Raw genomic sequence first — 46,254 nt, 5'->3', positions numbered from 1 at the left:
TGCGACGCGCAGGCGGGAGTGGCGCAAGGTTCACCTGGCGATGGACACCACGACAGGTGATATCCGTGCTGTCGAGTTTACCTCCAGCCGACAAGGCGACAGCCCGATCCTGCCGGAGTTGCTGTCGCAGATCCCGGCCACAGAGGATATCGAGACGGTCACTGCGGACGGAGCCTACGATACGCGCCGCTGCCATGCTGCGATCCTTGAGCGCGACGTGGAGCCGATCATCCCGATCCGACGGAACGGCCGCGGGTGGAAACCCGATTGCCCCGCCGCGATCTCGCGCAATGAGAGCCTGCGAGCGACCCGATGTCTGGGCCGGGCTCTCTGGAAGAAATGGACAGGCTATCATGCCCGAAGCCGCGTCGAGGCGCAGATGAACCGCCTCAAGCTCTTCGGCGAACGGATCATGTCACGCGATCCCGACTGCCAAACCGCTGAAATCCAGATCCGCATTGCTATCATGAATCGCTGCTCGGCCCTCGGAAGAGCCGAAACCGAAGTCGCCGCCTGAAGCCAGCAGGGAAAGGGGCAGCTCAATCTCAGCGCCGAATAGCGCAACAAGCCCTCCTACACCGCGTGGACCCAGCCGCCGGCGACCGCGGGCGCGCCGCTGATCTTCGCCTTTCACGGCACCGGCGGCGATGAACATCAGTTCTTCGGCTTCACACGTGAGATCGCGCCGGGGGCTGGCGTGATCTCGCCCCGCGGCGATGTGGCCGAGATGGGGGCGGCGCGCTTTTTCCGACGGACCGGAGAAGGTGTCTATGACATGGCCGATCTGGCCCGGGCGACCGAGCGGATGGCCGGTTTCGTGGTCGCCCACAAGGCGGCGCATCCGAGCGCACCGATTTTCGGCTTCGGCTATTCCAACGGGGCGAATATCCTGGTCTCGGTGGTGATGGCGCGGCCGGATCTCTTCGATCGGGTCGGGTTGCCGCATCCGCTGATCCCCTGGCAACCGGCGCTTGTCGCCGGGCTCGCGGGGCGGCGGGTGCTGATCACCGCCGGACGGAATGACCCGATCAGCCCCTGGCCGCTCAGCCAGCGGCTGATCGACTGGTTCGGGGCGGAAGGCGCCCTGGTCGCAACTGAAATCCACCCCGGCGGGCACGAGCTGCGCCCGGCCGAGGCGGAGGCACTGCGGCATCTGCTGACCGCGACCTGACATCCAAACCCGTGGTCCCGCCTGAGGGCGGGGCCGCTTCACCCAGGAGGGAGACTGAGAATGAGTGACGTGAACATCACCCGCAGCGATACCGACAGCAAGGCGCGCTATGCTACCCGGGTCGAGGGTATCGCCGAGGAAGGCGAACTGACCATCTCCAAGGTCACGCCGAAACTGATCATCGCCGATCACACCTTTGTGCCCGACAGCATGCGGGGGCTTGGCGTGGCGCGGCAATTGGCCGATCGTCTGATCGCGGACGCCCGCGCGGCGGGCCAGCGCATCGTGCCGCTTTGCCCCTATGTCCGGGCGCAGACGATGAAGCATCGCGACGACTGGGCCGACGTCATCCAGTGGTGACGGACCGACCCGACGACCACCCTAACGACCAAAGAGGATACCGACATGAGCTGGAACCCGACACTTGACCCCAATTGCCCCGAGGCCGGCAAGCTCGACAGTATCGAGACGCTGATCATCCCGCGCGCCCGCGATCTGGGCGGCTTCGAAGTGCGTCGCGCGCTGCCGTCGTCGCGGCGCCAGATGGTCGGCCCCTTCATCTTCTTCGACCAGATGGGGCCGGCTGAATTCATCACCGATGGCGGCATCGACGTGCGGCCGCACCCGCATATCGGGCTCGGTACGGTGACCTACCTCTATCAGGGCGAATTCGAACATCGCGACAGCATCGGCACCCATCAGATGATCTATCCCGGCGAGGTGAACTGGATGCTGGCGGGCAAGGGGGTGACACATTCCGAACGCACCAGCGCCGAGACCCGCAAGGGGCGCAGCAGCCTGTTCGGCATCCAGACCTGGGTGGCGCTGCCCGAGGATCGCGAGGATATGGCCCCCGATTTCGAACACCACGGCAAGGAGGCGCTGCCGCTTCTGGATTATGCCGGCGCCGAGGCGCGGTTGATCCTGGGCACCGGCTGGGGCGCGAAATCGCCGGTCACCATGCAAAGCGAGATCTTCTACGCCGATGTGACGCTTGCCCCCGGCGGCGCCTTCCCGCTGCCCGACGATCACGAGGACCGGGGGCTCTATATCACCTCGGGTGCCATCGACGTCGCCGGCGAACGGTTCGAGGCCGGCCGCATGATGGTGTTTCGCCCGGGTGACCGGATCACCGTCAAGGCGGGCCCCGAGGGCGCTCGGCTGATGGCCCTGGGGGGCGAGACGCTGAATGGCCCGCGCTATGTCTGGTGGAATTTCGTCTCTTCCTCGCCCGAGAAGATCGAAGCGGCCAAGGCGGCCTGGAAGGCCGAGGATTTCACCGGTGGGCCGTTCCATCTGCCGGTTGGTGATACCGAGGAATTCATTCCGATCACTCCCGACATGGACCGCATGAAGATCAAGCTCTGATCCGGGCCCGCCCGGCGCAGGCCGGGCGGATGCTGCGGTGGCGGTGGTCGGGAAGTGTCCTTCCCCGGTCTTCGTCAGATCCAGCCCAGCAGCCGCCACCAGAGGTAATCGAGCGGGATGAAGATCACGAAGGTCAGCACCACCAGCGACAGGGTCATTTTCAGCAGCGGCCGGGTGGATTCGCCGGCGAGCCCCATCGCGACGATCAGCGGGCTGATCTGATAGGGGAAGAAGACCGTCGAAAACCCGATCACCTGGGTCATCATCACCGTTTCGATGGAAAAGCCGGTGGCTCTGGCCAGATCCTGCGCCATCGGTCCCAGGACCGCAGGCAACCCGGCCATGGTGGTGAAGATGCTGGTGACGATCCCCAGCGTCGATAGCGACAGGAAGTTCAGGAATTGCCGGCCCTCCTCCAGCGGCAGCGCCGAAACGACGTGTCGGGCGATCACCGGGCCAAGACCGGTGGAGGTGACGACGGCCCCCAGTGCAAGTGCGCCCGAGACGAAGAGCAGCATGCCGAAGTCGATGGCGCCCTTGAACACAGGCGGCGGCACGAAGCCGAATTGCGGCACCATCAGTACCAGCGTCGTGGCCAGCCCGATCCAGGCGGCGTTCACCCCGTGGAGCTGGTCGGTGGCCCAGAGCGCCACGGTGATCAGCAGCACCCCCAGCAGCAGGGCCTGACGGCGGGCGGCATGGGGGGCGGTGGGGTCGGGCGCCGGTGGGGTCAGCGTCAGCTTCGCCGGGAAATAGAGCAGCACCAGAAGCACGATGGCGATGCCCTTGACGATCCCCAGGACGGGGTAATGCAGCAGCAGATAATCGGCATAGCCGAAGTGAAGCCCCCAGGTCCGTTCGGCCATGCCCGACATCACGATATTGGGGATGTTCGACGGCAGGATGGCAAAGCTGGGCATATTGGTGCCGAAGGCCACGACGACGGCGACGCCGGTGCGTCCCTTGTTGCCCTTCTCCAACCCAAGCACATCGGCCAACGCCATGCCCACCGGCACCAGCGCCGCTGCGCGCCCCATCGAGGAGGGCATGATGAACCCCATCAGCGCCCCGATCAGCATCAGCCCGCCGATCAGCATTGGATAGCTTTTCGACAGATGCGGCTGTGCGATCGCTCCGATCCGCACCCCCAGCCCCGAATGGGTGATCGCGGCCCCGATGACGAAGCCGGTCACGATCAGCCACATCGCGGTCGAGGTGAAGCCGGAGAAGACCACCGTCGGCGGCGCCAGGTTCAGCAGCAGCAGCGCGGTGAAGAAGAAGGTCGAGGCGACATAGCCCGGCACGATCCCCGTGGCCCAGAGCCCTAGGGTGATCAGCACGATCCCGAAGGTCAGCGATTGGCTCTGATCCAATCCGCCGGGCAGGGTGAGAGAGATGGAGATCGCGATCAGCGCGATCACGGTGATCAGGATTTCTTTGAAATAGGTCACGATGTGGTCCTTGGGGATTGGCATATGAGTCCTATGAAAAGACTCGGGATTGTGCTAGATCGACATTATGCCAAAACATGTCGAGTTTCCGCCAAATACCACGGCCACGCCCACCGGTGACGGGTATGACACATCGCCGGGTCGTCCGGTGATCGCCCGCTGCGGCACGATGGGCGCCGGGGTCGCGGTGTTGCCTCATGCCCATCCCCGGGCACAGTTGATCCTTTGTCTGGACGGGGTGTTGCGGCTGCGCGCGGGCGAAGATGTCTGGATGGTGCCGCACAAGCACGCGATCTGGATACCGGGCGGTCTGGGTCATCAGTTGACCACCCAGACCTCGTTGCGGGTACGTCACCTCTATGTCGCGCCGCGCTTTGCCGGACGGGCCGGGCTGCCGCAGGCCTGTACCGTCTTTCGCGGTTCGCCGTTGTTGCGCGGGATTGTCGAGCGTCTGGCGGTGGAGGAGGATCAGGCCGGCGCCGCCGCGCGCCGACTGGCCTGGGTGGCGCTGGACGAGATCGCCCGGCTGCGGCCGGCGGCGCTGCATTTGCCGGGGGGGCGCGATGCGCGGCTGGTGGCGGTGATGGCGCATTTTCTGCGGCATCCGGAGGAGCGGCGCAGTTTGTCCGAGGTGGCGCGCGATCTGGACACTTCGGAGCGTACCTTGGAGCGGCTGTTCGCGACCGAGGCGGGTATGACCTTTCGTGACTGGCGCGCCAAGCTGCGCTGCATGGTGGCGCTGGAGGGGATCGAGCGCGGCGAGACCAGCACGGCGCTGGCCCGGCGGCTGGGTTATTCCAGCCCCTCGGCCTTTACTGCCGCCTTTCGCCGCGAATTCGGTGCGCCGCCCTCGGCTTTTCGCTCCGGGCTGCGCTGAGGATCAGGTCAGCGCCATGACGATATCGGCCAGTGACAGGGCCAACAGCAGGGCAAAGCAGCTCAGGATGCCGTATTTTCGGCCCCATTCCTGACCCTCGCGCTGCATGCCATAGGCATGCAGCGCTCGGCTGACCAGCAGGACGATCCCGGCCAGATGCACCAGCGGGGCAGCGCCGCCCTGTGCCTCGAAGGCCGCAATCAGGATCAGTGTCAGGGGAGCGTATTCCGAGAAGTTTCCATGCGCCCGGATGCGGCGGCTCAACAGGGCGTCGCCGCCATCTCCCAGCGACTGGTGGCAGGCGATACGCTGCTTGATCACGTGGATCGAGAGAAACAGATACAGCAGTCCGGCGAGGCCGGCGTAAAGGGCGGTAATGGTCAGGGTCATGATGTCTTTTCGATTGTCTGATCTGGCAGTACCCCGGGCCGGGGCACTGCGATCCTAGGGAAAGGTATATTCGGAAACCATTGATCGTTTTGTCGCCGGTCGATGTGGATGCCTGGCTGGGACCTGCGGTTATGGTCGGGCAGGGCGCCGGGGTCAGTAACCGCGGGTCAGATCGACCTCGTTTGTCAGCGGCTGGCCGGCAAGATAGGCATCGAGATTGGCGGTCATGTCACGCAGGAAACCGGCCATGAAGGCGGGAGTTTTCCACGAGATATGTGGGGTGATCACCACATTCGGCAGGGAATAGAGCGGATCGCCGTCCGGCAGCGGCTCGGGGGTGGTGACATCCAGAACGGCCCCGCCCAGCTTCCCCTTGTCGATCGCCGCGACTAGCGCCGCCTGATCGACGATCTCGCCGCGTGCGATATTGATCAGCACCAGCCCGGGCTGGGCCTGCGCCAGCAGTGCCGCGTCGACCAGATGCCGGGTGGCATCTGTCAGCGGCATCGCGATGGCCAGGTAATCCGAGGCGGCGAATAGCGTCTCAGGCGCCGCGGCGGGGCGGGCATAGGGGTCGCTGTCGTCCCAGGCGCCGCGCCGGCAGGCCAGAACCTCCATCTCGAACCCATGGGCGCGGCGGGCGATGGCCCGGCCGATGGCGCCATAACCAAGGATGCCCAGGGTCTTGCCGGCCAGTCCGTCGAGGTCGTACTTGACCTTCCAGCCGGCCTGGTCGTGTACCTTGAGGTCGCTGAACCCCTTGGCGTGGTCGAGCATGGCCGTCAGTACGTATTCGGCGATGGCCGAGGCAGCCACACCGCGCCCGCAGGTGAAACGGCGGCCTTCGAAGACCCAGCGCGGATAGGCCTCGATGCCGGTCGACAGCGACTGTACCCAGCGCAGCCGCTTGGGCAGCGGCTGCGCCTCGGTCGGGGCCTTGCGCCAGCCGGCGGAGGGACCGGTCAGCAGGATTTCCGTCTCATCCGGCAGCCCCTCCCAAGGGGCGACGTCACGATCGAGCCGGTCGATCACAGTGAAGCCGGCCGGATGATCGCGCAGGCAGGCGCCGACTTCGGGGCCGATCTGGTTGACGATGACGGGGCCGCCGGCGGTGGCTGCGGCGGAAGAGGGCGTGGTCATGAAAGATCTCCGTCAGGTTGCGAGAGCGGCGGGCCGGCCCCGGGGCAGGACCGCGTCAGACCGCCGGAAGGATCGCCTTCAGCATAGGCATGGGGCGAGGGAGTAAAAGGGCTGCGACGGCGGAATTCGTTGCGTGCAGCCCCTGGGGGTGAATTCTGCCCAAGGATGGACCTTGCCGCGGGGAGCCTGCCTGCGGCGGCTGGGCGCACTGCCGAAGATTGGCGCCTTTACCTCATTGTTGGGGTGGGGACTTCCTGTCTATGCTGCGCATGCAGTGGGGGCTTTCGCCGCGATGCGGCGAGTGGCCCGAGAAGAGGAGACGACAATGCCGATTGCCGATCCCCATGCCGTGGGCGCAGAAGACTGTCTCGCAACGCTATCGGTCCCCCCGGCGGGGCTGACCGCCGAGGAGGCCGCCCGGCGGCATGCCGAACATGGGCCGAACCTGTTGCCCTCGGCGCCGGGGCGCGGGCCGGTTGTGCGGTTCCTGCTGCAATTCCACAACGTTCTGATTTATGTTCTGCTGGCCGCCGCGGCGGTCACGGCGGCCTTGGCGCATTGGGTCGATACCGGGGTGATCCTGGCGGTGGTGCTGGCCAATGCGGTGATCGGTTTCATCCAGGAAGGGCGCGCCGAACAGGCGATGGAGGCGATCCGGGGGATGCTGGCACCGCATTGTGCGGTGCTGCGCGATGGTCGCCGGCAAAGCCTCGATGCTGCCGAACTGGTGCCCGGCGATATCGTCCTGCTCGAAGCCGGCGACCGGGTGCCGGCCGATTTGCGCCTGATCGAGACACATGGGCTGAAGGCGGAAGAGGCGGTGCTGACCGGGGAATCCGTTCCCGTTGACAAGGGCATCCAGCCGGTGCCGGTGGAGGCGGCGCTGGGCGATCGTCATTCGATGCTGTTCAGCGGGACGTTGGTGGCGACCGGAACCGCGCGGGGCGTCGTCACCGACACCGGAGCCGACACCGAGATCGGTAAGATCAGCGGCATGCTGGCGCAGGTCGAGGTGCTGACGACGCCTCTGGTGCATCAGATGGATGTCTTCGCGCGCTGGCTGACGCTGTTCATCCTGATCCTCGGCGCCATGCTGCTGGGCTATGGCTATTTCGTGATGCACATGGAATTCGCCGGTCTCTTCATGTCGGTGGTCGGCCTGTCGGTGGCAGCGATCCCCGAGGGGCTGCCGGCGGTGCTGACCATTACCCTGGCGGTGGGGGTGCGCGCGATGGCCGGGCGCAACGCCATCGTGCGGCGGTTGCCGGCGATCGAGACCTTGGGATCGGTGTCGGTGATCTGTTCGGACAAGACCGGCACGCTGACCCGGAACGAGATGATGGTCGCCTCGCTCGCCTCGGCCGATCATGTGTTCTCGGTCGATGGCAACGGGTATGCGCCCGAGGGCGCGATCCGCTGGCGCGAGGCCGATGCCGACCCCGAGGATCACGCGGTGCTGATGGAATTCGCCGAAGGCGCCGGGCTGTGCAATGATGCGGTGCTGAACGACGCGGGCAGCATCTGGCGGGTCGAGGGCGACCCGATGGAGGGGGCCTTGATGGCGCTTGCCGGCAAGATCACCCGCCGCGGTGCCGATCCCTATGCCGATTGGCTCAGGATCGACGCCATCCCCTTCGACGCGGCGCACCGCTATATGGCGGTGCTGCACCGGTCGCCGGAGGGGGAGCGCACCCTGCACGTCAAGGGGGCGCCTGAGGCGGTGATGATGCTCTGCGCCGATCAGCGCATGCCCGACGGTGGCACCGCGCCTCTGGATCCTGATCACTGGGCTGCGAGGGTCGAGGTCCTGGCCGCGGGTGGCCAGCGGGTGATCGCCGTGGCGGTGGGGCAACCGCCCGAAGAGGGCGAGCCGCTGCACAAGGACCAGATGAAGGGCCGGCTGACCCTGATCGGGTTGATCGGGTTGATCGACCCGCCGCGCCCTGAGGCGATCGCGGCGGTGGCGGAATGTCATGCCGCCGGCATCGACGTGAAGATGATCACCGGCGATCATGCCGCCACCGCCCGCGCCATCGGCGGCATGATCGGCCTCAGCAACCCCGACAGCGTGCTGACCGGCGCGGATATCGAGGTGATGGACGATGTCGAACTGGCCAAGGCTGCGGTCGAGACCGATATCTTCGCCCGCACGTCTCCGGCGCACAAGTTACGGCTGGTTTCGGCGTTGCAATCGCGTGGGCTGACGGTGGCGATGACCGGCGACGGGGTGAATGATGCCCCGGCGCTGAAACGTGCCGATGCCGGTATCGCCATGGGTCAGAAAGGCAGCGAGGCGGCGAAGGAGGCCGCCGAACTGGTGCTGGCCGACGACAACTTCGCCTCGATCGCCGCGGCAGTGCGCGAAGGGCGCACGGTTTATGACAATATCAAGAAGGTAATCTCCTGGACCCTGCCGACCAACGGCGGCGAAGCGATCACCATCATCGTGGCGCTTTTTGCCGGGCTGCCGCTGCCGATCACGGCGGTGCAGATCCTCTGGATCAACCTGATCACCGCCATCACCCTGGGCATGGCACTGGCCTTTGAGCCCTCAGAGGCGGGCACCATGCGCCGCCCGCCGCGGCCGCGGGATGAGCCGCTGCTGACCGGTTCGCTGATCTGGACCATTCTGCTGGTTTCGATCCTCTGTCTGGTCGCGGTCTTCGGTGTCTACAGCTATGCTCATGATCAGGGCTATAGCGACGAACTGGCGCGCACCATGGCGATGAACATGCTGGTGGTGCAGGAGATTTTCTATCTCTTCTTCATCCGCAACATCTATGGCACCTCGCTGACCTGGCAGGCGGTAAAGGGTACTCCGATGGTCTGGGCCAGTCTGGTGACCGTGGTGGCGGCGCAATTCGCCGTGACATATCTGCCGCCCTTACAGCGCATTTTCGGGACCGAGGCGGTGCCGCTTCGGGATGGTGCGATGATCGTGGGGGTCGGTGTGGTGTTCTTCGCGCTGATCGAGACCGAGAAGCAGATGCGCCTGGCGCTGGGGCGACCGAAGACGGCGCAGGGCTGATATGGATCGTGCTGATACGGATCATGCTGCCGGGGTGTGGGCAACCAGCATCGGTTCGATCGTCGGATTAGCTGCCGTGGCCCCGGGGGAGGGATCGGGCGCAGGCCTCGGCTGAGCCGGAGGCCTGCACCCGAGAGCTATCGCTCAGACGTGTTCGATCCTGAGGGCGACGGGCTCCGAGGCGATCACATCGGTCGTCGCCATCGCCTCCAGCGCCACGTCGAGCGAGGCGCGGGTGGTCTTGTGGGTGACGAAGAGCACCGGGGCGGCGCCATTGGTATGGCCGTATTGCCGCATCCGGTCGATCGAGACGCCGGCGTCGCCCAGAATCTTGGCGATCTTGGCCAGCGCGCCGGGTTTGTCCAACAGCGACATCCGCAGGTAATAGGGCGCCGGCAGCCCGGTTTGTGCCGGTTGCGCCGCCTCGAGCGTTTTGGCCGGCTGGCCGAAGACCGGCAGCTTGACCCCGCGGGCGAGATCACAGATGTCGCCCAGCACCGCGCTGGCGGTCGGGCCTTCGCCGGCACCGGGACCGCGCAGCACCAGCTGGTCGATGGCGTCGCCTTCGATCACCACCATATTGGTACCGCCCTCGAGCTGGCCCAGCGGCGAATGCGCCGGCACCAGGCAGGGCTGCATCCGCTGCACCAGCCCACGCGGGCTGCGCTGGGCCACGCCCAGAAGCTTGACGCGATAGCCCATGTCGGCTGCCTGACGAATATCTTCCAATGTGATGCGCTGAATGCCCTCCAGCTCCACCCCGTCGAAATTCACCTGGGTGCCGAAGGCGATCGAAGCCAGGATCGCCAGTTTGTGACCAGCGTCGATACCGCCGACGTCGAGGTTCGGATCGGCCTCGAGATAGCCCAGATCGCTGGCTTCCTTGAATAGCGCGTTATAGCCCTGTCCGGTGGCCTCCATCCGGGTGAGGATATAGTTGCAGGTGCCGTTCATGACTCCCATCACCCGGGTGATCTCGTTGCCGGCAAGCCCTTCGGTCAGCGCTTTGATCACCGGGATGCCGCCGGCGACAGCAGCCTCATAGCGGATTTGGCGACCGGCCTCTTCGGCCAGTAGGGCGAGGTCCTGGCCATGGTGGGCCAGCATCGCCTTGTTGGCGGTGACGACATCCTTGCCGCCTTGCAGCGCGGCTTCGACCGCGTCCTTGGCCGCGCCCTCGGCACCGCCCATCAGTTCGACGAAGACGTCGATATCGTCGCGCCGGGCCAGGGCGACCGGGTCGGTTTCCCAGGCATAATCACCAAGCGGGACGCCGCGATCCTTGCCGGCGTCGCGGGCGCTGACCGCGACGATCTCGATCCTGCGGCCGGTGCGGGCCTCGAGCAGATGCGCGTGTTTGCGGATGATGCGGACGACGCCCACACCGACAGTGCCCAGACCGGCAATCCCAAGGCGCAGAGCGTTCGTCATCAAATTTTTCCTTCGTGCTGTCGTGGAAACGCTGCCCCGTGCCTTAACCGCTTCGCAATAGGGGTGCAATGTGGCAGCAAACCGAGGTGGGGGTTATTCCACCGGGCGGGTTCTCAGCCGCTGTGCCCGGGCGTTCAGCCGGTTCTGCCGCGCCTGCATCTGCTGTTCCAGCGCTTCCGCCTTTTGTGGTTCGGGCGGGTTCTGGGCCAGTGCCGGCTCCAGTGGGATCAATGTGGGATAGGGGGCGGCGCGGAGATCCGGGGTCACGCTGTCCTCGAGCTCGGGCACAGGGGTGCAGTTCGCTGCCGCGGTCAGCGCGGCGAGCAGGGCGATCTGGGCGAAAAGGGGACGTCGCGGGAACATGGGGCCTCAGGATACCTCGGTCAGCCCTTTCTGCCCGCTGGAGCGGCGGTGCGCAAGCGGCGGTGGCGGGCGAGGGTGCTGTCTGCGGGGTTTTCCCCGGCAGGCTGGTCGGCAGGGGTTTTTTCTGAACATTCGTTCATATAATGTCGGCCCATGGCACGTACTGCAGGATCTCATTCCGATATCACCGGGCCGCGCATCCGGGGCGCCGCGCTGAAACTGTTCGCGCGCCAGGGCTATGCCGCTGTCTCGATGCGCCAGATCGCGGCAGAGGTGGGCGTGCAAGCCGGGGCGCTTTACAATTACACCCCTGACAAGCAGAGCCTGCTGTTTGATCTGATGCGCGCCCATATGCAAGAGCTGCTGGAGACCTGGCGCGCCAGGCCCTTGGTCGGAGGGCCGCTGCGGCGGCTGGAGGAATTCACCCGGTTCCACATCCGCTTTCATCTGGGGCGTCCGGAAGAGGTTTTCATCGCCTATATGGAACTGCGCAACCTCAGCCCGGAGAATTTCACCGTGATCGAGGGGCTGCGGCGCGATTATGAGGATGCGCTGGAAGGTATCCTGCGGGAGGGCGTCGCGGAGGGGGTATTCGAGGTGCCAGATCCGAAGATCGCCACGCTGGCCGTGATTGCCATGCTGACCGGGGTCAATACCTGGTATCGCGCTGGCGGCCGGTTGTCGCTGGATCAGGTCGAGACGATTTATTGGGACATGGTCCGCAAGGCGGTGGTGGGCTGAGGCGAGGGGGGCTCTGCCCCCCACGGCCTGCGGCCTTCCCCCCGGGATATTTGCAGCCAGAAAAAGGGGGGGTGAGCGGCGTCCCGGAAACGCTCCGGGGGAGCGTTTCAGCCGCGAACGGGCGGAGCCCCGGGAAGGCGTCCCGGAAACGCTCCGGGGGCGCGTTTCAGCCGCGAACGGGCGGAGCCCCGGGAAGGCGTCCCGGAAACGCTCCGGGACAGTAGTTTGTTGGTCGTTTGGCGGGAAAACACATCTTTGGCGTGTTTTCCCGCCACCTTATGGCCGGCTCCGAGCGGCCGGAATCGCGATGAGCGCCCGGCGCGAAGAGCGGCGGTCTCTCAATGCTGCGGTTTGATGAAGCTGCCGTTCCTGAGGTCCCGCATCGCCTGCATCAGCTCTTGTTGCGTGTTCATCACGATCGGCCCGTGCCAGGCAACGGGTTCGTTGATCGGTGCGCCGGAGATCAGCAGGAAACGCACGCCGTCCGGACCGGCTTGCACCGTTACCTCGTCACCGGAGCCGAAGCGGATCAGGGTGCGGTTGCCGGAGAGGTCGCGGATATTGACCTCTTGCCCGGCGACTTCCTTTTCCAGCAGCACGCCCGAGGGCTGCGAGGCATCGGCAAATGCGGCGGCGCCATCGAAGACATAGGCGAAGGCGCGGCGGTAGGTGTCGATCCTGAAGGTCTTCTTTACCCCCGCTGGCATGGCGATATCCAGATATTGCGGATCGGCGGCGATGCCGTCGACCGGGCCGCGTTTACCCCAGAATTCGCCGGTGATCACCTTCACCCGGGTGCCGTCATCGTCGATCACCTCGGGGATGTCGGAACCCTTGACGTCCTGATAGCGCGGCGCGGTCATCTTCTGGCTGCTGGGCAGGTTTCCCCAGAGCTGGAAACCATGCATCTGTCCTTGTGCGTTTCCTTTCGGCATCTCCTGATGCAGAATGCCCGATCCGGCGGTCATCCATTGCACGTCGCCCCCGCCCAGCGTGCCGGTATTGCCGAGGCTGTCGCCATGTTCCACGGTGCCGGAGAGCACATAGGTAATCGTTTCGATCCCGCGGTGCGGGTGCCAGGGAAAGCCGCGGATGTAATCCTCGGGTCGTTCGTTGCGGAAATCGTCCATCATCAGGAAGGGATCGAGTTCGGTCGGATCCTGAAAACCGAAGACGCGGTGAAGTTTCACACCGGCGCCTTCCATGGCGGGGATGGCGCGGCGGGTTTCGAGAATGGGTCTGAGCGACATCGGTGTTTCTCCTGTGGGGCAATCTGACGGGGAAGATAGGGCGACGGCGAGGGGACGCAAATGCGAGCGGTGGCACGCTGAATGTGCGCGGCTGCACTCCAGGGGTGGGAACGGGCTGTTGCGGGCTGGCGATTTCGGCTATTTGCCTCGGGCAGGGCAAGGGGGGAGCACAGATATGCCGCAAGATGACATTCTGATCAGCGTCAGCGTTTCGCCGTTCCGGCGCTGGTTCGGTGTCGGCGCCCTGGTGGGATTCGCCGGTATCGTTTTCTATTTCGCCTTGTCGCAACCCTTGGCTCCGGGGTGGCTGGCCTTTCTTGTGCTGTTCGGCGGGCTGGCGTTGTGGTTGGCGGAACGGATGTGGCGGGCCACCGGAGGGCGGCTTGAGCTGACGGCGGAGGGGCTGCGCACCGATGACGGCCGGCTGATCGCGCCGATTGAAGCGATCGCGGCGGTCGAACGCGGCGCCTTTTCCTTCAAGCCATCGAATGGTTTTCTGATCGTGATGCGCCGCACCGGCCCGCGCGGTTGGTCGCCGGGGCTGTGGTGGCGGCTGGGGCGCCGGATCGGGGTCGGTGGCGTGACCTCGGCGGCGCAGACCAAGGCCATGGCCCAGATGATCGAGGCGATGATCCTGGACCGCGATCAGCCGGCGGCGGAAGAATAAGAAAGCGTCAGCTTGCGCTCCAGTCCACCTTCGGGCCGAAGCGCGGCCGGGTGAACACGAAATTGTCCAGATCGGTGGTTTTGATGCCGACATCGAAGGGCGGTTCATAGCTCACCTTGGTTTCGATCAGGATGACGTATTCGCCGTCTGGCATTACTGGCAGCCGGCTGGCCAGTGCCGCCATATCGGCATCGGTGCGCGGCGCGTCATAGCCGCGGTTCTCCGACCAATAGACGTAATAGCGGTTGTCTGTCCCGTCCCAGCGCACCACGGTGACCCGTAGCTTGAGGGGCGTTTCCGCACGGGTCATCAGCCGCAGGACCTTTTCCATGCTGTCGATGTAGTCGGGATTGACCGCAGTGGTCTCGCGCGAGATCATGTCCGCGATCGCATAGGCGGCCTTGAGGTTCAGGTCGCTCTGCCGGAAGCCGTCGAAATAGACGTAGCAGGCCATGTAGGTCCAGAACAGCAATGGCACCATGAGCAGGAATTCGACTGACACGCTGCCGCGGCAGTCTTCGGCGAAACGCCGCAGGAGAGAGCGGAGGCAGAAGGGCATCAGTTACCTCGGTTCCTGGACGAAGACGGTGGTCGAGACCAGCGCATATTGGCCGTAGGCGTCGGTCGACAGACTTTTGCCGAGGCCGGTGGTGGGAAACACCGGGTCGATCTTGGCGCAGGCGCGCAGGATCATGAGATCATTCGACTGTCCGTTGACGAAATTGCGCACCGGGGCGACCTCTTCGGATTTGTCGGTGCAATCGGGCGTAGTGTCGAGCCCGGCCCAGGCGCGCGGGTCGACCTGGATCATCTCGAGCCTGAGATTGTCGCCGCAATTGGGGATGAAGCTGGCACGGTCGCAGATCATGTCCTTGATATCGTCGTGCTGCGGCGCCGATCCGGTCCCCAGCCGGATATCGCGGACGGTCTGATCCACCGCGCGTTCCAGCATGGCGTGTTGCATGGTGACGAACCCCAGCTCCAGCCCGGACAGCAACAGGATGATGAGAGCGGGAAAGGTGATGGCGAATTCGATGGTGGCGTTGCCGTCCTCCTGGCGCCACAGCCGGCGTAGCGCGGCCCTAAGCGCGGCGGTCATTGCGTCAGCCTCAGCTTGCGGATCGAGGAGGCGATCGAGGAGAAGGCATCGGAAATCTCCAGCCCGCTGACATCGAAATAATGGCTGTCGGAACTGGCGCAATACTTGAGCAATTGCCGGCTGTCCGTCGGGGCCTCGAAGCCGATGGTATAGACGATGACGCCCTGCGCCTTGGCGGCGGCGCAAATCGCCCGGGTGCGGGCGTTCTTGGGGGTTGTGCTGACATAGGTGTCGCGGGTGCCGCTATAGAGCCATTTGCTGTTGGCCGCGGAGGAGCCGATCGCCGGGGCGAAGATATTCTCGGCGATCGAGCGCGGAGTGGTCTTGGCGAAGATGTCCCCCATGCTCAGGTCGACCGAATAGCCGCCTTCGGTAACGGTGCTGGTCTCGTAGTCGTATCTGATGCAGAAGCCGAACCAATAGCTGGTGCAGATCTCGGTTGTGGCCTCGTATGTCCCGGTGCCATAGGGGTGATCCTGCCATCGGCCCAGTTCCACCCAGTAATAGATCGGTTCGTCGGTGATGCCGTCTCCGTCACGGTCCTCGGTGTCGAGACCGTCATAAACCGAATAGACCTTTTCCTCGGGGTTCCACGATGCCCCGGAATAGCCTTCGCGAAAGGCCTCGGGGAGGTAATATTGCGCGGTGTTCTGGCCGTCGGTCATCAGCACGATGACCTTCAGGGTCTCGTGGGCGGCGTAGGGTTTCGGGCGATCGGAAAAATCCGAGGATACCACCCCGTCTTCGATCAGCCCGGAGATCACCGGCTTCACGCTGGGATCGAGCAGGGCCGCGCCCCATTTCATGCCGAGGTCGATCGAGGTGTTGCCCTGCGCGCTGAGGTTCTGGATATAGGTTTTCAGCTTGGTGCGGTCTTTCTCCAGCACCATGATCTCGCGGGAGGGGTCTTCGGAACAGACCGGCTGGGTCACTGTGCGTTCGGGAGTGCTCTGTCGACCGTCGAAGCGCGAACTCCAGGGATCGAAATGCATCGTGCGTTTCAGGCTTTGTTCGGGATGGATCGCAGGGCTGCTGAAGTCTTCGCCGTCAAAGTTCACGCAATTGGAAAATTCCTGCTCTTTCGAGATCGTGAACTTATCGAGAAAGCTGCGGGGGGTGGAAACCTGCGTGGCATAGGGCACCACGGAGATCGACAGGTTGCCGTCTTCGGTATTGTCGACCATCGTATCAACGAAATCCTTGGCGGCGACCTTCAGGTTGTAGAGCTTGCTGTTCGAGTTCATCGAGCCCGAGACATCGAGCACCAGCGAAATCTCCACCCCGTCGATACGTTCTTCCGCCGTACTGATCAGTGGAGCGCTCAGCGATTTGACGCCGCTCAGTTGCATGAACTGGGTGGGCATGCTGCAGGTCGCGTTGGCGGTGACGGTCCGGTGGCTTTCGCTTTCATCGACGGTCACCTTGGTCAGCGACCCGGTGGCGCCGGACTTGGCAAGATAATCGCGAACCACCGTTTCGGGATCCAGCGGCTGATCCAGATCGGCTGCGGCCAGGGTGGCGCGATCCAACGTGTTCTGCAATTCGGTGCAGTCGCGTTCGTAATGCATCAGGTCGATGCCGATGCCGCCGAACATCAGGACGATTACCATGACATAGAGGCTGAAGATGATCATGTTGCCGCCTTCGTTGCGAACGAAGCGGCGCAATGCCCCGTTGCCTGACTGCGCCGCAGTGGCGCGGGCAGGGACGGGCAGTCTAGGGGCGCCGGACGGGCGGCGCCGGGGCTGGCGCTTCAGGGGACGCATCGAAACCTCTTGTTCCGGGCGATCCCCGTTGTGAGCTGACGTCATGGCGGGATCGCGGGAAAACCTGTTCTGGCTTGCGTGCCAAACATGGCTCAATTGCGGCGAAAGCCGGGGATTTTCCGGGTTTTTGCATCTGCTACGGCAATCGTTTCACGGTGATTTTCGGGCCGTGGCGGGGGGCTTCCCGGGGGGGCGGTGTCACGGCCTCGCTCGGCTGTGCGCGATGTGTTCCTGGCGGGGAGTGGTGCCGGCGTGATGAAAAAATCAGCAAGTTTTTGACGCCACGTCAGAACCTGCTACCAATTGGCCTCGGCTTGCGAGTCGCCTCGTCGCCGAAACGAAAAACAGAGAAAATAAAGAGGAGTGTCAGGCCATGATCCGGCAGGAGCCGAGCTTTCGCGAGAGCGTGGACCTAATGTTCAATCGGGCCGCCGCGCTGATGGAGCTGCCGCCCGGGCTTGAAGAGAAAATCCGTGTCTGCAACGCGATCTACAAGGTCCGTTTCGGCGTGCGTTTGCGTGGCCATATCCAGACCTTCACCGGGTATAGGGCGGTGCATTCGGAACATATGGAGCCGGTCAAGGGCGGCATCCGTTATGCGCTTTCGGTCAATCAGGACGAGGTCGAGGCGCTGGCGGCGTTGATGACCTATAAATGCGCCCTGATCGACGCGCCCTTCGGTGGCTCCAAGGGCGGGCTCTGTATCGACCCGCGGCAGTATGAGGAGCATGAGCTGGAGCAGATCACCCGCCGGTTCACCTATGAGCTGGCCAAGCGCGACCTGATCCATCCCAGCCAGAACGTGCCGGCCCCCGATATGGGCACCGGCGAACGTGAGATGGCTTGGATGGCGGATCAATATGCGCGGATGAACACCACCGATATCAACGCCCAGGCTTGCGTCACCGGCAAGCCGCTGAACGCCGGCGGGATTCACGGCCGGGTCGAAGCGACGGGGCGGGGGGTGCAATATGCGCTGCGCGAATTCTTCCGCCACCCCGAGGATGTCGCCATGGCGGGTCTGTCGGGCAAGCTCGATGGCAAGCGGGTGATCGTGCAGGGGCTGGGCAATGTCGGCTATCACGCCGCCAAGTTCCTGGCCGAGGAAGACGGGGCCCTGGTCGTCGGGATCATCGAACGCGACGGGGCGCTTGTCGATCCTGCGGGGCTGGACGTGGAGGCGGTGCGTCACTGGATCACCGGACACGGTGGCGTGACCGGTTTCCCCGGTGCCAAATATGTGGCCGAAGGGGTGACGGTGCTGGAGCACGACTGCGATATCCTGATCCCGGCGGCGATGGAGGGGGTGATCAACCTGGGCAATGCCGCGCGCGTCCAGGCGCCGCTGATCATCGAGGCGGCCAACGGGCCGATCACCGCTGGCGCGGACGAAATCCTGCGCGAAAAGGGCGCGGTGATCATTCCCGACATGTATGCCAATGCCGGCGGTGTGACGGTGTCGTACTTCGAATGGGTCAAGAACCTCAGCCATATCCGCTTCGGCCGGATGCAACGCCGGCAGGAAGAGGCTCGTCACCAGCTTGTCGTCGATCAGCTTGAAACCCTGAGCGAGGCGCTGGGCAAGACCTGGTCGCCGACACCGGACTTCAAGCAGAAATACCTGCGGGGCGCCGATGAGCTTGAACTGGTAAGGTCCGGGCTCGATGACGCCATGCGCGAGGCCTATCAGAACATGCGCCAGATCTGGCACAGCCGGCCGGATGTGACGGATTTGCGCACCTCGGCTTATCTGGTGAGCATCGACAAGGTGGCGCGCAGCTATCAGGCCAAGGGGCTTTAACGGCCTCTGGATGGCTGAAAGGATCAGGCGCCGCCGCCCGTAGAGGGTGGCGGTGTCCTCTTGGCAAGACCCGCGCAAGGGCGACCCCGGCGCAGGGCGGCAATGTGGGGTCGGCACATTGGCGCAAGTTTGAAAACGGCGATGGAAGCCGCGGCGGCGGGGGAGTAGTCTGGGGCACCCCAACCGATTCAGGAGCCGCCCAGATGACGATCCGTCTAACCTTCGCTGCCGCCGCGCTTGCCGCGATGACCGCCCTGCCTGCCGCTGCCAACGCGCCAGTGACCAAGGAGGAGGCCTGCGGTTATGAGGCACAGGTGATGGCCGCGGTGCAGAAGGCGCGGCTGGACAAGGTTGCGCAGGATAAGGTCGCCGAACATCTTGTGGCTTCTTCCCATGCCTGGCCGGAACAATATAATGCCGCGATCCCCGGCATGGTCGATTATATCTATCAGATGAAACGGCGCGACCTGAAGGCGAACGACTTTGGCGCGATCTGGAACCAGCAGTGCATCGACATGTGGGACCAGCGCCAGCAAATGATCAAGCAACTGAACAACTGATCCGCGAAAGGCCCCGATGTCACTGCCTCCTGGATTCCTGGACGAATTGCGCAACCGGACGTCGCTGACCCATGTGGTCGGGCGCAAGGTGATCTGGGATACCCGCAAGTCCAACCAGGGCAAGGGCGACATGTGGGCACCTTGCCCCTTCCACCAGGAAAAGAGCGCGTCTTTCCACGTCGATGACCGAAAGGGGTTCTATTACTGCTTCGGTTGCCACGCCAAGGGGGACGCGATCAGCTTTGTGAAGGAGACGGAGAATGTCTCGTTCATGGAGGCGGTGGAAATCCTCGCCCGGGAGGCGGGCATGGAGATCCCGCGCCAGGACCCGCGCGCGCAGCAAAAGGCCGATCGGCGGACGCAATTGGCCGAGGTGATGGAGCAGGCGGTGCAGTTCTTTCGCCTGCAACTGAGGACCGGATCGGCCGGCGCGGCGCGCGATTACCTGCGTCGCCGTGGGCTGAGCGACGCGGCGCTCGAACGCTGGGAAATCGGCTTCGTGCCGGAAGGCTGGCAGCATCTTTGGGATCATCTGCGCGGCAAGGGCGTGGCCGAGGAGCTGATCATGGGCGCCGGGCTTGCCAAGCCGTCGAACAAGGGGGGCAAGCCCTATGACACCTTCCGCAACCGGATCATGTTCCCGATCCGCGATGCCCGCGGGCGTGCCATCGCCTTCGGGGGCCGGGCGATGGACCCCGGCGACAATGCGAAATACCTGAACTCGCCCGAGACCGAGCTGTTCGACAAGGGGCGCAGCCTGTTCAACCATGGGCCCGCGCGTACTGCCGCAGGCAAGGGCATGCCGTTGATCGTGGCCGAGGGCTATATGGATGTGATCGCCCTGTCCGAAGCCGGTTTTCAGGCCGCCGTCGCACCGTTGGGCACAGCGATCACCGAAAACCAGTTGCAGATGCTCTGGCGCATTGCGAACGAACCGATCATCGCGCTGGATGGCGATAAGGCGGGGATCAATGCGGCGCTGCGGCTGATCGACCTGGCCCTGCCTTTGCTGGAGGCGGGCAAATCGTTGCGGTTTGCGTTGATGCCCGAGGGGCAGGACCCGGATGATCTGATCCGCGCCGAGGGCGCCGGGGCGGTGCAGGCGGTGCTGGATCAGGCCCGACCCATGGTCAACCTGCTGTGGCAGCGTGAAACCGAAGGTAAGACCTTCGACAGTCCGGAACGCCGGGCCGCGCTCGACAAGGTGCTGCGTGACAAGCTCAGATTGATCCGCGATCCTTCGATCCGTGGCCATTACGGCGAGGCGATCAAGGAACTGCGCTGGCAGCTTTTCCGCAGCGACCGGCCTGCCACCCGCGAGGCATTTGTGCCGGGACAGGGCAAGGGCCGGGCGCGCGGCGGCAAAAGGGTGCCGTGGAACGGGCGGTCGCAGATCTCCGTGCCCCAGGCCAGCACCAAATCTTCGCTTCTGGTCGCCGCCGGCGATCAGGCGGAAACCCAGCTCCGTGAGGCGGTGATCCTGGCCACGGCGATTTCCGCACCCGAGCTGATTGCCGAATTCGATTACCGCATCGAACGGATGAGCTGTAGCGATCCCGATCATGCATTGCTGCGCGATCTGATCCTGCGCCATGGGGCTGAGGCTTCCGGGGCACTGAAAGACAGAATCATTGCCGCTGCGGGGCCTGAGGCTCTTGAAAACCTGTTTGCCTTGCGCCATGTCGCAATCAGCCCCTGCGTGCGCAAACCCGGCGATATTGACCTGGCCAGACTGACATTGGCCGAGGAGCTCGCAAAACTCGAAGCGCGGCGTGGGCTTTATGCCGAGGTCGCCGAGGCCGAGGAAGAACTGACTGGTATGGCGGACGAGGCCGTGACTTGGCGCTTGGGACAGGCAGCGCAGGCACGGGATCGGGCGATGCGCAGTGTGGGAGCTGAAAACAAGGTGGATTATGACACCGCGGAAAATGGCGCCCCGATCAATCGCGAAGAGCGGGATGCCTTCGCTGAGCTGTTGAATCGGATCGGTTATTCTAAATCGGATCGGTAAGGCGGAATTTTGTAACGAATAGAGGTGGACAACCGGGCGAACCGATGTCCGAATCTCGAGATGATTCGATGATTCGGACCCGAGCGAATCGCCCCACGCCTCTGCAGGAGCACCGAATGGCAGCTAAGGACACCGAGGACCAGAAACCCGAGGATCAGGAACAGGAAATCTCGCTGGACATGAGCCAGGCCCAGGTCAAGAAGATGATCGCCGAGGCTCGCGAGAAAGGCTATATCACTTATGATCAGCTGAACCAGGTTCTGCCTCCCGATCAGGTCAGTTCGGAACAGATCGAAGATGTGATGTCCATGCTTTCCGAGATGGGTATCAACATCATCGAGGACGAAGAGGCGGAAGAGGAAGAGAACAAGGGCTCGACCGAGGTTGCGACCACCTCGGACGCCCGTGAGGTGACGCTGGCCAGCCAGCAGACCGAAAAGCTCGACCGGACCGACGATCCAGTGCGCATGTACCTGCGCGAGATGGGATCGGTTGAACTGCTATCGCGCGAAGGCGAGATCGCCATCGCCAAGCGGATCGAGGCAGGCCGCAATACGATGATCGCGGGGCTTTGCGAAAGCCCGCTGACATTCCAGGCGATCACCATCTGGCATGACGAACTTCTTTCCGAAGACATTCTGCTGCGCGATGTCATCGACCTGGAAGCCACCTTCGGCAACCAACTGGGCGATGAGGACGAGGACGTGGCCGAAACGCTCGTCTCCACGGGTGCGGTTGCGGCGAAGAAGGTCGAAGGCAGTACCGGCCCCGAGCTTGACGCCGACGGCAATCCGATCGCCAAGGAAGACGACGACGAGGAAGACGATCAGGCCAATATGTCGCTGGCTGCGATGGAGGCCGCGCTGAAGGACCAGGTGCTGAGCACGCTGGAACGGATTGCCAACAACTACACCGCACTGGCGGAAATGCAGGATGACCGGATCGCCGCCACGCTGAGCGAGACCGGGAATTTCAGCGCCGACCAGGAAGCGGAGTATCAGAAGCTGCGGTCCGAGATCGTGGAGCTGGTGAACGGCCTGCATCTGCACAACAACCGGGTCGAGGCGCTGATCGACCAGCTTTATGGTATCAACCGGCGGGTGATGTCGATCGACAGTTCCATGGTTAAGCTGGCCGACCAGGCCCGCATCAACCGGCGCGAATTCGTTGACGAATATCGCGGTCGCGAGCTGGACCCGACTTGGCTTGACGAGATGGGGCACAAGTCCGGGCGTGGTTGGCAGATGCTGATCGAACGCAGCTCGGACAAGATCGCGGACCTGCGTGCCGACATGGCCCAGGTCGGTCAGTATGTCGGTCTGGATATTTCCGAATTCCGCCGCATCGTCCAGCAAGTCCAGAAGGGTGAGAAAGAGGCGCGCCAGGCCAAGAAGGAAATGGTGGAAGCCAACCTGCGTCTGGTGATCTCGATCGCCAAGAAATACACCAACCGCGGGCTGCAATTCCTTGATCTCATTCAGGAAGGTAACATCGGCTTGATGAAGGCGGTCGACAAGTTCGAATACCGCCGCGGTTATAAGTTCTCGACTTATGCGACCTGGTGGATCCGTCAGGCGATCACCCGCTCGATTGCCGATCAGGCGCGTACCATCCGCATCCCGGTCCATATGATCGAGACGATCAACAAGCTGGTCCGGACCGGTCGTCAGATGCTGCACGAGATCGGCCGGGAACCGACACCGGAAGAACTGGCCGAAAAGCTGCAGATGCCGCTTGAGAAGGTCCGCAAGGTGATGAAGATCGCCAAGGAGCCGATCAGCCTCGAGACCCCGATCGGGGACGAGGAGGACAGCCAGCTTGGCGATTTCATCGAGGACAAGAATGCGGTGCTGCCGCTGGATTCCGCCATTCAGGAAAACCTGAAGGAAACCACGACGCGCGTTCTGGCCAGCCTCACCCCGCGCGAGGAACGGGTTCTGCGGATGCGCTTCGGCATCGGCATGAACACCGACCACACGTTGGAAGAGGTCGGCCAGCAATTCAGCGTGACCCGCGAACGGATCCGCCAGATCGAGGCCAAGGCGCTGAGGAAACTCAAGCACCCGAGTCGGTCGCGCAAGCTGCGTAGCTTCCTCGATCAGTAAGCGAATCCTTCATGCACAGATAGAAGCCCGCGCCGAGACAGATCGGCGCGGGCTTTTTGCTGCGCCCGGCGTTGCAGAGTGATCTTTGCGATGACCCCTGTTCTCGGTTCCTTGTCGGACCTATCTATAATGACAGTCATGACAGGTATTGTCCGGAGGTCCGCACCATGAAACGTTTTGCAGCCGCCCTGATCGGGGTTCTGGCCCTGGGCTTTGGGGGGGCACAGCAGGCCGGGGCGGTGAACCTCAAGCCCTTGGTTCATGCCTATCCGGTGGATGACGAGGTGTTCGAAGTCGTCTCCAAAGCCGGGGGATCGGGCGGTGAGTATTGGTGCGGTGCCGCCGATTACGCCCAGCGGGTGCTGCATGCGAAATGGACCGCGCGGATTTACGTGGTGCGGGGACGTGGTCCCAGTGTGATCACGGGGCGGCGTTCGGCTGTGCAGTTTTCGCTCCGGGCGCCGCAGATGGCGGAAGCATCGGGTATGGAGGGGACCTCGCTGCAGAATTTCCTGTCGTTCCATTTGCTGAGCGCTATGAGGCCCGGCACCCATATGAGCGTGCAAGAGGCGATGACCTATTGCGAGGAAACGCGCAGCGCCATGTAAACACGAAGCGCCATGTAGTGGTGGCAGGAAGGGGAAAGATCATGCAGTCCCGAATGACGAAGACGATCTTTGCGGCGGCTGCGCTGGCGGCATTGCCGGCGCTTGCCTGGGCCTGGCGGGCGCAAAACCGACATGAGGTTCACGACCTGGGCCAGGGGGTGTTCGAAGTGGTGAGCGAGGTCGGCGCCGGTGCCGGTGATTATTGGTGCGGCGCCGGGGATTACGCGATCGCCGCGCTGAGAACGCCGGCCAATCAGCGGATCTATATCTGGAAGCCGCTGGGCCCGTCGGTCAGCCGACCGGGGCGTAAGGCGGTACAATTCGCGCTGACACCGCCACAAGGGGCCGATACCAGCGTCGGCCTGTCACTTGCGGTAAAACGCGCTGGCGACAATCTGACTGCCGCGATGGCGCGCAACTATTGTTACGACCGGGTCGAGGATCGTGTCTGGCACGACTGACGTCGCCTGACGCCCCCTCCGGGGAAGGCGTGGGGCCGGCCCGCCGCCGGGCGGCGGGCCCGTATCTGCATCAGGCCGCCAGGGCTGTGGCGATGGTCTCAGCCAGCGGTGTGGTCGGATGACCGATCAGCGTGGAAAGGTCCTTGCTGGTGGAACTCAGCGCACCTTGGGCCGCCTTGGCATCGCTGTCGGCGAGGATTGCGGCAAAGCCTTCGGGCAGACCGGCCTGCACCAGAGCGGCGGTATAGGCGTCTTCCGGCATGTCGGTATAGCTTATCGGTTTGCCGGCCTGCTTGCTCAGTTCGGCGGCGAAATCGGCAAGGGTGAAATCGCTGTCGCCCGCCAGTTCGTAAGCCTTGCCGGCATGATCGCCGCCGGCCAGCACGATGGCCGCGGCTTCGGCGTAATCCTTGCGCGGCGCGGTGGCGAAGCGGCCTTCTCCGGCGCAACCGAAGTGCTGACCCAACTCCAGATCGGTGGGCAGGCTGGCCAGAAGATTTTCGGTGTACCAGCCGTTGCGCAGCAGCGCATGGGGGATGCCGCTGTCGGCCAGCATGGCCTCGGTGGCTTTGTGTTCCTCGGCCAGTGCCATGGGGGAGGTCGCGGCCTCGAGGATCGAGGTATAGGCGATGAAACCCACATCGGCGGCCTTGGCGGCCTCGATCGCGTTGCCATGCTGGCGCGCCCGTTGACCCACGGCGCTGGAAGAGATCAGCAGCAGCCGGTCAATTCCGTCGAAAGCGGCCTTGAGGCTATCGACATCATCGTAATCGCCGATCCGGGCGGCGATGCCTTCGGCCTCATAGGCCGCTTTGGTTTCCGGTTTGCGGACCAAAGCGACGATCTGCGCCGCCGGCACCAGGGTTTTCAGATGGTCGATGACCAGCCGGCCCAGGTGACCGGAAGCGCCGGTCACCATCAGGAGAGAGGTGGACATGAGAGACTCCTTTTAGTCTTCAATCGTTGACAGGTCTCAGATAGAGACCTATCTGGCATCTGAAAAGAAGGCAGTTTTTTCTGCCCAGGTTACCTGGAGGGAACCCCATGCGTGATGTCGCCGCGCCGGACCGGCTGCAGGTTTGGAAAGAAGAAGGGCAGGATCTGGGCAATTGCCCGGTGCGCCATGTGTTAGACCACCTAGCGGCGAAATGGACCACGCTGATCCTGCTGGAGCTGGCCCAGGGGCCGGCGCGGTTCAATGCCATCGGCCGGGCGCTGCCGGATATTTCGAAACGCATGCTGACCCAGTCCTTGCGTGATCTCGAACGCGATGGGCTGATCGCGCGCGAGGTGTTTCCGACCAAGCCACCCAGCGTCGAATATCGGCTGACCGATATGGGGTTATCGTTGCTGGGCCCGCTGGGGGTGCTGATCGACTGGGCTGAACTGCATGCCGCGCCCATCGCCGCAGCGCGCCGGGCCTATGCCGCTGGCTGATCTTCTCTCCTCCTCTGGCTTGCCTTCGTCTGGGGGACGGGTCTAACTGCAATCATGCAGACGACTTTCACCATTCCGACCCGGGGGCAGGGGCTGTATGAATTCACCCGCGATGTCGCGGCCTGGGTGCAAGACTGTGGCCGCGACGAGGGGTTACTGACACTTTTTGTCCGCCACACCTCTTGTTCGTTGCTGATCCAGGAAAATGCCGACCCTGAGGTCCAGACCGATCTGAGGGCCTTCTTTCATCGGCTGGTGCCGCCCAGCACCGACCCCACGATGTCCTATCTGACCCATACCTATGAGGGGCCGGACGATATGCCGGCCCATATCAAGGCGGCGCTGTTGCCGATCAGCTTGTCGTTTCCTGTGCTGGATGGCCGTATGCGGCTTGGAATATGGCAGGGAATTTACCTTTTCGAACATCGATCCGCCCCGCATCGACGCGAGGTCGCTGCCCATCTGGGTTGAGCCGACGCACGCGCTTACAGGTCGTCATCATAGGGGGAGGGGGTGACGAAGAACCGGTCCAGCGACAGCTCGGCGACCTTGACCCCTTCGAACAGAATTGAGCTCCGCCCGCCGTCTCCGCTGACGAGGGCGCCGTCGGTCGTGTCGGTCATCTCGATCTTCAGAAGGCTGTCCCAATCGGTGATGATGGCCTCACGGGTATCGTAATCGGTGATCCGGGCGATGCCCCTGTGAACTTCAGAATTGCTCAGCTTGAACTCGAACCGGTCGATCCCTGACCCGCCGGACAGAATATCGCCATCGAAGTCCGAGACCAGGACATCGGCATTGGCGCCGCCGAACAGCCGGTCGCTGCCATCGCCTCCCTCAAGGACGTCCTTTCCGGCGCCGCCCTTGACAAGATCGTCGCCGCCAGCGCCCTGCAATCTGTTGTCTTTCGCCGACCCGATCAGAATATCGTCACGAGCGGTTCCGATGATATTTTCGATCTGCTTGAGGCGAAACTTCTGTGGCCCGTCGGGCGAGGACAGGTCCCAGCCCTTATCGACGCCCAGATTGACCTTCACGCCGCGGATCAGCGCCCCGAAGGAGAGGGTCACCATGGAGAAATCGACGGTATCGCCGCCACGCCCATTCGCGCCTCCGTCGATGCTCAGCCCATAGAGGCTGCCCTGCGGTCGGGCATAGGTTTCCTCCCACGTCAATGCATAGCCGAAGGCGATGTGATCGCTGCCCTTGCCGCCCCGGATGATGTCGTTTCCGGCCAGGGAAAAGATCCTGTCCCCGCCATCTCCGCCGAAAAGCCTGTCGTCGCCGGAATAGGAAAACAGACGGTCCACCCCGCCGCCGCCATAAAGCACATCGGTTTCCGCCTCGGTGCTGTCCGGCTTGCCGTCGAACAGATTGCTGTGATCGAACAGGGTGTCGCCATGATCGCCGCCGCGCAACTCATCCCTGCCAATGCCGCCGATCAGAAGCGTACCGTTGTAATAGCCTTTGGGCTTCGCCTCTGGGTTGGCGATCAGGGTGTCGTCCCCCGCAGCTCCCGCCATCTCGAAGACCCTCCCTCCGGCCCGCAGGATGTCATCATGTGAGCTGCCGATGACGGTTTCGATGGAGCTGAGCCGGGTTGTGGCCCGGCCATCCAGAAAGACGGTATCGCCCCGCAGGTCGGCCACACCGGCGTAGAGGTGGAACCAGAAGGTATCGGTTCCCGAGCCACCGTTGACCAGGTGCAGCTTGCCGGCGATCGGGCTGTGGGCGCTGGCATAGAAGACATCCGCACCGCTGCCGCCAAAGGCGCGATCCCAGGCGGTTCCATCAGCGGCATCGCCAATGGTGAACCCGTCGTTCCCGGCCTCGCCATACAGGATATTCCGGCCGGTTTCGCCATCCAGATAATCGTCGCCGCCGCCGGCGCGGATTTCGTCCTTGGTTTGCAGCGTGCCCTTGTAGGGGCCGGTCAGGACGGTGTCATCGCCTACGAAGACATCAGCTGCACCGTCCCCGACGTGCAGCCAGGTCTTGTTGAAATTCTGGAAAACATGGGTGAATGCCATGGCTGGAAACTCGCTTTGGCCGAATATCGAAACCTGTGGAAGATACCGTAGGGGAAACCGGTCGGGGTGTGGACCCTTTTCCTGCCGCCGCCCGACGGCTCATCTTGCGGTCGCATTTCCCCCCTACCCAAACTCTAGAGGGTCGCCTATAGTTGTGGATAACTGCGCCCGCAGAGCAACAAACACCGGCGGGCCCGAGGCAGATCACGAACGAAGGGAACCGGCATGCGCTGCCCGTTTTGCGGAAATATCGACACGCAGGTGAAGGATTCGCGTCCGGCCGAGGATCATGTGGCCATCCGCAGGCGCCGGTTCTGCCCGGCCTGTGGCGGTCGCTTTACCACCTATGAACGGGTGCAGCTCCGCGATCTGGTGGTGATCAAGACCTCAGGCAAGCGCGAGGATTTCGATCGTGACAAGCTGGAACGCTCGATCCGCATCTCGATGCAGAAACGCCCGATCGATCCGGAGCGGATCGACCAGATGATCTCGGGCATCGTGCGGCGGCTGGAAAGCATGGGGGAAACCGATATTCCCACCAAGCGCATCGGTGAAATCGTGATGGAGGCCCTGGCCCGGATCGACACTGTCGCCTATGTGAGGTTCGCCAGCGTTTACAAGAACTTCCAGGCCGCGGACGATTTCGAAAGCTTCGTTCATGAATTGCGCCCGACGCCGGCGCCGGACGAGTGAGCGGCGCTGACGACCGGTTCATGGCGCTGGCCCTGTCGCTGGGCCGGCGCGGACAGGGGCGGTGTTGGCCGAACCCCGCCGTCGGTTGTGTGATTGTCAAGGACGGCCGTATCGTCGGGCGCGGGTCCACCGCGCCGGGCGGTCGACCGCATGCCGAACCCCAGGCCCTGGCGCAGGCCGGAGATCTGGCCCGGGGCGCCACGGCCTATGTCTCTCTGGAACCCTGTTCACATCACGGCAAGACGCCGCCCTGCGCCGATGCGCTGATCGCGGCGGGGGTGGTCCGCGTGGTGGTTGCGATCGAGGACAGTGACCCGCGCGTTTCGGGTCAGGGGCTCGACCGGCTGCGCAAGCACGGCATCGCCGTGACCACCGGCGTGCTGGCCGACCGGGCGGCGCATGATCTGGCCGGCTTCTTTCTCAAGACCGAACAGGGCCGCCCGATGGTGACCCTGAAGATGGCGTCGAGTTTCGATGGACGTATCGCCACTGCCACCGGCCAGAGCCAGTGGATCACTGGCCCGGAGGCCCGCCGTGCGGTCCATGCGATGCGGGCGCGTCATGATGCGGTGATGGTCGGCGCGGGCACCGCACGCGCTGATGATCCCGCGCTCACCGTGCGCGGCATGGGGGCGACGCATCAGCCGCTGCGCGTGGTGGTCTCGCGCCATCTCGACCTGCCACTGCTCGGTCAGCTCGCCCGTACCGCCGGAGAGGTCCCGGTCTGGCTCTGTCACGGGCCCGGTGTCGATATTGAGCGGTGCCGCGCCTGGGAAGGCCTGGGGGCGCGGCTCATCCCCTGCGCCTTGCGTGGCAGCCAGCTCGACCCGGCCGATGTGCTGCGCCAATTGGGGCAGGCGGGGCTGACACGGGTGTTCTGCGAAGGCGGCAGCGCGCTGGCAGCCTCGCTTCTGGGCGACGATCTGGTCGACGAACTGGTGGGCTTCACTGCCGGCCTGGCGATCGGGGCTGAAGGGTTGCCGGCGATCGGCGCGCTGGGGCTCGGACAGTTGACCGAGGCGCCGCGCTTCGATCTGGCCGAGCTGCGCACCATCGGGCCCGATGTGATGGCCCGCTGGACCCGGGCGCTGCCTTCGCTGTGACGCCTCTGGCCTTTTCCTGGCTGCAAATATCCCGGGGGAGGCCGCAGGCCGGGGGCAGAGCCCCCTCCCGCACAGGCTCTCAACGCCACAGATACGCGTAGGTCGCGAAGATGCCCTGCAGTTTCGACAGGCTGCGGTTCGCCAGTGGCGGCTTGGGGATCTGGTTGCGGGCCAGTCGTTCGACGATCACCTCCACCGGGCAGGCCAGGCGGGTGACCGGATCGCGGTACCGCGGATAGTCGATCAGCGCCGCGTGGACCAGCCCCTCAAGGCTCGGTCGGGCGGTTCGGCGCGGCGGGATCTCTCCCAGATCGCGGGTCAGCCCCCAGCCGGCATAGAAGGGGGCGCCAAGGCTGGTGACGTCTACCCCGCGCAGCAGCGCCTCGAAGCCCAGAAGCGAGGTCATGGTCCAGACTGCATCGACTTGCGATAGAAGTGCCATCGGATCGGCGCGATGTGCCACCAGATCGGCAAGCCCTTCGGTGTCGACCGCGCCGGGGCGCAGGCCGGCCTCGACGTCCGGGTGCGGCTTGTAGATGATCACCGCCTGTGGATTGGCAGCGCGAACCGCCTGCAGCAGGGCCAGGTTGGTTCTGATCGCTCCCGCCCCGGTCAGGATCGAGGCGTCGTTTTCCACCTGACCTGGCACCAGGATACGCTGACCCGGTGGCAGTTCGGGCAGGGCGCCGTCCAGGTTGTACTTGCTCAGCCCCGCGGCTGTCAGCGCGGCGATCAGCCGTTGCGCCCTGAGGCTCTGATCGGGGCGCAGGGCCGTGCGCCGGCCGATCAGCGCCTCCAGCCGGCTGGGGCGGCGCGGATCGTAATAGATCCCCAGATCGTCGGTCACCAGCGACAGCGGCGGCACCAGCTTCGCCCCCAGCCCGCGAGAGCGCAGAAAGCCATCCTCGACCCGTACCGCGGTGTCTTCCTCGGTGGCGCCCGAGGCCCAGATCATCCGGCGGCGCCCGGCGGGCGCCCGGGCCGGATCGTCGGAAAAGATCATCCGCTTCTCGCTCCCGAAGAAACCCTGCAAGGGTTTGCGTTTCCACAGGCGCATGCCGCTGGCGATCCAGCCGTGATGATCTTCGCGCCAGGCCTGCACCTGGGCCTCCAGCGTATCCATCGCGCCCTCCAGCTCGCAAAGCCGGTCGCGATAGGGATCGTACCAGATCGGATAGAGCATCATCGCCGCGGCGAAAATCTGGGCGCGGGTCAGCCGCCGGGTTCTGCGCGGCAGCGGGGCCTCATCCTCGGTCAACCCCCAGCCGGAATAGAAGGGCTGGCCGAAGACACGGGGGCGATGGCCGGCGAGGATCGCCTCGAACCCCAGTTGCGAGGACACCGTATAGACGCCCACCGCCCCCTCCATCAGCGCCCAGGGATCGACTGGCTCGGAAAGGAGCCGCACCCGATCGTTTTCATCCTCGGGGCCGAAATGGCCGGGGCGGTATCCAGCGCGGGTTTCGGGGTGGGTCTTGATCACCACCGGCATGCCGGGATGTTCGAGTTGGGCAAAGACCAGCATTTCCTTGAAACGCGCCAGATCGGCGCCCGAGGCCGTGACCGAGGCGTCGCCGCGGGTCTGGTCGATCACCAGAACATAAGGCGCGCGGGGCAGGGCGATATCGGGATCGTAGCCGCTGTATTTGGTCAGTCCGATCTCGCGCATCCGGGCGATGGCGTCGCGGGCGCGGTTCAAGAGCGCGCTGTCGTCCAGTGGGTGGGTCGCTAGCAACCGCTCCAGATCCGAAGGCTGAGCGGGATCGAAATGCGGCCCCGACCAATCCAGCGTCAGCCCGATCGGCGGCTCTCCGGCACGGCCGGGGTGGAGCGAACGGAGCAAGGCGTCCTCGACCCGGAGCACCGGGGTGCTGCGCCTTGCGGCGATGGCGAGGCCGCGGTGGGCGGTGGGGCCGGCGCCCCAGACCGCGACGGCATCCCCGGGCCGCGGCAGGCCCAGCCGCAGATCGTAGCCGGCCAGCGCCAGCATTCGCCGCAGCCGGGGCTGGGTCAGAAAACCACCGTTATAAACGAAAAGCCGGGGGCGTTTGCCCCCGGCCATATCGGTGCCGTCATGGCGGGTCATGCGATCAGCCGCCGGCGAGCGACTGGACGCTGGCGACCGGGGTGATCGACCCTGCGATGAGCGAAATGGTCTTGGTCCATTGCGCATAGGGCGCTTCGGTCACATAAAGCGTATCGCTGTCGCGGATGACGAAATCGCGGGCCATGAAGATGCCATTCGGTTCGGTCAGGTTCAGCACATAGACCATGCGCTGCGCACCCTGCAGATCGGTCCGGCCCAGCACCTGATTGGCGATTGCGGCGGGCTCGTTGCGGAACACGAAGACGCCGGTCGGGTCGGAGGCGGTGGAGATCAGTCCGCCGACCTGGGCAATCGCCTCGAGTGCGGAGATTTCCTGGGTCTGGAACGACACCCGGGCCTGTTGGCTGGTGGCGCCAAGCGCGGTGAACGACCGGGTGTCCTCTTCGACTAGAATGCGGTCGCCGCCGCGCAGGGCGATATCGAGGCTGGGGTTGTCATAGAGATCCTGGAACCAGATCTTGCCCTGCTGCTTGCCGCGGTTGACGATGATCTGGGTGACTTCGGGTCGCACGGTCGGGCCGCCGGCACGGGCCAGCATGGTCGCCAGCGTGCGGGTGGACCGTTCGATCGGATAGACCCCGGGGGCGCCGATCGAGCCGGTCAGTGACACGGTGGAGCCGTCGCCGGCGACCCGGCGCACCTGCACCTGCGGGTCGGGCGTCTGGTCCTGCAGCCGCTGGGTGATCATTTCACGCAGCTGGTCGGGGGTATTGCCCGCTGCCTTCAGCCGTCCGGCGTAGGGCACGAAAATATAGCCGGCGCTGTCGACCTGAACCTCGTCCAGGACGGTGGCGTTGGCACCCTGGCTGGCCAACAAGCCGTCATCGACGTTTTCCCAGACGGTCAGCCCCAGCATGTCGCCGGGCCGGATGGTGTCCGAGGTCAGTCGCGCGGCGCTGAGGAAATTGTTGGTGAAGCCAAGAGCAGGGACCACCGCGGTGGCGCGGGTGACCCGGTCATTGACCGCAACGACGAAGGCGTCGCCCTGGCGCTGAACCGATCCGGCGAAGATTTCACGTTTGTTCGGGCCGACTCGCGGCAGGGCGCAGGCTGCCAGCAATGCAAGTATGGCCATCATCGCGACAGGCTTCGCCCATCGGGGTGTCAGGGATTTCACTGCACGGTCTCCTCGACCTGTTATTGTTCTGCCTCAGGTTTTTGGGCCAAACTATCGGAATTGACCATAAAAATCCAGTCTTGAGTGGCGCGGTGCTCAGGTCACCGCCCGCAGGTGTTGCCGTGGTGCCGCTGTGCCCGATTTCAGCGCGTCATAAGGATCCTCCGGCGACAGCATCATGTCGACGACATGACGCAGTAATTGGCGGCGTCCGCGGCGGGAATAGAAGCCTCCCGGCACCTGGCTGGTTTCCAGCAGATAGCGGCGATAATCCTTATAGGCGCGGTTGTCGGGACGGGCGGCCCCGGCAAAGAAGTCCCTGAGGGGCTGGGTCGAGACGAATTCGGGCTTGTCATAGACCGCGCTGCCGAAAACCTTGATCGGAATGCCGCGCCACAGGACCTGCTGACCGGCGGTGGAATTGACCGTCACCGCGCTTCGGGCATCGTTCAGAAGCTGCGCCAGCTTGCCGCCGCGGACATAATGCACCCGGTTGGCAATGCCATATTGCGCCGCCAGCCTGCGGGCCTCGGCCCGCACCGGAACGCGGCCGTCCTCCAGGGGGTGGGCCTTGATGACCAGGTGGTGGTGTCGCGGCGCGCCTTCGGCAAAGCCCTGGATCACCTGTTCGAGAAACTCGGTCATGGTCGAAAAGGGCGAATGCATCTGGAATGAACTGTCGTGTTCCAGTTGCAGAAGCGCCAGGTGATAGGGAAAGCCGCCGTTGCGGATGCGCCTTTGGGCGATACGCCGGTCCAGCGCCTGAAACGGCATCAGCACCAGCCGCTTGAGGTAAAGCTGGAACTCTTTGGTTACCGGCAGTGCGCGATGTGGGCGGAAATTGGGGTAGCCCCGGTTCCAGAACATGACGAACCAGTGGTAGAGCGCGCCATAGAACACATGTTGGCGCATGTCGCCCCAGCTTGCCGGCGGCAGCGGTGCCTCCATATCCGACAGGGCGAGCGCCGATTGCATTTCGGCGATGGACATCTCCATCAGTCGCGAATTGCCGTTCGATCCACCGCGTTCATAGGTGACCCAATAGGGCCGCATGTAGCCTTCTTCGAAAACATGCACCGTCAGTCCGCGGGCCTTCGCGGCGGCGATGGCGGTGGAATGCACCGCGCGGGTGTCGCCATAGAGCACGATATCGGTGACGTGGCGCTCGTCCAGCAGGCGGTCGAGCGTCTCCGGCCAATCCTCAGGTGTGCCGCGAAAGGGGATATAGCATTTGGCGTGGCGCCAGAATACCCGATCGCCTGCATTGAAACCCGTCCGCCAGACCTTGGCGCCGGCGGCGCGCAGCATGTCGGCCAATGTGTTGAAAAAAGGGCCATGTGGACCCTGCAGAAACAGAAACACCCTGTCGGTCTGCACAGTTGCACCCATACTCTTTACTCATCTGATCCGCCTGTCGGTGCTCGGTTTTTAACCGATTACTTTGGCAGAACTATGGCCCGTTGGGGGCGCATAAGCAAGCGAGGGCTTGTCCGGAGCGGGGCAGGTCGTTACCTCAGGACGGCAAGGTACTGCAAAAGGAGGCGCGCCATGTTCACCGGGATCATCACCGATGTCGGCACCGTGACCGAGCTGGAGCGGCGGGGCGACCTGCGCGCCCGTATCGCGACCCATTATGACACCGCCGGCATCGACATCGGTGCCTCGATCGCCAGCGATGGCGTCTGTCTGACGGTGATCGACCTGGGGCCCGACTGGTATGATGTCGAGATCAGCGCCGAGACCCTGTCCAAGACCAATATCGGCGGCGCCGACAACGATCCCAGCGGGGGCTGGCAGACCGGCAAGACGGTCAACCTGGAACGCGCGCTCAAGGTCGGGGACGAATTGGGCGGTCATATCGTTTCGGGTCATGTCGACGGTGTGGCCGAGATCATCGCCATGGAAGACGAGGGTGACAGCACCCGCATCCGCTTTCGTGCACCGCATGCGCTTGCCCGCTTCATCGCGCCGAAGGGATCGGTGGCGCTGAACGGCACCTCGCTGACGGTGAACGAGGTCGAGGGCGATACCTTCGGCATCAACGTCATTCCCCACACCCAGCAGGTGACCACTTGGGGGCAGGCCAAAGTCGGCGACCGGGTGAACCTTGAGGTCGACACGCTGGCCCGCTATGTCGCCCGGCTGAACGAGGTGGCGGCATGACCGTCCCGGCCGGGATCGGCCACAACGGTGGCCCGTCGATGGAAACGGGCAGGCTCTTGCGCACCCATCAGTGGCGTGCGGCGCAGCGGGCGCTGATGCCCAATGCCATCCCCAAGCTGGTGCTGCAGATGCGGCTCAAGCGCGCGGCCGAACTGGGGATGGATTACAAGACCTATGCCAGGGTACGGCAATTCTCCGGCCAGGATATCGTCGGGCTTCTGTTCTCGTCGAACGCGCTGCGGATCTTGGGTTATGATGCCCGTATGCCGGCGAGCCGGGAGGAAAAGCTGCAGGCGGTCCGCGCGGCGCAGAAGCTGGCGCTGGTGCAACCGCCGCTGTCGCCTGAGGCGGTGCTCTTGCGCAACCCGGTGCTGGACGCCGTCGGCCCGGCGCCGCGCTTTACCGACAGTTGGGCACAGGCGCGCGCGCGGATCGAGGCGGTGATACGCGATCGCAAGCTGTCGGGCGCGCAGGTGCTGGTGATTGGCGAGGCGCCGTTAGAGCAGGAATGGATGGCCGCCGGACGCGCCGCTGCCTATCTGCCCGCAGGCGAATATTTCATGCAGACGGTCTGAGGTCCTTTGTCGAATGCAGGGCGGCTGTGCGGGTCTGCGATGCCTGCGGGACTGGCATTTGAGCCCGGTGTGGTCTATCTGCCGAATAACCGCTGACAGTAAAGGCCGCAGTTCCATGAGTTTCGAAACCCCCGGCCCGGTGGAAACCGGGCTGCGCGACGCCATCAGCCCGATCGAAGAGATCATCGAAGAAGCGCGCCAGGGGCGCATGTTCATCCTGGTCGATCACGAGGACCGGGAGAACGAGGGAGATCTGGTGATCGCCGCCGAATTCGCCGATGCCGACGCGATCAACTTCATGGCGACCTACGGCCGCGGGCTGATCTGTCTGCCGATGACCGCCGAACGGGTGGACCGTCTGGGCCTGCCTATGATGGCGGTCAACAACTCCTCGCGGCATGAAACCGCCTTTACCGTCTCGATCGAGGCGCGCGAGGGGGTGACCACCGGGATTTCCGCCGGCGATCGCGCCCATACCGTCGCCACCGCGATCAACGAACAGAATACCATGGCGAGCCTGGCCACCCCCGGCCATGTCTTCCCGCTGCGGGCCAAACGGGGCGGGGTGCTGGTGCGCGCCGGCCATACCGAGGCCGCTGTCGATATCTCTCGTCTGGCCGGTTTGAAGCCGGCGGGCGTGATCTGCGAGATCATGAAGGACGACGGCAGCATGGCGCGGCTGCCCGATCTGGTGGAATTCGCCGCCCAGCACGGGCTGAAGATCGGCACCATTTCCGACCTGATCACCTATCGGTCGCGCAATGACAACCTGGTGACCGAGACGGCCCGGCGCACCGTGGTGTCGGAATTCGGTGGCGAATGGGACATGCGCATCTTCACCGATCAGACCCATGGCACCGAACATGTGGCGATGATCAAGGGAGATATCACCACGGCCGAACCTGTGCTGACCCGCACCCATGCGCTGCACGAGGCGACCGATATTCTTGGTCTGGGCCCCAAATCGGCGCGGCAACTGTCCCGCTCGATGGAAATCATTGCCGCTGAGGGCCGTGGAGTCGTCACGCTGTTCCGCCAGCCGCGCAATGTGTTGTTCGCGGATGAGGAAGAAGGCCCCCGGACCATCAAGGAGACCGGTCTCGGTGCCCAGATCCTGTCGAGCCTGGGGCTGCGCGATCTGATCCTGCTGACCGATTCTCCGATGACCAAATACCTGGGGCTCGATGCCTTCGGGCTCAGCATCGTCGGAACCCGTCCGATCCTGAAGGAGGAATGACCCATGGCCGGACATGAAAGCCATTACATCCTGCCGCGTCCCGCGTTCGACGCGCCGGTGAAGCTGCTGATCGTGGTTGCCCCCTATTACAAGGATATCGCCGATAACCTGATCGCTGGCGCCAAGGCCGAGATCGAGGCGGCGGGCGGCAGCTGGGAGATTGCCGAAGTCCCCGGCGCGCTGGAGGTCCCGACCGCTATCGCCATGGCGGACCGTTACTCCAATTTCGATGGCTATGTCGCGTTGGGCTGCGTGATCCGCGGCGAGACCACCCATTACGATACCGTCTGCAACGACTCGAGCCGGGCGTTGCAACTGCTGGGCCTGCAGGGGCTTTGTATCGGCAACGGCATCCTGACGGTTGAAAACCGGGTGCAGGCCGAGGTACGCGCCGACACGGCGGATCAGAACAAAGGTGGCGGCGCTGCGGCTGCGGCCTTGCATCTGATCGCGCTCAGCCGTAAGTGGGGCGGCCAGAAAGAAGACGTAGGCTTCCGGCCGCTATCGGAAACCATCCGTCTGGCCGGAGACAACGACGGAACCCCCACCGCATGACCAGCACCGACGCGCCCCTTTCGGGCAACCAGAAACGCAAGATGAAATCGGCCGCCCGGCTTTATGCCGTTCAGGCGCTCTATCAGATGGAGCAGCGCGGGCAGACGACCGAACAGGTGGTGCTCGAGTTTCTCGATTTCCGCTTTGGCGCGGAATATGAGGACGAGGGGGAGATGATCGAGGGCGACGTCGATCTGTTCCGCAAGCTGGTTGGGGACGCGGTGAACTATCAGGCGCGGATCGACCAGATGACCGATCGTGCGCTGGTGGCGAAATGGCCGATCGCCCGGATCGACCCGACGCTGCGCGGCCTTTTCCGCGCCGCCGGAGCCGAGCTGATCAACGCCGACACGCCGCCGAAGGTGGTGATCAGCGAGTTCGTCGATATCGCCCGCGCCTTCTTTCCCGAGGGAAAGGAGCCGAAATTCGTCAATGCTGTGCTCGATCACATGGCGCGGGAAGCGCGGCCTGAGGCCTTCTGAGTCGCTTTTGACAGTGCCGGACACTCATCACCCGCCCCTTGGGGCGGGTTTTTCGTGTTCGCGCCGGCGATTTCGGGGCATGGGCCTTGGCGGACGCCCGATCTGTCACCATATCGGCTGTTAACCGCCCCTGCGACGAGATGCGCGTCACTTCGGCATGGACGAGCGGCGCGCGCGTGGTAGCATCGGGAGCATTGGAGGTATGTTATGCCCGAACTTATCAAGCTCTATATCCGCAACGTCCTGATCGGTTTCGCGATCGCAGCCGCTTTTGTCGCTGTGCTGCTGTGGTTCAACGTGATGAACCTGTGGCATCTGGTCAGTACCTCGGATGTTGGAATTCTTGCCGTGGTGGTGCTCTGGTTCGCCCATGGGATCGTTTTCGCCGGCGTGCAATTCGCCTTGGCGGTGATGTCGATGGCCGAGCGTGAGGACAGCGGCCCGCGCGGTGGCACCCCGGCGGCGATCCCGGACTATCGCGCCGTGATGATCCCGGTCGAAGAGCCGAACCAGCGCGCCCGGCAGTTGCACCAACGCCGCCGCTGAGACTGCGCTGACGCGCTTTGAAAGTTTTGCCCTGTTCGCAGGGTTTGGATTATACACCCTGAAGCCTTGCTTCAGGGTGTTGTCGTTTGGGTCGATACTCAGCCCTGCGAAAAGCTGCCCATGAACTTGGTCAGGATTTGCAGCATCACCTCATCGGCGCCGCCGCCGATCGAGGTGAGCCGGGTGTCGCGGAAGATCTGCGAAATCTCGCTTTCCTCACTATAGCCCATGCCCCCCCAGAATTGCAGGCAGGTGTCCGAGATGCGGCGCGAAAGCTGTCCGGCCAGGAGTTTGGCCATGGTGGCGATCCGGGTGGCATCCTTGCCCGCTTCGATCATCTCGACCCCGCGCCAGTTCAGCGCGCTCAACGCCTCAAGCTCGCTTTGCAGTTCGGCCAGCTTGAAGGCCACCCATTGGTTGTCGAGGATTGACTTGCCGAAGGCCTTGCGATCGCGGGTATAGGCCAGCGTGCAGTCGATGGCGCGTTGCAGCGTCCCTGCGGTGTTCAGCGCACCCCAGAGCCTTTCGTACTGGAACTGCTCCATCTGATAGACGAACCCCATGTTCTCCTCGCCGATGCGGTTCGATTGCGGCACTCGGACCTCGTCGAAGAAGAGCTGCGCGGTATCGGAACAGCGCATGCCGATCTTGTCGATCTTGCGGGTGACGCCGACGCCCCTGGTGTCCATCGGCACCACGATCAGTGACTTGTTCTTATGCACTGGCCCGTCGCCGATATTGGCCAGCAGGCAGCAGAAATCGGCCTGGGTGCCATTGGTGATCCACATCTTGGCGCCGTTGATGATGTAATCGCCGCCCTCTTTGCGCGCGGTGGTGCGGATCGCCGCCACATCCGATCCGGCGCCGGGTTCCGACACGCCGATGCAGCCGACCATCTCGCCGGCGATGGCGGGGCGCAGAAAGGCGTCGCGCAGGGTGTCGCTGCCATGTTTCTCCAGTGCCGGGGTGCACATGTCTGTCTGCACCCCCAAGGCCAGCGCCACGCCGCCGGGTTTGATCTGGCCAAGCGTCTCGGCCACCACGGCGGCATAGGAAAAACCGAGCGCGAGCCCGCCATAGGTCTCGGACTTGCTGACGCCCAGAAGCCCCAGATCGGCGAAGGATTTGAACACCCGATGCGCTGGAAATATGCCGGCGGCCTCCCATTCGGCGGCATGGGGGTTCACCTCTGCCTCGATCCAGCGCTTGGTGCTGCGGCGCAGCTCTTCATGTTCATGTGTCAGGCGCATCGGGCCCTCCGGTCAGTTGCGAATGGCGCAGGGCGAGGGCGGTGCCATCGGGGGGTCTGAGGCCGGGCCCTCGCCGTGCGGGGAGAGGGGGCGCCGGCTTTTCGGGCAGGATGTCCTTTCGCGCGAAGCCGCGCGGATGGCCCGGCGGTGGTCCGGGCGTGGTGGCACATCCTGTGACAAGGCGGTTTCTCCCCCGGGGCAGGCCTAGCACGGGTGGGCGAGGGGGAACTTGTGCGGGGGCGCTAGCCCTGCGACAGCGAGCTGCGGGCGCTGTCGAAGAAGGCTTTCACCAGCTTGGCGCCAGCACGTTCGCGCAGGCAGATCAGCGCTTCGTCCATCAGCATCGGCGGCGCGTCGATCTCGATCGCGGTGAAGCGGCTGTCGGTGCCGAATTCGGCCGTCGACACGAAGCCGACGCCGGCACCGGAGCCGACGATCTCGCGCACGGCCTCGCGTCCCTCGGCCTCGATCGCGGGCGACAGGGTGACATGTTCGACCGCCGCCAGCTCTTCCAGTCGGTGGCGGGTCTTCGATCCCCGTTCTCGCAGCACCAAGGGATAGCGCGCCAGATCGGCAAGCCGGGCTCTGCTCGTCGCGGCGGCGGGATGATCGCGGTGGGCAAAGGCGATGATCGGCGTCGAATTGAGTTTGAGCGTCACGAAATCACGCCCTTTCGGCATTTCCCCCAGTACTCCGATATCGGCCTCATAGGCGTGCAGCGCCCCCAGAACGCTTTGGGTATTGCCTGCGTGCAGAGAGATGCGAATGCCCGGATATGCCGCCCGGAACCGGCTCAGGACAGGGATCAAATGATGCGCTGCGTCGGCCACGATCCTCAGTTCCCCCGATCTCAGGGCGCGGGATTCGGTCAGCAACTCCAGCGCCTGTTGCTCGACATCGAACAGCCGCCGGGTGATCGCCAGCAACTCCTCTCCCTCTCGGGTCAGGGTCACCTGCTTGTTGCGTCGGTTGAACAGGAGGATGTCATATTCCTCCTCTAGTCTGCGGACCTGATCCGAGATCGCCGGCTGGGTCAGATAGAGCGCCTCGGCGGCCCGGGAGAAGCCGCCGCAGATGGCAACATGGTGAAAGGCGCGGAGCTGTACGTATCGCATTGGGGAGGGCCGTCAATATATCGCTGAAATCTATGGTTAGATTGGATTTATGAATTTTTCAAATGAATATGCCTCAGGCATTCTGCCGCCGACTCCCGTCATTCAAGGAAAATGAGGATGACCGATCAGGGCAATTTCCCGCCACCGAAACTGGGCGAACCCTATCTGCTGACACCCGGGCCGCTGACCACCGCCTATGAAGTGAAAGAGGCGATGCTGCGCGATTGGGGTAGCTGGGACGCCGATTTCCGTGTCATGACCGACGAGATGCGCATGCGTCTGGTCGCCATGCTGGGCGAGGGGGGCGACGATTTCACCTGCGTGCCGATGCAGGGATCGGGTTCCTATCTGGTCGAGGCGATGCTGGGCAGCTTCGTGCCCAGGGACGGCAAGGTTCTGGTGCTGGCCAATGGCGCCTACGGGCTGCGTGCCGCCAAGACCTGCGACACCATCGGCCGGGCGCGCCATCTGCTCGACATGGGGGATTACATGCCGCCGCGTGGGGCCGATGTCGCCCGCATCCTGGCTGCGGATCCGGCGATCACCCATGTGCTCGCCATTCATTGTGAAACCTCCTCGGGCATCCTGAACCCGGTGGCCGAGATCTCGGCGGCTACCTATGCCGCTGGACGCAAGCTGTTGATCGACAGCATGTCCGCCTTCGGCGCCGTGCCGCTGGAGCCCGGCAAAATCCGGTTCGAGGCGATGGTCTCCTCGGCCAACAAGTGCATCGAGGGCGTGCCGGGCTTCGGCTTCGTGCTGGCGCGGCGGTCGGAGCTTGAGGCCGCCAAGGGGCGGTCGCATTCCCTGGCGCTCGATGTGCATGCGCAATGGGAATATATGGAGACCACCGGTCAGTGGCGCTTTACTCCTCCAACCCATGTGGTCGCGGCCTTTATCGAGGCGTTGCGGATGCATGAGGCAGAGGGTGGCGTTGCCGCGCGCGGCGCGCGCTATGCCAACAACCGCGACGTGATGGTCGCCGGCATGCGCGGGCTGGGGTTCGAGACGCTGCTGGATGAAACCTGGCTGTCGCCGATCATCGTCACCTTCTTCAACCCCGCCGATCCGAAGTTCGATTTCGCCCGTTTCTACGAGCTGATGAAGGACAAGGGGTTCATCATCTACCCGGGCAAGCTGACGGTGGTGGACAGCTTCCGCATCGGCTGTATCGGCCGGATGGATGCCGCCGTGATGACCCGCGTGGTCGAGGCCGCCCGCGACAGCCTTGGCGAACTCGGGGTGGCAAGCGCCACACCGCCCGCCGCCGCATTGGAAGAACGCGCCAAGCTGGCGCAAGCAAAGGTGAGGGAAACCGCATGAACCGTTTCAAGGCCGCCGTCTTCGACTGGGCCGGCACCATTGTCGATTTCGGCTCTTTCGCGCCGATGGGGGTTTTCGTGAAGGCCTTTGCCCAGTTCGGCATCGAGGCAACGATCGAACAAGCCCGTGCGCCGATGGGATCAGCCAAATGGTACCATATCCGCGCGATGATGGACATGCCCGAGATCGCGGCGCAATGGGCCGACAAATACGGCGCGGCGCCCACTGATGCCGATGTGGACAAGGTCTATGAGATCTTCGTGCCGATGAACGAAAAGGTTGCCGCCGATTATGCCGATCTGGTGCCGGGGGCGAAGGCGGCGGTGGATGAGCTACGGGCGATGGGGCTCAAGATCGGCTCGACCACCGGCTATACCCGGTCGATCATGGAAAACGTGCTGCCAGCGGCCGCCGCCCAGGGCTATGTGCCCGATAACCTTGTCTGTTCCGATGATCTGCCCGAAGGCCGCCCCGGTCCTCTTGGCATGTATAAATGCATGGTCGATCTGGTGGTCTATCCGCCGTCCGCCATCGTCAAGGTGGACGACACCGCGCCGGGGATCGGCGAAGGCGTGGCGGCGGGCTGTCTGACCGTCGGCGTGGCGATGTCCGGCAATGCGGTGGGCAAGACGCCCGAGGAACTGGCCGCTCTGCCGGCGGAGGAGGTCGAGGCGCTGCGCGCCCATGCGACCGAGATCCTGAAAGCGGCCGGAGCCGACTATGTGATCGACACGGTGGCCGATCTGCCGGCGCTGCTGCGCAAGCTTGACGCCTGACCGCTTCGGGGCCCCGCGTTTGCCGGGGCCCTGTTCCGTTTCAAGACAAAAGACTGCCCGGGAGATATGGGGATGACGAAAGAGCTCTGGAGCTGGACTGCCGCCGAGCTGGCCACGGCGATCGCGGTGGGGGATATTTCCAGCGTCGAGGCGACCGAGGCGGCGATTGCCCGGATGGAGGCGGTGAACCCGGCGCTGAACGCGGTTGTCGACGCGCTGCCAGAGCAGGCGTTGAAGGACGCCCGTGCCGCCGATGCCGCCCGTGCCCAGGGTGAGGAATTGGGGGTGCTGCACGGGGTGCCCGTCACCACCAAGATGAACGCCGATTACAAGGGCCGCGCCACCGCCAACGGGGTGCCGGCCTTCGCCGATCTGATCGCACCCGAGGACGGTTCGGTCGTGCGCTCCCTGCGCGCTTCTGGCGCGGTGATCATCGGGCGGACCAATACGCCAGCCTTCTCGATGAGCTTTTTCACCGATAACGATCTCTTCGGGCCGACGATGAACCCCTATGATCCGGAAATCACCCCGGCGGGGTCATCGGGTGGGGCGGGGGCCGCTGTGGCCGCCGGCATCGGTGCGTTGGCGCATGGCAGCGATATCGGTGGCTCGATCCGCTTGCCGGCCTATGTCAACGGTGTTTTCGGGCTGCGTCCCACCGCTGGGCTGCTGCCCTGCCATAACCCCTCGTCGCGATCGGAGCGTCTGCTGGCCTCGCAGGTCGCCTCGGTTCAGGGGGCGCTGGCGCGGTCGGTCAAGGACATCCGGCTGGGGCTGCAGGCGCTGAGCCTTTGGGACCCGCGCGACCCGCTGCAGGTGGTCATGCCGCCGGTCGATCTTGGCTATGTCGCACGGCCCTGCAAGGTCGCGATGATCCGTGAACCCGAAGGGTGCACCGCCGATCCCCAGGTGGTCGATGCCATTATCCGCGCCGCGGCGATGCTGTCGGATGCCGGCTATGAGGTCGAGGAGGTGGAAACGCCCTCGCTTCTGGCAGCCTCTGAGCTCTGGCAGGTGGTGGTCGGGCATGAGCTCCTGTCGGGGCCGATTCATGGCATTCGCAAGCTGGGGGATGCGCGGGTCAACCGGCTGATGGATCTGCTCTGCGATACGCTGGAGCCGTTGGATCGCGACGCCTTTCTGGCGGCCTTCGCGAGCCGCAACGCAGTTCTTCGGCAATGGCAGATGTTGTTTGCCACTCATCCCATCGTGTTGACGGCGCCGTCCTGGCGCCGACCCTATCCCGCCCGGCACGACATGCAGCCAGAAACCTCCGGCCAAACCTATCTGACCGAACTGGCGCCGGCCTTCATGCCGCCGGTGCTTGGGTTGCCAGGTCTTTCGGTGCCGATGGGGGTGGTGGATGGCCTGCCGACCGGCGTACAGCTTTTGTCGACGCGCTTTGCCGAGAACATGCTGCTCGCCGCGGGCGAAGTGCTGGAGCGCCGCCAGCCGGCGCTGCGCCCGATTGATCCGCGCCCGTCGCGGCAAAGCTGAAAGCAGGCCCGCGCCGCCAGCCATGGCGCGGGCTTTCCCGAAGACCGCAAGACGGCAACAGGAGACCGCCATGCCCCCGCGCAGAAACCTGCTTTTCGTGGTGATCGACCAGTTTCGTGCCGATTGCCTGCACGGGGCGTTGGCCGCCCATGTCGATTTGCCCAACCTGCGGGCATTGATGGGCGAGGCGGTCAGCTTTCGCCGGCATTATTCGGTGACCAACCCCTGTGGGCCGTCGCGCGCCTCGATCCTGACCGGGCAATATGCAATGAACCATCGTGCCGTGCGCAATGGCACGCCGCTGCCGGCCGACTGCCCCAATCTGGCGACTGAACTCAGGCGCGGCGGTTGGTTGCCGTTGCTCTACGGCTATACCGACAGCGCGCGTGACCCCCGGGCGCATGACCCGGCCGATCCGGCGCTGACCAGCTATGAACAGGTGATGCCCGGCTTTGACGAGGCGCTGGAGATGCGGCTCGAGGAAAGTTGGCCCTGGCGCGCCCATCTGGCCCGGCAGGGCTATGACGTGCCGGCGGGGGAGGAGATCTTTCGCCCCGCAGGCGATCGGCCCGACGATCCCGCGCTCTACCGCGCCGAGGACAGCGATACCGCTTTTCTGACCGATCGCTTCCTGTCGGAAATTGCCGTGAGGCCGCGCGGCTGGTGCGCCCATCTGACCTATATCCGACCGCATCCGCCACTGGTCGCGCCAGCGCCCTATAACCGTATGTATGATCCCGCCAGCCTGCCGGCCCCGGCACAAAGCGATGGCCATATGATCGACGCACCTGCCCGGGCGGCGCAGCGCATTGCGCGCAATGTCGTGGGGTTTCCAGATCTGGAGGCCACGCCGGAAAATGTCGCGCTGTTGCGGGCGATCTATCTGGGTCTCGCCACCGAGGTCGACCACCATATTGGCCGCGTCATCGCCTGGCTGAAGGATAGCGGCCAGTATGATGACACGCTGCTGGTGGTCTCCGCCGATCATGGCGAGATGCTGGGCGATTACGGCCTTTGGGGCAAGATGACCTATCACGAGGCCGCCTATCACGTACCGCTGATCATTCGCGACCCCGATCAGCCGGAGGCCTTTGGTCGTGCCGTCGAGGCGATGACGGAATCGGTGGATGTCACCCCCACCATCCTCGATCTGCTGGGCGTCGATATCCCCGATACCATGGACGGGCGCAGCCTGCGCCCCTTCCTGGCTGGCGAGGCGCCGGAGAGTTGGCGCGATTACAGCTATTCCGAGCTCGATTTCGGCGATCCGATCACGCCCACGGTGGCGCAGAGGGCGCTGGGGGTGACGGCGGATCGCGCAAACCTTTGCATCCTGCGCGAGGGGCGGCACACGCTGGTGCATGTCAACGGCGGGGTGCCGCCGCTGTTGTTCGATCATGCCGAAGACGGGGAGGCGCGGGACCTTGCCACTGATCCCGCCCAGGCCCCCCGGCTGTTGGCAATGACGCGCCGTCTGCTGGATCACCGCATGACCCATGCCGAGGGCCGTTTCGGCTGGACCATGATCACGCCGGAGGGGGTGAAGCGCGGCCGCAATCCCCGCCGCTGAGCGACGGGCGCGCGGATCATATGGAGCAGGACAGGGGCCTTCGGGCCCCTTCTTCGTTGGCGGACGTGGGGCCGGAAGGATCACGGAAATGCTACTAGACGACCGGTCTATTTTAACCTATCTGAAAGGTCATGACACAGATCAGTAAAGCCGAGGCGACACGCCGGAAGATCCTCGAGACGGGCCATGCGCTTGTCTTGAAGAAGGGGTTTGTGGGCGTTGGTTTGCAGGAAGTCTTGAAGGCCTCCGGCGTGCCCAAGGGATCGTTCTATTATTACTTCCCCTCGAAAGAGGCCTTCGGTTGCGCCCTGTTGCAGCAATACGTCGATGGCTATCTGGCGCTGATGGATCAGCTACTGGCCGCCGATCTGCCTGACGGGCGAACCCGGC

The 46,254-nt window shown here is 64.2% G+C and carries 45 protein-coding genes (1 of these 45 cut by a window edge); 29 read left to right on the top strand and 16 right to left on the bottom strand.

The genetic code is table 11. The features are described from left to right. The 4 genes from G455_RS0111095 to G455_RS0111080 form a co-directional block, all read left to right on the top strand. The coding region (locus G455_RS0111095; protein WP_028093774.1) for an IS5 family transposase at positions 1 to 517 on the top strand (517 nt) is incomplete at its 5' end. A 180-nt stretch (positions 518 to 697) separates the two neighbouring features. Continuing rightward, positions 698 to 1,171 carry an alpha/beta hydrolase gene (locus G455_RS23855; protein WP_308434072.1) on the top strand — a complete coding sequence of 158 codons (474 nt, stop codon included), beginning with the start codon at positions 698 to 700 and terminating at the stop codon, positions 1,169 to 1,171. Between the two features lie 60 nt (positions 1,172 to 1,231). Further along, positions 1,232 to 1,531, top strand: coding sequence for a GNAT family N-acetyltransferase (locus G455_RS0111085; RefSeq protein WP_028093773.1), 300 nt, complete (start codon positions 1,232 to 1,234; stop codon positions 1,529 to 1,531). A 45-nt stretch (positions 1,532 to 1,576) separates the two neighbouring features. After that, positions 1,577 to 2,539: a pirin family protein gene (locus tag G455_RS0111080; RefSeq protein WP_028093772.1), complete on the top strand. Its 963-nt coding sequence runs from the start codon at positions 1,577 to 1,579 to the stop codon at positions 2,537 to 2,539. A gap of 74 nt (positions 2,540 to 2,613) precedes the next feature. Here the strand turns inward: G455_RS0111080 and G455_RS0111075 are convergent, their stop codons facing one another. Then, entirely contained in the window at positions 2,614 to 3,990 is a 1,377-nt protein-coding gene (locus G455_RS0111075) for an SLC13 family permease (protein WP_028093771.1), read from the bottom strand. Between the two features lie 67 nt (positions 3,991 to 4,057). Here G455_RS0111075 and G455_RS0111070 point away from each other — a divergent pair, with 67 nt between their 5' ends. Then, complete coding sequence (locus G455_RS0111070) at positions 4,058 to 4,867, top strand: AraC family transcriptional regulator (protein ID WP_028093770.1); 810 nt, start codon at positions 4,058 to 4,060, stop codon at positions 4,865 to 4,867. Between the two features lie 3 nt (positions 4,868 to 4,870). Here G455_RS0111070 and G455_RS0111065 read toward each other — a convergent pair whose 3' ends face one another. Then, the gene (locus G455_RS0111065; RefSeq protein WP_028093769.1) at positions 4,871 to 5,257 is read right to left on the bottom strand and encodes an MAPEG family protein; all 387 of its coding nucleotides are present in this window, start codon (positions 5,255 to 5,257) and stop codon (positions 4,871 to 4,873) included. Positions 5,258 to 5,410: 153 nt separating this feature from the next. After that, positions 5,411 to 6,397, bottom strand: coding sequence for an NAD(P)-dependent oxidoreductase (locus G455_RS0111060; protein ID WP_051312386.1), 987 nt, complete (start codon positions 6,395 to 6,397; stop codon positions 5,411 to 5,413). 325 nt (positions 6,398 to 6,722) lie between these two features. Here G455_RS0111060 and G455_RS23850 point away from each other — a divergent pair, with 325 nt between their 5' ends. Continuing rightward, the gene (locus G455_RS23850) at positions 6,723 to 9,425 is read left to right on the top strand and encodes an HAD-IC family P-type ATPase (protein WP_035366596.1); all 2,703 of its coding nucleotides are present in this window, start codon (positions 6,723 to 6,725) and stop codon (positions 9,423 to 9,425) included. A gap of 144 nt (positions 9,426 to 9,569) precedes the next feature. Here the strand turns inward: G455_RS23850 and G455_RS0111050 are convergent, their stop codons facing one another. Both G455_RS0111050 and G455_RS23845 read right to left on the bottom strand, forming a co-directional pair. Continuing rightward, the gene (locus tag G455_RS0111050) at positions 9,570 to 10,856 is read right to left on the bottom strand and encodes a homoserine dehydrogenase (protein WP_028093767.1); all 1,287 of its coding nucleotides are present in this window, start codon (positions 10,854 to 10,856) and stop codon (positions 9,570 to 9,572) included. 93 nt (positions 10,857 to 10,949) lie between these two features. Further along, positions 10,950 to 11,219 carry a hypothetical protein gene (locus tag G455_RS23845; RefSeq protein WP_035366594.1) on the bottom strand — a complete coding sequence of 90 codons (270 nt, stop codon included), beginning with the start codon at positions 11,217 to 11,219 and terminating at the stop codon, positions 10,950 to 10,952. A 153-nt stretch (positions 11,220 to 11,372) separates the two neighbouring features. Between G455_RS23845 and G455_RS0111040 the strand changes: the two genes are divergently transcribed. Then, positions 11,373 to 11,960: a TetR/AcrR family transcriptional regulator gene (locus G455_RS0111040; protein WP_028093766.1), complete on the top strand. Its 588-nt coding sequence runs from the start codon at positions 11,373 to 11,375 to the stop codon at positions 11,958 to 11,960. Positions 11,961 to 12,298: 338 nt separating this feature from the next. Here G455_RS0111040 and G455_RS0111035 read toward each other — a convergent pair whose 3' ends face one another. Next, positions 12,299 to 13,210 carry a pirin family protein gene (locus G455_RS0111035; RefSeq protein ID WP_028093765.1) on the bottom strand — a complete coding sequence of 304 codons (912 nt, stop codon included), beginning with the start codon at positions 13,208 to 13,210 and terminating at the stop codon, positions 12,299 to 12,301. 175 nt (positions 13,211 to 13,385) lie between these two features. Between G455_RS0111035 and G455_RS0111030 the strand changes: the two genes are divergently transcribed. Further along, positions 13,386 to 13,877, top strand: coding sequence for a hypothetical protein (locus tag G455_RS0111030; protein WP_028093764.1), 492 nt, complete (start codon positions 13,386 to 13,388; stop codon positions 13,875 to 13,877). A 7-nt stretch (positions 13,878 to 13,884) separates the two neighbouring features. Here the strand turns inward: G455_RS0111030 and G455_RS23840 are convergent, their stop codons facing one another. Genes G455_RS23840 through G455_RS0111015 form a run of 3 tightly spaced genes read right to left on the bottom strand, consistent with a single transcriptional unit; the run spans position 13,885 to position 16,742 of the window. After that, positions 13,885 to 14,436, bottom strand: a complete 552-nt coding sequence (locus tag G455_RS23840) for a TadE/TadG family type IV pilus assembly protein (RefSeq protein WP_035366592.1) — start codon at positions 14,434 to 14,436, stop codon at positions 13,885 to 13,887. 3 nt (positions 14,437 to 14,439) lie between these two features. Then, positions 14,440 to 14,976 carry a TadE/TadG family type IV pilus assembly protein gene (locus G455_RS0111020; protein ID WP_028093763.1) on the bottom strand — a complete coding sequence of 179 codons (537 nt, stop codon included), beginning with the start codon at positions 14,974 to 14,976 and terminating at the stop codon, positions 14,440 to 14,442. Then, positions 14,973 to 16,742 (bottom strand): TadE/TadG family type IV pilus assembly protein, encoded by a 1,770-nt coding sequence (locus tag G455_RS0111015; RefSeq protein ID WP_240474626.1) that lies wholly within the window; start codon positions 16,740 to 16,742, stop codon positions 14,973 to 14,975. The genes G455_RS0111020 and G455_RS0111015 overlap by 4 nt, the downstream gene beginning before the upstream one ends. Before the next feature lie 373 nt (positions 16,743 to 17,115). Here G455_RS0111015 and G455_RS0111010 point away from each other — a divergent pair, with 373 nt between their 5' ends. From G455_RS0111010 to G455_RS0110985, 6 genes are all read left to right on the top strand, one after another. Then, positions 17,116 to 18,543: a Glu/Leu/Phe/Val family dehydrogenase gene (locus G455_RS0111010; protein ID WP_028093761.1), complete on the top strand. Its 1,428-nt coding sequence runs from the start codon at positions 17,116 to 17,118 to the stop codon at positions 18,541 to 18,543. Positions 18,544 to 18,746: 203 nt separating this feature from the next. Then, a complete protein-coding gene (locus G455_RS0111005; RefSeq protein ID WP_028093760.1) occupies positions 18,747 to 19,103 on the top strand; it encodes a hypothetical protein in 357 nt (118 codons plus the stop codon). A 16-nt stretch (positions 19,104 to 19,119) separates the two neighbouring features. Further along, entirely contained in the window at positions 19,120 to 21,114 is a 1,995-nt protein-coding gene (dnaG, locus tag G455_RS0111000; RefSeq protein ID WP_028093759.1) for a DNA primase, read from the top strand. 116 nt (positions 21,115 to 21,230) lie between these two features. After that, positions 21,231 to 23,219, top strand: a complete 1,989-nt coding sequence (gene rpoD / locus G455_RS0110995) for an RNA polymerase sigma factor RpoD (RefSeq protein ID WP_028093758.1) — start codon at positions 21,231 to 21,233, stop codon at positions 23,217 to 23,219. A 167-nt stretch (positions 23,220 to 23,386) separates the two neighbouring features. Beyond that, positions 23,387 to 23,827: a hypothetical protein gene (locus G455_RS23835; protein ID WP_051312381.1), complete on the top strand. Its 441-nt coding sequence runs from the start codon at positions 23,387 to 23,389 to the stop codon at positions 23,825 to 23,827. Positions 23,828 to 23,880: 53 nt separating this feature from the next. Next, the gene (locus G455_RS0110985) at positions 23,881 to 24,288 is read left to right on the top strand and encodes a hypothetical protein (protein WP_028093757.1); all 408 of its coding nucleotides are present in this window, start codon (positions 23,881 to 23,883) and stop codon (positions 24,286 to 24,288) included. A gap of 70 nt (positions 24,289 to 24,358) precedes the next feature. Here G455_RS0110985 and G455_RS0110980 read toward each other — a convergent pair whose 3' ends face one another. Next, on the bottom strand, positions 24,359 to 25,225 hold the full coding sequence (locus G455_RS0110980; RefSeq protein WP_028093756.1) for an SDR family oxidoreductase: 867 nt from the start codon (positions 25,223 to 25,225) through the stop codon (positions 24,359 to 24,361). 107 nt (positions 25,226 to 25,332) lie between these two features. On the opposite strand from G455_RS0110980, the gene G455_RS0110975 reads away from it, so the two are divergent. Then, positions 25,333 to 25,725 (top strand): winged helix-turn-helix transcriptional regulator, encoded by a 393-nt coding sequence (locus tag G455_RS0110975; RefSeq protein WP_028093755.1) that lies wholly within the window; start codon positions 25,333 to 25,335, stop codon positions 25,723 to 25,725. A 54-nt stretch (positions 25,726 to 25,779) separates the two neighbouring features. After that, positions 25,780 to 26,196 carry a secondary thiamine-phosphate synthase enzyme YjbQ gene (locus G455_RS0110970; protein WP_028093754.1) on the top strand — a complete coding sequence of 139 codons (417 nt, stop codon included), beginning with the start codon at positions 25,780 to 25,782 and terminating at the stop codon, positions 26,194 to 26,196. Between the two features lie 14 nt (positions 26,197 to 26,210). Here the strand turns inward: G455_RS0110970 and G455_RS0110965 are convergent, their stop codons facing one another. Next, complete coding sequence (locus G455_RS0110965; protein WP_028093753.1) at positions 26,211 to 27,755, bottom strand: calcium-binding protein; 1,545 nt, start codon at positions 27,753 to 27,755, stop codon at positions 26,211 to 26,213. A gap of 225 nt (positions 27,756 to 27,980) precedes the next feature. On the opposite strand from G455_RS0110965, the gene nrdR reads away from it, so the two are divergent. Beyond that, the gene (gene nrdR / locus G455_RS0110960) at positions 27,981 to 28,448 is read left to right on the top strand and encodes a transcriptional regulator NrdR (protein WP_028093752.1); all 468 of its coding nucleotides are present in this window, start codon (positions 27,981 to 27,983) and stop codon (positions 28,446 to 28,448) included. A gap of 20 nt (positions 28,449 to 28,468) precedes the next feature. Continuing rightward, positions 28,469 to 29,551 carry a bifunctional diaminohydroxyphosphoribosylaminopyrimidine deaminase/5-amino-6-(5-phosphoribosylamino)uracil reductase RibD gene (gene ribD, locus G455_RS0110955; RefSeq protein WP_028093751.1) on the top strand — a complete coding sequence of 361 codons (1,083 nt, stop codon included), beginning with the start codon at positions 28,469 to 28,471 and terminating at the stop codon, positions 29,549 to 29,551. Positions 29,552 to 29,630: 79 nt separating this feature from the next. Here the strand turns inward: ribD and G455_RS0110950 are convergent, their stop codons facing one another. From G455_RS0110950 to G455_RS0110940, 3 genes are all read right to left on the bottom strand, one after another. Continuing rightward, positions 29,631 to 31,637 carry a capsular polysaccharide biosynthesis protein gene (locus G455_RS0110950; protein ID WP_028093750.1) on the bottom strand — a complete coding sequence of 669 codons (2,007 nt, stop codon included), beginning with the start codon at positions 31,635 to 31,637 and terminating at the stop codon, positions 29,631 to 29,633. Between the two features lie 4 nt (positions 31,638 to 31,641). Then, positions 31,642 to 32,736, bottom strand: coding sequence for a polysaccharide biosynthesis/export family protein (locus G455_RS0110945; protein WP_051312379.1), 1,095 nt, complete (start codon positions 32,734 to 32,736; stop codon positions 31,642 to 31,644). Positions 32,737 to 32,871: 135 nt separating this feature from the next. Beyond that, positions 32,872 to 34,164 (bottom strand): capsule biosynthesis protein, encoded by a 1,293-nt coding sequence (locus G455_RS0110940; protein ID WP_028093748.1) that lies wholly within the window; start codon positions 34,162 to 34,164, stop codon positions 32,872 to 32,874. A 159-nt stretch (positions 34,165 to 34,323) separates the two neighbouring features. Between G455_RS0110940 and G455_RS0110935 the strand changes: the two genes are divergently transcribed. The 6 genes from G455_RS0110935 (at position 34,324) to G455_RS0110910 (ending at position 38,333) form a co-directional block, all read left to right on the top strand. Further along, positions 34,324 to 34,938, top strand: a complete 615-nt coding sequence (locus tag G455_RS0110935) for a riboflavin synthase (RefSeq protein ID WP_028093747.1) — start codon at positions 34,324 to 34,326, stop codon at positions 34,936 to 34,938. Continuing rightward, complete coding sequence (locus G455_RS0110930; protein ID WP_028093746.1) at positions 34,935 to 35,513, top strand: hypothetical protein; 579 nt, start codon at positions 34,935 to 34,937, stop codon at positions 35,511 to 35,513. The genes G455_RS0110935 and G455_RS0110930 overlap by 4 nt, the downstream gene beginning before the upstream one ends. A 115-nt stretch (positions 35,514 to 35,628) precedes the next feature. Beyond that, complete coding sequence (gene ribB, locus G455_RS0110925) at positions 35,629 to 36,750, top strand: 3,4-dihydroxy-2-butanone-4-phosphate synthase (protein ID WP_028093745.1); 1,122 nt, start codon at positions 35,629 to 35,631, stop codon at positions 36,748 to 36,750. A 3-nt stretch (positions 36,751 to 36,753) separates the two neighbouring features. Continuing rightward, on the top strand, positions 36,754 to 37,305 hold the full coding sequence (locus tag G455_RS0110920; RefSeq protein WP_028093744.1) for a 6,7-dimethyl-8-ribityllumazine synthase: 552 nt from the start codon (positions 36,754 to 36,756) through the stop codon (positions 37,303 to 37,305). Next, complete coding sequence (gene nusB / locus G455_RS0110915; RefSeq protein WP_028093743.1) at positions 37,302 to 37,787, top strand: transcription antitermination factor NusB; 486 nt, start codon at positions 37,302 to 37,304, stop codon at positions 37,785 to 37,787. Before G455_RS0110920 ends, nusB begins: the two co-directional genes overlap by 4 nt. A 207-nt stretch (positions 37,788 to 37,994) precedes the next feature. After that, entirely contained in the window at positions 37,995 to 38,333 is a 339-nt protein-coding gene (locus G455_RS0110910) for a hypothetical protein (protein WP_028093742.1), read from the top strand. Between the two features lie 98 nt (positions 38,334 to 38,431). Here G455_RS0110910 and G455_RS0110905 read toward each other — a convergent pair whose 3' ends face one another. Both G455_RS0110905 and G455_RS0110900 read right to left on the bottom strand, forming a co-directional pair. Beyond that, entirely contained in the window at positions 38,432 to 39,583 is a 1,152-nt protein-coding gene (locus G455_RS0110905; protein WP_028093741.1) for an acyl-CoA dehydrogenase family protein, read from the bottom strand. Positions 39,584 to 39,825: 242 nt separating this feature from the next. Next, positions 39,826 to 40,698, bottom strand: a complete 873-nt coding sequence (locus G455_RS0110900; RefSeq protein ID WP_028093740.1) for a LysR substrate-binding domain-containing protein — start codon at positions 40,696 to 40,698, stop codon at positions 39,826 to 39,828. Positions 40,699 to 40,815: 117 nt separating this feature from the next. Here G455_RS0110900 and G455_RS0110895 point away from each other — a divergent pair, with 117 nt between their 5' ends. The 5 genes from G455_RS0110895 to G455_RS0110875 all read left to right on the top strand — a co-directional run. Continuing rightward, the gene (locus tag G455_RS0110895) at positions 40,816 to 42,021 is read left to right on the top strand and encodes a 2-aminoethylphosphonate--pyruvate transaminase (RefSeq protein WP_028093739.1); all 1,206 of its coding nucleotides are present in this window, start codon (positions 40,816 to 40,818) and stop codon (positions 42,019 to 42,021) included. Continuing rightward, a complete protein-coding gene (gene phnX / locus G455_RS0110890) occupies positions 42,018 to 42,797 on the top strand; it encodes a phosphonoacetaldehyde hydrolase (RefSeq protein ID WP_028093738.1) in 780 nt (259 codons plus the stop codon). The genes G455_RS0110895 and phnX overlap by 4 nt, the downstream gene beginning before the upstream one ends. A 72-nt stretch (positions 42,798 to 42,869) precedes the next feature. Next, positions 42,870 to 44,294, top strand: a complete 1,425-nt coding sequence (locus G455_RS0110885; RefSeq protein WP_028093737.1) for an amidase — start codon at positions 42,870 to 42,872, stop codon at positions 44,292 to 44,294. Positions 44,295 to 44,364: 70 nt separating this feature from the next. Next, positions 44,365 to 45,864 (top strand): sulfatase-like hydrolase/transferase, encoded by a 1,500-nt coding sequence (locus tag G455_RS0110880; protein ID WP_028093736.1) that lies wholly within the window; start codon positions 44,365 to 44,367, stop codon positions 45,862 to 45,864. A gap of 131 nt (positions 45,865 to 45,995) precedes the next feature. Further along, on the top strand, positions 45,996 to 46,254 hold the beginning of the coding sequence (locus G455_RS0110875; protein WP_028093735.1) for a TetR/AcrR family transcriptional regulator. Its footprint extends 380 nt past the window's final position; only the first 259 of its 639 coding nucleotides appear in the window; its start codon is at positions 45,996 to 45,998; its stop codon lies off the right edge, out of view.

The organism is Pseudodonghicola xiamenensis DSM 18339, from assembly GCF_000429365.1.
GTDB classification, from domain to species: domain Bacteria; phylum Pseudomonadota; class Alphaproteobacteria; order Rhodobacterales; family Rhodobacteraceae; genus Pseudodonghicola; species Pseudodonghicola xiamenensis.
The sequence above is the reverse complement of the archived record's forward strand: the minus strand, read 5'-3'. Positions and strand labels throughout refer to the sequence as shown.

Excerpts from the sequence above, each read along its gene's own strand:
- G455_RS0110900 (WP_028093740.1), bottom strand. The coding sequence starts at position 40,698 with ATGCGATACGTACAGCTCCGCGCCTTTCACCATGTTGCCATCTGCGGC.
- G455_RS0110965 (WP_028093753.1), bottom strand. The coding sequence starts at position 27,755 with ATGGCATTCACCCATGTTTTCCAGAATTTCAACAAGACCTGGCTGCAC.
- G455_RS0110980 (WP_028093756.1), bottom strand. The coding sequence starts at position 25,225 with ATGTCCACCTCTCTCCTGATGGTGACCGGCGCTTCCGGTCACCTGGGC.
- G455_RS0111030 (WP_028093764.1), top strand. The coding sequence starts at position 13,386 with ATGCCGCAAGATGACATTCTGATCAGCGTCAGCGTTTCGCCGTTCCGG.
- G455_RS0111050 (WP_028093767.1), bottom strand. The coding sequence starts at position 10,856 with ATGACGAACGCTCTGCGCCTTGGGATTGCCGGTCTGGGCACTGTCGGT.
- phnX (WP_028093738.1), top strand. The coding sequence starts at position 42,018 with ATGAACCGTTTCAAGGCCGCCGTCTTCGACTGGGCCGGCACCATTGTC.
- dnaG (WP_028093759.1), top strand. The coding sequence starts at position 19,120 with ATGTCACTGCCTCCTGGATTCCTGGACGAATTGCGCAACCGGACGTCG.
- ribD (WP_028093751.1), top strand. The coding sequence starts at position 28,469 with ATGGCGCTGGCCCTGTCGCTGGGCCGGCGCGGACAGGGGCGGTGTTGG.
- G455_RS0111040 (WP_028093766.1), top strand. The coding sequence starts at position 11,373 with ATGGCACGTACTGCAGGATCTCATTCCGATATCACCGGGCCGCGCATC.
- G455_RS23850 (WP_035366596.1), top strand. The coding sequence starts at position 6,723 with ATGCCGATTGCCGATCCCCATGCCGTGGGCGCAGAAGACTGTCTCGCA.
- G455_RS0111070 (WP_028093770.1), top strand. The coding sequence starts at position 4,058 with ATGCCAAAACATGTCGAGTTTCCGCCAAATACCACGGCCACGCCCACC.
- G455_RS0111005 (WP_028093760.1), top strand. The coding sequence starts at position 18,747 with ATGACGATCCGTCTAACCTTCGCTGCCGCCGCGCTTGCCGCGATGACC.
- G455_RS0110895 (WP_028093739.1), top strand. The coding sequence starts at position 40,816 with ATGACCGATCAGGGCAATTTCCCGCCACCGAAACTGGGCGAACCCTAT.
- G455_RS0110975 (WP_028093755.1), top strand. The coding sequence starts at position 25,333 with ATGCGTGATGTCGCCGCGCCGGACCGGCTGCAGGTTTGGAAAGAAGAA.
- G455_RS0111035 (WP_028093765.1), bottom strand. The coding sequence starts at position 13,210 with ATGTCGCTCAGACCCATTCTCGAAACCCGCCGCGCCATCCCCGCCATG.
- nusB (WP_028093743.1), top strand. The coding sequence starts at position 37,302 with ATGACCAGCACCGACGCGCCCCTTTCGGGCAACCAGAAACGCAAGATG.
- G455_RS0110880 (WP_028093736.1), top strand. The coding sequence starts at position 44,365 with ATGCCCCCGCGCAGAAACCTGCTTTTCGTGGTGATCGACCAGTTTCGT.
- G455_RS0110970 (WP_028093754.1), top strand. The coding sequence starts at position 25,780 with ATGCAGACGACTTTCACCATTCCGACCCGGGGGCAGGGGCTGTATGAA.
- G455_RS0111060 (WP_051312386.1), bottom strand. The coding sequence starts at position 6,397 with ATGACCACGCCCTCTTCCGCCGCAGCCACCGCCGGCGGCCCCGTCATC.
- rpoD (WP_028093758.1), top strand. The coding sequence starts at position 21,231 with ATGGCAGCTAAGGACACCGAGGACCAGAAACCCGAGGATCAGGAACAG.
- G455_RS0110920 (WP_028093744.1), top strand. The coding sequence starts at position 36,754 with ATGGCCGGACATGAAAGCCATTACATCCTGCCGCGTCCCGCGTTCGAC.
- G455_RS0111015 (WP_240474626.1), bottom strand. The coding sequence starts at position 16,742 with ATGCGTCCCCTGAAGCGCCAGCCCCGGCGCCGCCCGTCCGGCGCCCCT.
- G455_RS0111020 (WP_028093763.1), bottom strand. The coding sequence starts at position 14,976 with ATGACCGCCGCGCTTAGGGCCGCGCTACGCCGGCTGTGGCGCCAGGAG.
- G455_RS0111080 (WP_028093772.1), top strand. The coding sequence starts at position 1,577 with ATGAGCTGGAACCCGACACTTGACCCCAATTGCCCCGAGGCCGGCAAG.
- G455_RS23835 (WP_051312381.1), top strand. The coding sequence starts at position 23,387 with ATGAAACGTTTTGCAGCCGCCCTGATCGGGGTTCTGGCCCTGGGCTTT.
- G455_RS0110940 (WP_028093748.1), bottom strand. The coding sequence starts at position 34,164 with ATGGGTGCAACTGTGCAGACCGACAGGGTGTTTCTGTTTCTGCAGGGT.
- G455_RS0110985 (WP_028093757.1), top strand. The coding sequence starts at position 23,881 with ATGACGAAGACGATCTTTGCGGCGGCTGCGCTGGCGGCATTGCCGGCG.
- G455_RS0110905 (WP_028093741.1), bottom strand. The coding sequence starts at position 39,583 with ATGCGCCTGACACATGAACATGAAGAGCTGCGCCGCAGCACCAAGCGC.
- nrdR (WP_028093752.1), top strand. The coding sequence starts at position 27,981 with ATGCGCTGCCCGTTTTGCGGAAATATCGACACGCAGGTGAAGGATTCG.
- G455_RS0110885 (WP_028093737.1), top strand. The coding sequence starts at position 42,870 with ATGACGAAAGAGCTCTGGAGCTGGACTGCCGCCGAGCTGGCCACGGCG.
- G455_RS0110945 (WP_051312379.1), bottom strand. The coding sequence starts at position 32,736 with ATGATGGCCATACTTGCATTGCTGGCAGCCTGCGCCCTGCCGCGAGTC.
- G455_RS0110910 (WP_028093742.1), top strand. The coding sequence starts at position 37,995 with ATGCCCGAACTTATCAAGCTCTATATCCGCAACGTCCTGATCGGTTTC.
- G455_RS0110935 (WP_028093747.1), top strand. The coding sequence starts at position 34,324 with ATGTTCACCGGGATCATCACCGATGTCGGCACCGTGACCGAGCTGGAG.
- G455_RS0111010 (WP_028093761.1), top strand. The coding sequence starts at position 17,116 with ATGATCCGGCAGGAGCCGAGCTTTCGCGAGAGCGTGGACCTAATGTTC.
- G455_RS0111085 (WP_028093773.1), top strand. The coding sequence starts at position 1,232 with ATGAGTGACGTGAACATCACCCGCAGCGATACCGACAGCAAGGCGCGC.
- G455_RS23845 (WP_035366594.1), bottom strand. The coding sequence starts at position 11,219 with ATGTTCCCGCGACGTCCCCTTTTCGCCCAGATCGCCCTGCTCGCCGCG.
- ribB (WP_028093745.1), top strand. The coding sequence starts at position 35,629 with ATGAGTTTCGAAACCCCCGGCCCGGTGGAAACCGGGCTGCGCGACGCC.
- G455_RS0111065 (WP_028093769.1), bottom strand. The coding sequence starts at position 5,257 with ATGACCCTGACCATTACCGCCCTTTACGCCGGCCTCGCCGGACTGCTG.
- G455_RS0110930 (WP_028093746.1), top strand. The coding sequence starts at position 34,935 with ATGACCGTCCCGGCCGGGATCGGCCACAACGGTGGCCCGTCGATGGAA.
- G455_RS0110950 (WP_028093750.1), bottom strand. The coding sequence starts at position 31,637 with ATGACCCGCCATGACGGCACCGATATGGCCGGGGGCAAACGCCCCCGG.
- G455_RS23840 (WP_035366592.1), bottom strand. The coding sequence starts at position 14,436 with ATGCCCTTCTGCCTCCGCTCTCTCCTGCGGCGTTTCGCCGAAGACTGC.